Origin of the sequence: Halomonas sp. KG2, from assembly GCA_030440445.1 — a bacterium.
Taxonomy (GTDB): Bacteria; Pseudomonadota; Gammaproteobacteria; order Pseudomonadales; family Halomonadaceae; genus Vreelandella.
The window spans coordinates 1,264,354-1,322,024 of record CP098528.1 but is presented as its reverse complement, the minus strand read 5'-3'; the positions used below and the strand labels follow the sequence as shown (position 1 = coordinate 1,322,024).

Genomic DNA, 57,671 nt, shown 5'->3' with positions numbered 1-57,671 from the left:
ACGCATAGGCTGTCTGTAGTAGGCATAAGCAGCAAGGGTTATCGTCTCTTAGCTGGCAAGTGGTGTCTTACGGCGCTTGAATCATCCATCCTAGCTTGAAATGCACTAACATTAATTGCGCTAGATTTGATCACTCTGATTCTGCTCTCCAAAGTAAGACGCCCGTTACCATCAAGGGTTCATGGAAAATACAAAAATTAGCATACTAAATAAGACAAAAAACCCTCGCCCACCAAGGCGGGCGAGGGATATCACAGCGTTTTCATGCGTATTGCCCAGCGGCAGCGCAGACTGCTGGTGATTTAAGTCTTAACCGTTTGCGACCATTGCAAGGGCGTCGTTGAGCGTCTTACTCGGGCGCATAACTTGACTAGCGACTTCCCCATTCGGGTGGTAATAGCCTTTAAGGTCAACAGGCTGGCCTTGCACGCCATTCAGCTCGTCAATGATCGTAGCTTCATTGGCTTTCAGCGTTTCTACCAAACGGGCAAAGCGTGTTTTTAGTTCAGCGTCTTCATCCTGAGCTGCTAGTGCTTCTGCCCAATAGAGCGCTAGATAGAAGTGGCTTCCTCGGTTATCAAGCTCACCCACTTTGCGCGAAGGTGATTTATTGCTCTCAAGGAACTTGCCGTTAGCTTCATCCAACGCTTTCGCCAGCAACTTAGCACGGTCGTTGCCAAAACGTTTGGCAAGGTGTTCCAAAGAAGCAACCAGCGCCAGGAACTCGCCAAGGCTATCCCAACGTAAGTGGTTCTCTTCAAGCAGCTGTTGAACGTGCTTAGGTGCGGAACCACCGGCCCCCGTTTCAAACAGGCCGCCGCCATCCATCAACGGCACGATAGAGAGCATTTTGGCACTAGTGCCCAATTCAAGAATCGGGAATAGGTCTGTCAGGTAATCGCGGAGAATGTTGCCCGTCACCGAGATCGTATCGAGACCACGAATCACGCGCTCAAGGGTGTAACGCATCGCCCGAACTTGAGACATGATATGGATTTCGAGGCCATCAGTGTCGTGATCTTTGAGGTACGTTTTGACCTTTTTGATCAGCTCATTCTCGTGCGGACGGTAAGGATCAAGCCAGAACACCGTCGGCATACCAGAATCACGGCAGCGCTCGACCGCCAGCTTCACCCAGTCGCGAATCGGCGCATCTTTAACCTGACACATACGCCAGATATCGCCCTGCTCCACTGTCTGTGACAGCAGTACTTCTCCCGTATCCAGATCAGTGATGTTGGCAACACCATCTGCAGGCACTTCGAAGGTCTTATCGTGTGAGCCGTACTCTTCGGCTTTTTGCGCCATCAAACCAACATTGGGAACGGTACCCATTGTGGCCGGATCAAACGCGCCGTGCCATTTACAAAAGTTGATCATTTCCTGATAGATACGCGCAAACGTCGACTCAGGCATGACGGCTTTGACGTCCTTGAGACGACCATCAGCGCCGTACATCTTACCGCCAGCGCGAATCATTGCAGGCATCGAAGCATCGACAATCACATCGCTGGGCGAGTGGAAGTTGGTGATGCCGCGAGCCGAATCAACCATTGCCAGTTCTGGGCGCTTGTCATGGCACGCATGCAGATCACTAATGACTTCATCACGCTGGGATTCTGGCAAGGTCGCAATTTTATCGTAGAGATTAGCGATGCCGTTGTTAACATCGACACCCAACTCTTTGAAGAGCTCACCGTGCTTCTCAAAGGCGTCCTTGTAGAAAATTTTGACGCAGTGCCCGAACACGATGGGGTGCGAGACCTTCATCATCGTCGCTTTTACGTGTAATGAGAACATCACACCGGTCTTACGCGCATCCTCGATTTCACGCTCGTAAAACTCCAGCAACGCTTTCTTGCTCATAAACATGCTGTCGATGATTTCGCCTTCCAGCAGCTCGACCCGGGGCTTGAGCACCTTGGTTTCACCGTTGGCAGTGATCAGCTCCATCTTGACGTTGCGGGCGCGATCCAGAGTCATCGACTTCTCGCCGTGGTAGAAGTCGCCACTATGCATGTGCGAAACATGGGTGCGCGATGCCTGGCTCCACTCCCCCATAGAGTGCGGGTACTTGCGGGCGTACTCTTTCACGGCTTTCGGAGCGCGGCGATCAGAGTTACCTTCACGCAATACGGGGTTAACTGCGCTGCCTTTCACTTTGTCGTAGCGCGCTTTGATATCTTTCTCTTCATCGCTGCTGGGGTCGTCCGGATACTCGGGCAGCTTGTAACCTTGTTCTTGCAGCTCTTTGATCACCGCCCGTAGCTGCGGCATAGAAGCACTGATATTCGGTAATTTGATGATATTGGCTTCAGGAACCTTGGCCAGTGCACCCAATTCGGCCAAGTGGTCTTCGATACGCTGCTCTTCAGTCAAGTAGTCGGGAAATAAAGAGAGAACGCGAGCCGCCAGGGAAATATCCCGGGTTTCCACCTCGATACCCGCAGCGTCGGTGAAAGCGTCAATAATCGGTAGCAAAGAGTATGTCGCGAGCGCAGGCGCTTCGTCGGTGAGCGTGTAAATGATCTTCGGCGTTTTAGACATTTTGCGTTAACCTCTTTTTTCTATCGCTGTGATTATAGAGATCCTGAGCGACGCGACTTCTTCAACGAGAGACCATGCCGCGAAGCAGGCGGGGCCATTTAATTTGGCTTTCCCGGTTATCAATCGGTGGTTTTTACAGTGGTTATTTCAGTGGAAATTACGACAACTCCAGCACGACATAAACGCGATTCAAAGGCGGCTTTTCAAGAACTGCCTTTGAAAGATTAGCCTCAAAGTATACCAGCGCTGCATTTTAATCGCATGAGAGATTGTCGACAAATCAAGGGCACCCTTCTAAAGAGATTATGAGCACTTTATATTTACTGCATAAACCCTATCGTATGCTCTCTCAGTTTACCGACAAACAAGGCCGCGCCACATTAGCCGATGTTATAGATGTGCCTGGCGTGTACGCCGCAGGGCGGCTTGATTATGACTCTGAGGGTCTGCTGTTATTAAGTGATGACGGCAGTCTCATTCACCGTATCGCCCACCCACGTCATAAGCAGCCCAAAACTTACTGGGTGCAGCTCGAAGGGCAGATTAATGATGAGGCAATGAATGCGCTGAAAAACGGTGTCACCTTAAAAGATGGCCCAACCCAGCCAGCAAAAGCCCGGCGCATTGCGCCACCTGCCATTGCGCTACGCGACTCAAGGATTGACCCTAAGCGCCACCCCACCACCAGTTGGTTAGAGTTAACCATCAGCGAAGGCCGCAACCGCCAAGTACGGCGCATGACCGCCCATGTAGGTTTTCCTACGTTGAGATTGATACGCGCGGCGATTGGCACATGGCAACTTGGTGACTTGGCCCCTGGCGAGTGGCGCAAACAAACACTACACGCTCCACGCCCCACTAAATCGTCAAAACGCAGTGGCGCTCCTCGGCACAGGCACTCCAAATGAGCAGTGAGATGATAAAAAACGCCATTATCAGAAGCACCGTTGCCTGCGTGATCCAGCGCAACGATCGTTTTTTGATGGTGGAAGAAGCCCGCGGCGGCAGGCAAACCGTGTTTAACCAACCAGCTGGACATGTAGAGCCAGGCGAAGGCCCGATGGCAGCCATCTTGCGTGAAGTGCAAGAAGAAACTGCTTGGCAGGTGACGCTAACCGACTACTTAGGGCTTTATGTCTTCCACACGCCCGAAGGCCTTACCTTTCATAGTCATGGTTTTATAGCCACACCAGACGTCATGCTCTCATCACCCATTGATAGCGACATCACCGCCACTCACTGGCTCACACTGAATGACATCAAAGCCCTCGACGATGCCGATCGGCTGCGCAGCCCCCTGGTGCTTAAGCGGATCGAAAATGCCATTAAGGGTCGCAGTTTTCCTCTGGCCGTGATTCATGAGTGAAGCACTCGAAGCACCAAGCCTCCATCGTGTATAATCAGCACCCAATTGCACACTACTTCAACTGAGGATGCCAATGACATCCACCCATGGCACGTCTATTCCTGAAGCGCCCGAGACCCAAAAAGTAATTGTTGGCATGTCGGGCGGCGTTGATTCATCGGTTTCTGCTCTCCTTCTACTCCAACAAGGGTATGAGGTTGAGGGCCTGTTTATGAAGAATTGGGATGAAGACGACGGCACCGAATACTGCACGGCAAAAGAAGATCTTGCCGATGCAGAGGCTGTGTGTGAGAAGCTGGGCATCAAATTGCATACGGCCAATTTCGCATCCGAGTATTGGGATAACGTCTTCGAGCATTTTCTGGCCGAATACAAAGCGGGCAGAACGCCCAATCCCGACATCCTGTGCAACCGAGAGATCAAATTTAAGGTCTTTCTAGACTACGCTGAAATGCTAGGCGCCGATAAAATCGCAACCGGGCATTATGTTCGTCAAGGGGTTCGCGGAGGACGCCCGCGCCTGTTAAAAGGTGTGGATAGCAATAAAGATCAAAGCTATTTCCTGCACGCGGTGCCTGAAGCAGCGATTGCGCGCACCCTGTTTCCGGTTGGTGAGCTTGAAAAGCCTGCCGTTAGAGCCTTGGCTGAACAGTACGATCTTATTACCGCCAAGAAAAAAGACTCTACTGGTATTTGCTTTATCGGCGAGCGCCGCTTCCGCGACTTTTTGCAGCAATACCTGCCCGCACAACCCGGCAATATTGAAACGCCCGAAGGCGATGTCATTGGCAAGCATATGGGACTGATGTACTACACCCTGGGGCAGCGCCAAGGGTTAGGCATCGGTGGTCTCGCCAACTATTCGGAAGACCCATGGTATGTAGTGGCCAAAGACCTTGAGCGTAATGTATTGATTGTCGTCCAAGGCAAGCATCACCACCTACTGTTCACCAATGCGTTGGCCACTGAAGCCATGGATTGGGTAGCAGGTGAACCGCCTGCCGCACAGGGCCGTTACACCGCCAAAACCCGCTATCGTCAAAGTGATTGCCCATGTGCAATCCATGCGCTGCCCGACGGCACTGTTGAGGTGGTGTTTGATGATCCTCAGTGGGCAGTCACACCGGGCCAGTCATTGGTACTTTATGATGGTGAAATTTGCTTAGGCGGCGGCGTTATTCGCGCCACTTGGAATACCACGGAGGCCGCTGCATGAGCGCTACCCCTATTCATCGCGCGCCGGAGTCTCAAGCCGCTCGCCAAGCACTGGCGCTGGCCGGCGTCTTTCAATCCGCTAGTTTGGTAGATGAACTCGCGCGTACTGGACAAGTAGACCCTCGCGCCTGGGAAACACTCATCAATGCAACCGTGGACACCAACCCGGAAAGCTTTGAAGCTATTTATGGCGGCCACCCCAATAATTTACGCCGCGGATTAGAAACACTCGAAGCCCTTGTTGGCCGCAAACAAGCCAACCCTGTGGTTCTCCGCTACGGTTTTTCGCTGCTACTGTTAATGAATAAACTGCGCACTGACCGCCATATGATGGATTTACTTGGTCAAAAGCTGTCCCACGTACAGGGGCAGGCAGAGCACTTCGGCAGCACTCATGAAAATGTGATTGCAAGCCTGGGTGATGCCTACCAAGAAACCATTTCGACGTTCAAAACCCGCATCGTGGTTCAGGGCGACCCCTCTTTACTGCAGACTCGCATGATGCCCGAGCGGGTGCGCGCCTGTTTGATGGCGGGCATACGTTTTGCGCTGCTATGGCACCAACAAGGCGGCCGTCGCTGGAAGCTTGTCTTCCAGCGTAAAGCGTTGAGGCGCGCGCTTGATAGCCTTGGCTAACGCGCCCAAAGATCATCTAGGCACTTCGAGCCATTTCTTTTCGGCATATTGCTGTTCGAACCATTGACTTCAGACCACCTTGGAAACCAAGCCATGCAACTCTCTGCTTTGACCGCCCTCTCCCCCGTTGACGGACGCTACGGCGCAAAAGCCGCCGCACTACGGGAGCACTTCAGCGAATTCGGTCTTATCCGTGCGCGCGTGATTGTGGAAGTGCGCTGGCTGCAGCGCCTTGCTGACCACAGCCAAATTGTCGAAGTACCGCCGCTGTCAGTGGAAGCGACGGCTTTTCTTGAGCAGCTGATTCGTGACTTTTCTGTCGAAGATGCCGAACGCATTAAAGAAATAGAGCGCACCACCAACCACGATGTCAAAGCGGTTGAGTATTTCTTAAAAGAGAAGATTGCAGGGCAATCCGAGCTCAACGCGGTCACTGAATTTATTCACTTCGCTTGCACCAGCGAAGACATCAACAACCTTTCCTACGGCGTTATGCTGGCAGATGGTCTAAAAGCCACTCTACCTACCCTGCATGAAGTCGCTGATGAAATTGCCAAACTGGCCATTGCGCATGCGGCTCAACCAATGCTTTCGCGCACCCATGGACAAACCGCCAGCCCCACAACGCTAGGCAAGGAAATGGCCAACGTGGCCTACCGGCTTAAGCGCCAGCTCAAGCAAATCGAACGCGTTGAGATTCTGGGTAAAATTAACGGTGCTGTAGGTAACTACAATGCCCACCTGACAACCTACCCAGACATTGACTGGGAAGCCAACGCACGCACCTTTGTGGAAGGCTTAGGACTAAGCTTCAACCCCTACACCACACAAATTGAGCCCCACGACTACATTGCCGAGCTTTTCGATGCAGTTTGCCGCTTCAACACTATTTTGATCGACTTTGATCGCGACGTATGGGGCTATATTTCGCTGGGCTACTTTAAACAGCGCACCGTCGAAGGCGAAATTGGCTCATCGACCATGCCGCATAAAGTTAACCCAATTGACTTTGAAAACTCGGAAGGCAACCTTGGGTTGGCCAATGCTGTGCTTAATCACTTGGCCCAGAAACTACCGATTTCACGCTGGCAGCGCGACCTGACGGATTCCACTGTGTTGCGCAACTTAGGCGTTGGCTTGGCTTACGGCCTGATTGGCTATCACGCTAGCCTCAAGGGTATCAGCAAGCTTGAAGCAAATCCTGAGCGTCTCGCTGAAGACCTGGATAACAGCTGGGAAGTACTGGCTGAGCCAATTCAAACGGTCATGCGTCGCTATGGCATCGAAAAGCCCTACGAAAAGCTTAAAGAATTAACCCGCGGCAAACGTATTGACCAAGCAGGCTTTGCTGCCTTTATTGATACGCTTGAACTACCCGAGTCGGTTAAAAATGAGCTGAAAGCCCTCTCTCCTGCCAGCTATATTGGTAATGCGAAGGCTCAAGCCGAAGCACTTAACCAGCGGCTTGCTGCACTCTAAACGACGCACTGCGCCCTTAGTCAGGCGCAGCGCTCATTTGAACTAGGATAACGCCATGAGCCAACACGATAAGCCACTCACATTGCTGGGCGATTTAACGCCCGAAGACTTCTTGGCCAATTACTGGCAGCAGAAGCCGCTGCTGATTCGTGGCGCTATCCCCGACTTTATTAGCCCCATCGACCCCGATGAGCTAGCTGGGCTTGCCTGCGAACCCGGTGTAGAAGCGCGCCTTGTGGAAGAAAATGGGCCTGACGGTCCCTGGCAGGTTTCCCACGGTCCGTTTGACGACGCAACCTTTGAGCGGTTGCCGGAAGGCAACTGGAGTCTTCTGGTTCAAGCCGTCGATCACTACGTACCCTCTATCGCCGCACTAATGGATGAGTTTGATTTCCTTCCCCGTTGGCGGTTGGACGACATCATGGTCAGCTATGCGCCGCCCGGTGGTAGCGTCGGCCCACATATCGACCAATACGATGTTTTCCTGTTACAGGCTAGCGGCCACCGGCGCTGGCAACTAGGCGGTAAGCAGCCAGACAACGCGCCCATTATTCAAGGTATCGATCTACGTATTCTTGAAACTTTTGAAATTGAAGCCGACTCTGACTGGACGTTATCACCGGGCGATATGCTGTATCTCCCCCCTGGCTGGGCGCACCACGGCGTTAGTCAAACCGACGACTGCATGACTGTTTCAGTAGGGTTTAGGGCACCCTCAGCGGATGAAGCCATCACATCCTACGCCGACTATCTAGGAGAGCAGCTCTCTGACTCCCACCGCTATAGCGATGCAGGCATGTCTCCTGCAAGCCAAGTGGGTGAACTCGATGATGCGGCCGTTGAACGTATGCGCCAGTTCGTACTTTCCACCTTGGACAATCCTGAGCAAATAGCCCAGTGGTTTGGTCGCGTCATGACCCAACCAAAATACATTGACCAAGTAGCGCCCCTTGAAGTGCCAATGACGGAAGATGACCTTGTTGCGCAACTACAACACGGTGAACCACTGTTTCATATGCCGGGTTCCCGCGTTGCTTGGCGAAGCGATGCCAACGGCACCACGCTTTTTGTCGACGGCGACGGACACTCCTGTTCAACCGAGTTGGCCAAGCGGCTTGCCAACCCATCGCCTATGTATGAAGACGTACTTGCCATTGATGGGGCAGCAGCGCTGATAACACAGTTAGTAAACACCGGAAGCCTAGGCTTTATGGGCGAAGAGGATGATGAGGAGTAGCTAGCGGTGTCGACGACAACCATTATTAACGGTGATTGGAGTACGCTAAAGGATATAGCTTCCGAGATCCGCCGCGTGGTGTTTATCGAAGAGCAGAGCGTGCCTCAAGAGGAGGAGTGGGATGGCCGTGACGAGCAGTGCAGCCACTTCATTGCCTATCTTGAGGATCAGCCAGTGGGGACTGCGCGACTGCTGCCCGACGGCCATATTGGGCGCGTCGCGGTACTCGATAGCGCGCGTGGCGCTGGCATTGGCTATCAACTCATGGAAGCTGCCATTCAGGCTGCTCGAGAAGCAGGCCATACCCATGTAGCGCTGAGCGCTCAATTGCACGCCCTCGCCTTTTACCAGCGCTTGGGATTTGTGGCACATGGTGGCACCTTTATGGATGCCGGAATACCTCACCGGGAAATGCTGCTAACGCTGTAGTTGCTTTTTTTTGACTACGATTGTGATCAATCAATGAGAGCGCCACTGCTATGTGGCGCTTTTTTTTGCTCCATTTTCAGCCCACCTGACGAAAAACGACTACACAAACAGAGCGTTTCAGCACGCTCCTGTAGTTGAACTACAACCCCTTCTGCCCCCAAGTGACAATTGTTGAACCTGCCGTTCTCGTTGATAGTTATTGCACCGCAGCGTTATGGCGCAACATCGAAGTTAGCCAAACAGGAAACGCTGTAACCGACGTTTAAATAAGCGTCTCCACAATGATCACTCTCCGATGCGACGTTTGACTAAGAGACGTTTTGCTCAGAGACAATTGGCGTAGAGACAGCGCGTTAAATTTCGATAATGCTGAACACATCTTCGCAGGTGCAGCATAAGAATAAGCTAACTTGCGAAATAGCTATCATGACCCCGGAGGAAACAGCTTATGTCAGGACTGCTCGACGATATCAAAGCAATGGCCCAACTGCGCGAAGCTCAAGGCGGCAAATGGGAAGCGATCAAACCTGAATACGCTGCACGCATGCGTGCTCAGAACCGTTTTCATACCGGTTTGGATATTGCACGCTACACTGCAAAAATTATGCGTGACGATATGGCGGCCTACGACGCCGACACGTCTAAGTACACGCAGTCTCTGGGGTGCTGGCACGGTTTTATTGGCCAACAAAAACTGATTTCCATTAAAAAGCACTTTGGCACGACTAAGCGCAGTTACCTCTACCTGTCAGGCTGGATGGTAGCCGCCTTACGCTCCGAGTTCGGCCCACTGCCCGATCAGTCCATGCATGAAAAAACATCGGTCGCTGATCTGATCGAAGAACTGTACACCTTCCTGAAGCAGGCAGATGCTTGGGAACTTAACCACCTGTTCCGTGCCCTGGATGAGGCTAAAGCAGCAGGCGACAGTGCTCAAGAGCAAGAGCTGATCAGCAAAATCGATAACTACGAGACGCATATTGTACCGATCATTGCTGATATCGATGCCGGTTTTGGTAACGCTGAAGCGACTTACCTGCTGGCCAAGAAATTCATCCAAGCGGGCGCTTGCTGTATCCAGCTTGAAAACCAAGTTTCCGATGAGAAGCAGTGTGGCCACCAGGATGGTAAAGTCACCGTTCCCCACGAAGATTTCCTGGCCAAAATCAATGCAGTGCGTTATGCCTTCCTTGAACTCGGCATCGAAGATGGCGTTATCGTGGCGCGTACCGATTCGCTAGGTGCAGGCTTAACCCAGAAAATCGCAGTGACTAACGAACCTGGCGATCTAGGCGACCAGTACAACAGCTTCTTAGATGGTGATGTCATCGAAAATGCTGGCGACATCAACAATGGTGATGTGGTTATCAAACAAAACGGTAAGCTGGTTAAGCCGAAGCGTTTAGCGTCAGGCCTCTACCAGTTCAAACCGGGCACTGGCGAAGACCGCGTTGTGCTTGACTGTATCACCAGCCTGCAAAATGGTGCTGACCTGCTGTGGATTGAGACCGAGAAGCCCCACGTCGGCCAAATTGCCAGCATGGTTAACCGCATCCGCGCCGTCGTGCCCGATGCCAAGCTGGTTTACAACAACTCGCCGTCATTTAACTGGACGCTGAACTTCCGCCAGCAAGTATTTGATGCCTGGGAAAAAGAAGGCAAAGATGTTTCCGCTTACCAGCGTGACCAGCTAATGGGTGTTGAATACGACAACACTGAACTTGGCCAGCTAGCGGATGAGTGGACACGTAACTTCCAACGCGATGGCGCTCGTGAAGCCGGTATTTTCCACCACCTAATCACTCTGCCGACGTACCACACAGCAGCGCTATCGACTGACAACCTGGCTAAAGGCTACTTCGGCGATGAAGGCATGCTGGCCTACGTCGCAGGAGTACAGCGTCAGGAGATTCGTCAAGGCATCGCTACCGTAAGACACCAGGACATGGCTGGCTCTAATATTGGCGACGACCATAAAGAGTTTTTCCACGGTGATGCGGCACTTAAAGCCGGTGGTAAAGACAACACCATGAACCAGTTCGGCTAATCATTTAATTAGCACGACACAACAGGGGGCTTAGGCTCCCTGTTTTTTTATAAGCTAGCCTTACAACACCCCTCTCCTGATCAAGCATCGTAGTCACTTTTACACATTGCTTTCTTAATACTTGTCTACACTTTAATCCATGATCTTTCCTGTTGATGGCTAGTCAAAACTAGCCGCTTAGGTTATCTTTGGCGAACGCTGTTCTATAACTAGCTTACGTATTACCACCGCTACGGCTTAGCAGCCATGCGGGTCAAGACACACTGGAGGTTTGAATGAAACGTTTACTACCTATTGCAGCATTGAGCATTCTCACGCTGGCAGGTTGTGCCAACACTGCGCCTTATTCAGGTGATGTGTACCGTGGCAATCAAGCGCAAACAGGCCAAAGCGTGACCTATGGCACCATCGTGGCAGTCCGTCCTGTACAAATCCAGGCAGACAGCCGTACAGGCAACCTGTTGGGCGGCGGTGGCGGTGCTGTCATCGGCGGCCTGCTGGGTAGTCAAGTTGGTGGTGGCTCTGGTCGCCAACTAGCAACCGTTGCAGGCGCATTAGGTGGCGCAATTGCCGGTACCGCAGCAGAAGACCGCGCTAACCGCATTAATGCGTTGGAAATGGAAATTCGTCGCGACGACGGCACAGATGTGATCGTGGTTCAAAGCGCAGACCGTCAATATCAAGCAGGCCAGCGTGTTCGCCTGATCGGTAGCGGCGCTAACTTAAGCGTAGCTCCTTACTAAGTTCGTCTTACCAAACGCTTCCTAGCCAGTAACACAGGTAGCGCCGTAATAGAAAAATGCCCGACCAAGCCTACTTGGTCGGGCATTTTTGTCGCCTTCGTTAATGGCTAACAAGGCATAATTTAGTGAGCTACTTTATTGCTCGCCCAGCTTGCCAGCTTTGCGATTACCAAACCAATAATGGTCAACAGGATAACAACCAGAAGGATATCGACTGGACGAATCAGGGTTGTAGCACCCAATACGGCTAATGCTGCCACCCATAAATAGCGGTTGTCACCATGTGTTTTTAATACCTCAGGCAGCATTTTATCTAGCCCCTGACTGACACTGCTATCCCAGCGTTTGTTCGCAAAGTAGGCAATTAGCACAAAGGCGATAACCCAAATCAAGAAGATCGTCATAACCAGCTCCAGTGAATGTTGTCTAAAGGGGGAAAAGAAGTTGTCGTAGGGTATCCCCGGTTACCCCGTGGCGCAATAGCGCCAAAGGAGTGGGAGGAGGAAAAAGCCTGTTTACCCCCTGACAAGCAAGCTCTCACGCGTTACCATGTTGGGACATGCACTCACCGAAAGGTTATTAAATGCAAATTGCGCAAAACTCGGTTGTCGCGTTCCACTACACCCTGACCAATGATGCAGGTGAAGTGCTAGACAGTTCCGAAGGCCGTGAGCCGCTGACGTATCTACACGGCGCTGGCAACATTATTCCGGGTCTGGAAAAAGAGCTCGAAGGCCGTGCCGAAGGCGATAAGCTGAACGTAAAAGTAACCCCAGAAGAGGGCTACGGTGAAGTTCAAGAACAGCTGATGCAAGAAGTACCTCGCGATGCGTTCCAAGGCGTTGAAAGCATTGAGCCAGGCATGCAGTTCCAAGCCCAGACTCAAGGCGGCCCGCTGATGGTTACCGTCAAGAAAGTTGAAGGTGATACTGTTGTAGTTGATGGCAACCACCCGCTGGCTGGCCAACATCTTAACTTCGATGTTGAGATTGCAACCGTTCGTGAAGCAAGCCAGGAAGAAGTCGAGCACGGTCATGTGCACGGCGAAGGCGGCGTAGAGCACTAAGTTGCTCAACGCGTGCTTATAGGGCGGCCTAGGGCCGCCCTTTTTAATGGACACTCCCCCCGCTTTACTCCTCCGGGATAATCACTAACTGCCCATAGCGCACGCTACGTGACGATGTCACTTCATCAGAAAACTGCTTCAACGCGCTGCCCTGCCCCTTTAATAACGCCACTTCCAAACAGCTATCATGATTAATATGCACATGAAGTGTCGATAGCGTTAGATCATGATGATCATGAGAGTGTCGGGTTAAGCGTTTCGATAAATCTCGCGCCGCATGATCGTACACATAGACGAGCGCGCCCATGCACGGCGCTTCGGGCGCAACCTCCTCTTTGGCCTGCTTTAACCCACTGCGTGTTAAATCACGTATCGCCTCTGAGCGGTTTTGGTAGCCGCGCGCATGCATCAATGCATCGACCTCGCTCAGCAGTTCCTCATCCAGCGTTACCGTTACCCGTTGCATATTCTCTCCTAAACTAACGCCGCAAGCGCGGTGCTGCCGTGACTTCCAGCTCTCAAAGTATGATGTTATTGTAAAAACATCATACGGTTGGTTTTTGGAGCGCCTCATGCGTCGTACTATCTTACTGGGTCTGGCGGTTACGTGTGTAGCGCTTAGCTCTCCTGCCTTCAGCAAAGAGCAATTGGTTTTGGCAATCGGCGGCGAACCCGAGCAGGGGTTCGACCCACTGCTTGGCTGGGGCCAGTACGGTAGTCCGCTTTTTCAATCGACGCTGCTAACCCGAGGACGCGACCTTACACCACAAGCCGGTTTGGCGACCGCGTGGACACTGTCAGAAGACCGGCTCACCTGGATACTCACTCTGCGCGATGACGCTCGCTTTAGTGACGACACACCGTTGACTGCCAAGGATGTTGCCTACACCTTTAATGCCGCAAAGCAAGCCGGTGGCCGGGCCGATTTAAGCGCACTGAACAAAGCCAGCGCCATCGATAACACTACCGTTGAGCTCTCTTTAAACGCGCCGCGTATTACCTTCATCGATCAGTTAATGACGCTTGGTATCGTTCCAGACGCTAACAGAGAAAACGGTTATCGCGAAGGGTACGGTAGACAACCGCTGGGCTCAGGCCCTTATCGGCTCGTCGAATGGCAAGAGGGCGAGCAACTAATCGTCGAGCGGAACCCCTATTTCCATGGCCCCTTACCGGCCTTTGAACGACTGGTGTTCGTATTTACTGGCGAAGAGTCTACGTTAAGCGCGGCCCATGCTGGGCAGCTCGACCTTGCCGCTGTGCCACCAGCACTCGCCACCAACCTACCAAGTCATATGCAGCGCATCGTTATGGAAAGCGTCGATAATCGAGGTATTTTGTTTCCTATGCAGCCTGCTGCAGGCGAGCAGGCCGCGTCTGGTGCGCCTATCGGTAACGATGTTACTGCCGATAGTGCGATACGCCAGGCGGTTAATCTTGCCCTTGATCGAAACACCCTCGTTGACGTCGCCCTAAATGGTTTTGGACGCCCCGCATTTGGCCCTGCCGATGGGCTGCCCTGGAGCCTGGATGACGAAGCCTTTACAGCGCCCGACAGCGACCGTGCCAATGCGCTACTCGATGCAGCAGGCTGGGAGCGACGTGCCGATGGGCTACGCTATAAAAACGACCAGCCCGCTCGTTTTCGCTTGACCTACCCTGCCAGCGACACCACTCGCCAACTGCTCGCTCAAGTAAGCGCCGAGATGGTACGCCCACTGGGCATTGAGATGCAGCCAACAGGCCGTCACTGGGACGAAATACAGCGTGAAGCACTGCACCAAGACGCCATCGTCTTCGGCTTTGGCAGCCACAGCCCACAAGAGGTGTACTACCTGTTTCATAGCCAGCACGCGGGGTTTGGCTTCTATAACAGTGGCTACTACTCAAACGCGACGGTGGATAGCCACCTAGAAGCCGCTCAAGCGGCCGCAGGGGCAGAAGAAGCTAACCGCCACTGGCAAGCCGCCCAGTGGGATGGCAATACGGGCTATGGCTTTAGGGGCGATACTAGCTGGGCATGGATGGTTAACCTAGCCCATGTATATGCAGCCAACCCCTGCCTGGACCTTGGGGAGTTAGGCATTGCGCCTCACGGCCACGGCTGGCCAATTACCGCCAACCTGCTTGAATGGCGCTGGACGTGCGATTGATTAAGATACTGGCAAGCCGCTTAGTACGGCTAGCATTGGTATTGCTGTGCGTCGCGATGGTGACGTTTGGGTTAGTCATGCTCTCGCCTATTGACCCTGTGGATGCCTATCTTGGCCCCCAAATGGCACAGGTAAGCCCCGAACAACGCGCCCTGATCGCTGAAAGGTGGGGATTTGATGCCTCGCCTGCCGTTCAATTTGGTCATTGGCTAAGCCAATTGCTAAGTGGCGAGTTAGGCTGGAGCCATGTCTACAATCAACCGGTTAGCGAGGTTATCAGTCAGCGTTTCCAACGCTCTTTTATCTTGCTGGGTAGCGCTTGGCTAATGTCGTTGCTTGTTGGCTTTGCGCTGGGCGTCATCGCCGGTGCGAAAGAAGGCTCACCACTCGACCGGCTGATTAGTGGCTACGCCTATGTCACCGCCTCAACACCTGCTTTTTGGCTTGGCATGCTGGCAGTACTAATGTTTTCCATTTATCTCGGCTGGACCCCGACCTGCTGCGCTGGGCCGGTGGGCGTACTCAACCAAGACGTTAGCATGCTGACTCGATTGCACCACTTAGTACTACCCATGACGACACTGGCCCTGCTAGGCATCGCCACCATCACCCTTCACACCCGCGCGCGCATGATAGCGCTGATGAACTCCGACATCGCCCTTCACGCTTTTGCCCAGGGAGCCAGCCGATCAGATATCGCCTGGCGTCATGGCCTACGTCATGCCAGCCTCCCAGCACTAACGCTCGCTTTTGCTTCGCTAGGAGAGTTGTTTGGCGGCTCAATATTAATCGAGCAGGTATTTGCCTACCCCGGCCTTGGACAAGCCACTGTTGAAGCAGGACTACGTAGTGACGTTCCGCTACTGCTTGGGATAGCGCTGTTTACCGCGCTGTTTGTCAGTGTCGGCAATCTGATCGCAGATAGCCTGTATCCACTTATCGACCCACGCATGGCACAGGAACAGCCATGAGGATGATCCAACCACGCTTAGCCGCCGCTGGCTATATTGGCCTTCTAATCATAGTGTTGGTTTTGCTGATAAGTAGCCCATGGTGGGCAGGTCATAGCGCGGCGCCAATGCAGTTTGATGCGCGCCTTATGCCACCGAGCACCAGCCATTGGCTAGGCACCGATGCTTTGGGACGCGAGCTATGGGCGCGAACACTGGCTGGGTTAAGACTCAGCTTTTGGGTAGGGCTAAGCGCTGCGCTACTCGGCACACTCATTGCGTTAACGCTAGCGACGCTGGCGACACTTTCAACCACGTTAGATGCTCTCGTTAGTCTGCTGATTGACACGCTGCTAAGCGTACCGCACCTGATATTACTACTCCTATTAGCCTTTGCTTTAGGTGGTGGTACACAGGCAGTGATTATTGCCGTGGCACTTACCCATTGGCCAAGTTTAGCCAGGATACTAAGGGCGGAACTCTTTTCCCTACGCCATGCCCCCTACGTTGCTATTTCCCAGGCACTAGGAAAAAGCCGCTGCTTTATTTTAGTACGCCACTTACTCCCCCACTTAATTCCCCAGTGCATTGTTGGCGCACTGTTGCTGTTTCCTCACGCCATTCTGCATGAAGCCGCCCTGACTTTTCTGGGCGTAGGTTTAGACCCAACCCAACCCGCTATCGGGGTATTACTCGCCGATGCCATGCGCTACTTAACCGGGGGCTTTTGGTGGTTAGGGGTATTCCCAGGCCTAGGGTTACTGCTGATGGTGCTATCGATTGATCGTTTAGCGGTGCAATTGCGTCGCGCTCTATAACAGGAGGAAGCTAGCATGCTGGATATAGAGAACCTGACGCTGCAATTGCCCTACTACCAGCACTGGTGGCGACGAGCGTGGACCACCTGCGTTGATAACCTGTCGTTAAGCATACAACCCGGTGAAATACATGCTGTCATTGGTGCATCCGGCGCCGGAAAAAGCCTGCTAGCTTACACAATTATGGGATTACTGCCGGAAGGGGCAAAAACCAGTGGCCAGCTATTTTTTAAAGATGCGCCATTGACCGCTGAACGCCAGCGCCAGCTTAGAGGTCGCCAGCTGGCCCTCATTCCGCAATCACTTAATGCCCTAGACCCACTCGCGAGCAGTCAACGCCAAGTCAGTTGGGCGGCTCGCCGGGCAGGGCAAAGCAAAACCGTCGCTTGGCACAGCGCAGAGCGCGCACTAAATCATTATCAGCTCAATCATCACGCTCAGCGGGCATACCCCCACCAGCTTTCAGGCGGTATGGCGCGGCGTGTTTTAGCCGCCATGGCCCAAATCGGCAACGCTAGCCTAATTATTGCCGACGAACCAAGCGTTGGCTTGGACCCTCAACAGCGCGACCGTGTATTGGCCGCTCTGAAGGCACTCGCGCTTGAAGGGAAGGCCGTCATGCTAATTACCCACGATTTGCGCCACGCGTTACCCATCGCCGACCATGTAACGATACTGCGCCAGGGAAAGTGCATTGAAGCTACTCCTGCCACTGCCTTTCAAGGCAATGGGGAACAGCTTAAAAGCACCTATGCCTGCGCACTCTGGAATGCTCTGCCCGATAACACCTTTAGTACTCAGGTGCGTGCTAACGAAAGTGCCGCCCACGCTGATGCCATCGACCTGCCTAAGGAGCCAACCATTGCTTGATGCGCGCAAAATCACCTTTGGCTTCCATTCTCAAGCACCTCTATTAACGCAACTTTCGCTATCACTTGAACGGGGAGAATGGCTGGGGCTAAGCGGTGACTCAGGGGCAGGCAAATCTACGCTGGGAAAACTCTTGGCTGGCTTACTGCGGCCACAACAGGGGGAGATTTATGCCGATGATAAGCCACTCCCTTCCCGTGGGCTGCGGCCGGTACAGTGGCTGCCGCAATCACCGGAACTTGCCGTCAATCCACGTTGGCGAGTAAAGAAAGTACTCTGCGAAGCATGGTGCCCTTCTGAATCATTAATGCAGGATTTTGGCATCCAACCTGATTGGCTATCGCGTTTTCCAGGTACCTTATCTGGTGGAGAATTACAGCGGGTATGCGTATTGCGGGCGTTAGCCCCAGGTGTACGCTATCTGATCGCTGATGAAATCTCGACCATGCTCGATCCCATCACCCAAGTGGAGCTATGGCGGGCAATAAAAAAGGTTGCCGGCCGCCACCAACTTGGCGTGTTAGTGATCAGCCATGACGCGGCACTGCTAGCGCGATTGTGTACTCGACGTCTCCATTTAGCTCGAGGTACGCTTAGCGCAGTTCACGACGCTCGAAACGCCATAAACCAATGCTAATGATTAGCGTGACGCAAAGCAGTAGCCAAGACCCCACCGCTACGCCCTGCCACTGCGCCCAACGCCAAAATGGCTCTAGCCAGAATCCACCAATACTTGCCCCGAGGTAGTAAAATACCAAGTAAAGCGCTGAGGCACTGCCCCTAGCACCTTGTGCATAGCGACCTACCCAGCTAGAGGCCAGAGAGTGTGCTAAGAAAAACCCAAACGCGTTAATGGTGAGACCAACAATAATCAGCGGCAGAGCATTGGCCAGCGTTACCGCCGTGCCTAGCATCAAAATTAAGATACCCACGCTCATACAGCGCGCGGGTGAAAAACGTCCGGCTAATCGGCCCGATACCGTAGAGCCAAGCGTCCCCCCTAGATACGTCAGGAAAATCAGCCCCAAGCTGCTAGCCGCTAATTGATAAGGCTCACCAGCCAAACGGAACGTGATATAGCTGTACTGATTGATAAAAATAAGAAAGTTAATTCCGCCCAGGCAATAAGCCGCCAACAGCACCGGCGTGCGCAAATGCCCGAGCAGATCACCGGCCGCTTGGCGAAATTTAAAGCGCTTGGGTGTAAAGGCTCGGCTATTGGGTAGCAGTCGCCAAAAAACTGCGCACCCGACTACCGTCATGATTCCTACCGCTAAAAATGCCGCCGAGGGGCCACCGAAGGTCGCCGCCCCACCGCCTACAATTCGGCCGCTAATACCACCCAACGAATTGGCGCCAATATACAGACCCACCGCACTGAGCAAAGCGGGCTTTTCAAACTCATCCCCCATCCATGCAATCGCAACGGCTGGCAACCCGCCCAGCACGAAACCCTGCAGTAAACGCAGCAATAATAAGCTTTCGAACGTAGGTGCAAACGCCAATGCGAGAGAGAGGCCGCCGGCTAAGAGCAACGTGATGCGCATGATAGCCTCACGGCCAATCGCATCAGACAGGGGGCCAAATACAAGTAGCGCGAAAGCAAGGGAAAGCGTGGAGGCGGACATCAAAAAACTAACACCTAAGGTAGATACCCCATAGGTGTCCTTCAGCCCGGGTAGCAGCGGTTGCGGGACATATAAGTTGATAAAAACAAGAAACGACCCTAGACAAAGAGCCGCAGTCGCGCGCCACCAGGCGCGCGTTCTAGCTTCGATCATATGATGTCCACACTATGCAAAACTGATCGCAGACATTTACGGCATATAGCGGCTACTAAGCTGGGCTAAATTGGTCGGCTCTAGCGCGCGCCGAGACTGCCAATAGTAGCGCTGCCAGTAGCTGTTATCCAAACGAGAGATCATGACGCCTTTGGAAGAGGACGCGTGTAAAAAACGGCCATCCCCTACATAAATGCCCACATGGTTGTATCGACCTGGAGGGCGGAAGAAGACCAGATCGCCCGCCTGCAGCTCTTGGCGGTCGATCGGGCGTCCCTCATGTACTTGGTCATAGGTAGAGCGTGGCAGCTCTAAATTAAATGTGTCACGAAACACATTCCTTACCAGAGCAGAGCAATCAATGCCTTGTTTCGAGGTACCGCCTATGCGGTACGGCGTCCCAGCCCATCGCTGATGTTGCTCTAACAGTGCCTGACGAATGATCGTAGGTGGCGGCGTCTGAAGGCTACGCAGTTGGCCAGTGGCGTTACTGACCGGGGACATTGCGAGGTTTTCACCTTCTGCCAATCCCGGCAGCGCCATTGAGAAATAATTCTCGGGTGGCTCCATGCCCTGGCGTGAGGCAGAGCCCGCACAACCAGTTAAAACAGCGACAACAGCACAAACACTTACAACACGGACAGCGGTCACAGCGGGGGGTGGTGACGCAACCATGCGCTTAACCTCGTAACAATAAAAATATTTAATGGGAATGAAGTATGAAAAAACTCATTTTTTTCAAACCCTGGACTATAAGCTAATTACCCTGTGCTTGGCGAGCTTCAATGCAATATTCGCTGATCGCCCGGTAACGTATCGATATGTAGCGGCGCAAAGTGGCGCGGTTTATTACCAGGAAAATCAAGGCTCGCCCAGGGACCAGCCAGTATAGGGGCGCCACACAGCCATGCGACTAACGCCTGCCGAAACCCAGCCAGAAAGCTTTCTCGCTCTGGTGTTTCGCCCATAAAAAACGAAAAACCGGCATACATTCCCGCGGAGTACTCTTGCCAGCCAGAATAGTGATTAGCCGCCAGCTTATAAGCACGATCCAACACGTCGGCAAACGCTTGCCGGTCTAACCAGCCAAGCTGGCGCGCCGCAATGGCGAGATCGACTAATTGAGCAATGTCCCAGGCAGCCATATCTACATCGTTACAACCATCTTCATTACTTTGCACCCGACGCAAGCGAAGCAGATGATGACGCTCCTCCTCGGCACAATCACCCGATTCTAGAATAGCGATTTCGGCATCTAAGCGATCAGGATTAAGTGTGTAGGGCGCATAGTTAATCTGGTACTCCTGACGATCCCCAGACTCGAGCATGAAGGTCAAAAACTCCTGCATGTCATCAGCACTGGTCAGATGATAATGGCTTTCCACCCATTCACGGATATCAGCGCACTCTCTGAGGCTTTCCACTTGAGGCTCACTCCACACAGCGCTATTAAGCGGCCCAACCAGCGACATAGCAGTAAAATGGCTGAGCGTTGGCCGCTCGCCAGGTTCACACCAGGCATCAGGATGCCAATTCAACCAATGGAAAAGACTACCGGGGTCCTCTAAATGCCAGGCAATTTCATTAATCAGTGAGTCGTGCTCCGGCTCTGGTAAGCAGCTTTCCCAGGCAAACCATGCTTCAAGCAAACGCTTTGGCGTGGCGTAAAAGCGACACAGGCAACTACGCAAAGCGCTGGCATGCGTCATTAGTGGTTCACGCTCATATAGGCTGCTATCCAGCGCCATATGTAAGTAGAACGCGAACTTTTCTGCCATATGAATAGTGGCAGCATGACGGCTAACCCCTTTTACTGCATTACGTTGCTTTAGCTCGTCAGGCGTAGGCTGACCAAACGGCGTCTGCGATGGCGGCATTACGCCATGAACGGCGTCTGCGGCAAGCTGATTAAGGTGGTGCGCCTGGGCCGGTAACCAATAGCGCGCTAACGCTTGGTGTCCCTCATCAGCATGCAGGTCTAACGAATCCTGAAGATAGGCCGCCGCCTCGGCACGGCGCTGCTCTGAAATAGGCGCGGATGGATTCAACTGACGCAGCATTACATCAGGTTCTCGCACGCTGGCCAGGGCCAGTAACCAATGATGGGAAGTATTTCTCCACTGTGTAATGCGTTCACGAGACGCGCTCAGCGTTAGCTCATCCAGCAGCGAGCTTAGTGGACATTTCCACGGACTATGAGGCGCCTGCGTCAGTAGCTTATGGCGTGTACTCGGCGTCATACCACGCCGATCGATACCTTCAAACAAGCTTTGGCCTCGCATATAGGCTTTCAGCACTGCGTACCAGTCATGGTAACGACGGCTTATTAAGTCAGCCGCATGCGCTGCGAGATCATCAGCCTCCGCTTGGCTTAACCAACCACAGCAAGCGCCCGCCCACGCCAATTCAACCAGTCGTAGCCAGTCCCAAGCGGCCCACTCCAGTGGCTCACCTTGGCTGACGAATGTAGTCAACACCGGTGCATAAGGGGCGTCCGCAACAGCACCCCGCTGCCACTCTTGGCGCTGAGCATGGTCCATAGTGAGCAGTTCACGGGCTTCGATATCCCAGCTCTGCCGCTCCCCCTGGGCGCTTAACCACAGCATCACTTCAAGCAACTGATCACGATCATGAACCTGCCAGATACGTGCTAGCCATTCGGGGGCGTCTGGCCAGTCAGCAGCACTTGCCGGGTAACTGAGCACAGAGCGAAACAGCGCACATAGACGCCACGGCTGTGCTGATGGGTTTTCTGGCCATAGCGTCTGGGGTTCAGGCAATCGTGCCAGTGCGGCGTCAAGAACTTGCCAAGTGATGCCTTCGCCTTCACTTTCTAAATCCGCTAGCGCCTGACAAGCGTCAATAAAGCGATCATCCGCGCCGGTTTCCCACCCTTTCACGCCAAGCGCTCGGCGCAGGTCGGAAAGCCAAGCGCGCAGATCGCTGTAATCAGACGTAATACGACGGGTAATGTGGTGCGCCCAGGTTTGTGCCTGAGATTGTGTCAGCCAGCCTGCCGCGCCTGCTAGCGCTGCCCACTCTAGCGCCCCCAATAGTCGATCAGCTTCACCGACTGGAGCATCCAGCGCAAAAAAGAGCTGATCAGCCAACTCGCCACGGTGTGCAATACCCAGCTGTAGCAGACGTTGTTCGGCCGCTCCCGCATCCACCGTCAGCGGATGCGGCGTAAAGGCCCAATCACACAGCACGAGCTGTTGAGCCCACCAGGCATTCAGTGCATCGGCCAAAAGACACCTCTAAGAAACAGGAAGCTATTAATGAAAATAAAAAAGAGTGAGCAGCCTACACAATAAGGCCGCTTAAAATAAAAAGAGACGTCGTTATAACGACATCGTCAAAATGGCATTGCTAAGAGGGCATAGTGTAACGGAAAGTGGCGCGAAGGCCGATAGCGATGAAACGTTAAAACGAGGCAAAAAACGAACGCCTAAAACAGCACTGCCCGGCGCAGGGCCGGGCAGCAAATAATGCACTAGGTTGGCTATGCTAAGCGCTTTTAACTTTACTGATTATCCATAACAACACGACTGCACCGACGATTGCGGTCACCAACGAACCGATAAAACCGCCCGCTTGCAGACCTAACAGGCTAAATAAAAACCCACCAAGCACTGCGCCAACAACACCGACACCAATATTGCCCAAAATACCAAAACCACCGCCACGCATGATGTTGCCAGCGATCCAGCCAGCCAAACCACCAATAATCAACCACGCAATAAAGCCCATAGTGCCTCCTTGATGTTCACTTTCGTCAGGGTTTTACCTATAACATCTTAACTGCAACGTTTTATCCGCAGTGTTTTACGTATAACTGTTGCTTGCCCTACCATAGCACACGGCGCTACGGTCCTGCCCATTTGATCCCCTTCCTTACAAGGAAACCCTATGATTCCCGATTCTCTCAAGCAATTACTGTCCGATGTAGACGGCCACCAGCAGGTAACCTGGCAAGGGCGCGACATAGCGCTGTTCAAGATGGCTTGGGGAGAAATGGCAGTTAGCCTACAGGGCGCACAAGTGCTGCATTTTGAACCCACTGACGACACCGGCTGGCTTTGGGTTACCCCCACACCGCAGGCGCTTCCAGGTGCAATCCGTGGTGGCATCCCTCTATGCTGGCCCTGGTTTGGCGACGAACGCTATGCTGATGAAAGCCCTGACCGTAACGGCCCTTTTCACGGGCTTGCTCGTCACGCTCAGTGGCGTTTAGACGCGATTGATGACCATGCTGAAGGTATTGAAGTGCATCTCTCTCCTATCGAGCGCCTACATAGTCAGCTAACCGCTCGCGTCGTCATTCAAGCGAATGCCCAGCGCTTGAACGTTGAATTAATTAGCGAAAATATTGGCGAAGTACCGGTCAAGATCAGCGGTGCGCTGCATACTTACTTGGCTGTTAGTGATGTACACCAGTGCCGCCTGGAAGGGTTGGCTGGCGCACGTTATTTAGACAAACTGCGCGGTTTTGGCGAAGACCAACAACAGGGTACGCTGGCTATTCGCGGAGCCGTCGACCGTATTTATCACACCAATGAAGCCGTATTATTGAACGATGGGCAGCGCACGCTGCGTATTGCCAAACAATCCAGCGACTCCACCGTGGTGTGGCACCCAGACAGCGATTTGCCCAGCGATACGCCTGCCGATGCGGCACGTCACTTTTTTTGCGTTGAAGCTGCTAACACCCGCCTAGATCCAGTATGGCTAGTCCCCGGCGCACAACACCTATTAGGTACGACATTAAGCCGCGGTTAATCCTCGGTTCATCAAGGCTTTGTTATCATCAAAGCAATTAATGTTTTTAAGGGAGCCATAATGGATCCACAGCAATGGCTGGAGGCTGCCACCTTTGCCTTTAATCTGATCGGCATGGTGGTGTGCTTAGTTGGCTTGACACTTGCGCAAAAAATGCAGCGCCGCTGGCCAGGGTATAGCGTCGCTGTGGTTGGGTTTATCATCGCCACCCTGCCCATGCTTTCCCAGATTGTACTAATAAGGAATTGATAGGATGCGCCAGCCGTTAAGTCGCGAACTGAGCAATTTATTAGAGCGAGGCCGTGACCGGCAATTAAGGCTGGCGGTAACGGGGCTGTCTCAGGCAGGGAAAACCGCGTTTCTAACGTCACTGGTTAACCAACTGCGCCACGCTGGGGTGGAAGCTCAGCTAGACTTGCTACCCGCCGCCCGTGAAGGGCGTTTGCTGGGTGCGCAGCGGTTGAACCAACCGGACCTTGGCGTGCCACGTTTCCCTTATGATCCTGGCATGGCGGCGCTTCGTGATACGCCGCCGCGCTGGCCTGAGCCCACCCGTGGCATCAGTGAACTGCGTTTACAGCTGCGCTACCGCCCTGCCCAACAAGGCTGGTTTACTCCAGACATTGCCCACTTAACCCTCGACTTGTTCGACTACCCAGGCGAGTGGCTGCTGGATTTACCCCTGCTACAGCACGATTTTTACAGCTGGTGCCAGGCGCAATCACTGCATGAAGGACCACACCGGAAGGTGTTATTCAGCGAATGGTTAACGGAGGCTGAACAACTAGACCCTGCCGCCGAGGCTGATGAAGCTAAACTGGCAGCACTCGCAGATGCCTATGCCCAAGGTCTTCGCCGGGCCAAACAAGCAGGATTTTCCGATCTTCAGCCAGGACGTTTTCTGCTCCCTGGCGAGCTAGATGGCGCGCCAGTACTGCAATTTTTTCCGCTGCCTGAATTAAATGCACCAAAAGAAACCCTGGAAGCACTACCCGATACTAGTATTTACGCCACCTTGGCCGCGCGCTTTCGCTACTACCAGCAGCAGGTGGTACGGCCCTTTTATCGTGACCATTTTCGCCGTTTCGACCGTCAGATTGTGCTGGTCGATGTACTTGGTGCGCTTAATGCCGGGCCGGAACGCTTTGAAGACCTTTCCCATGCACTGCGCCAACTGATGCAAAGCTTCGATTACGGCAAGCGCAGTCTGTTGACGCGTCTATTTGCGCCGAAAATAGACCGTCTGGCCATTGCTGCTACCAAAGCTGACCACGTAACGCCCGACCAGCACGGCAATGTTGTGCAACTGCTGGAAGCGTTACTTGCTGAGCCACTTAAAGACCTGCGTTTTGCCGACATTCCGGTGAAGGCATTGTCACTGGCAGCCATACGCGCCACTGAAGCCCGTGAAGTGCTCCACGAAGGCAAACGCACCCCCGCGCTAAAAGGCACTACCCTGGAGGGTGAAGACGTACTGGTCTACCCAGGTGACGTGCCAAACCGCCTTCCGAAACCCGACTTTTGGCAGCAGCAAGGCTTCGACTTTCCCAGCTTTCGCCCCATGTCCGTTGACAGCGAAGCGCTTTCACACATCCGCATGGATGCCGCTATCGACTGGCTGATTGGAGATAAATTGATATGAGTAATCCTCAGCCGCGCCGGGATTTCCAAACAGAAGAAGCACCCGCCCCCAACCCCGAGCAATTGCGTCAGCGTGAAAGTTTTGCCGCGACTGAATCGCATCAGCCGCTGACTCCCCAGGCAGACATCAAAGCACTTCCGGAAGCGAGCCTGAGCACACCCCGAAAACGCCGTTGGGGGTTGATGTTTGCCCTGGTCGGCGGTGCTACGTTGGGCAGCGTAGAATTGGCCACCGGCATTCCAGACGCCTTTTCCCAGTCACAGTGGATGACCATGGCCTGGCAGCTGTTTGGCATTAGTTTGATTGGTTTAGGCGGTTTGTCATTGTTGAAAGAGCTTGGCCGTCTGCGTCGCTTAAAGCGCCATGACCGTTTACGCCATGATCTAGCCGAGCTGCCACAGCGCTCTACCAAGCAAGCCCAATCCATGGCAGAGCAGCTCAAGCGCCAGCTAAAGCTGAGCGACGATGATCCTCATTGGCAGGCATTTCAACGTGCCTGTCAGCCCCACCATAGCGGTGAAGAGATACAAACACTGCTACGCTACCATCTACTGGCGCCCCGCGATCGCGAAGCCCAACGCCTAATTACCCGTATGTCTGGTGAAACGGCCATTATGGTGGCTATCAGCCCGCTGACGTTGGTGGATATGGCACTGGTGGCCTGGCGCAGTCTTGCCATGGTCGACAGACTCTGCCGCCTTTACGGACTTGAGCTTGGTTACGCTAGCCGTCTACGGCTGTTTCGCAATGTGCTGCATAACATGGCCTTTGCCGGGGCCAGCGAGCTCGCTACTGACGCCAGCATGGATATGCTCTCACTGGATTTGGCAGGTAGGCTTTCCGCTCGTGCGGGCCAAGGTTTGGCCACAGGCCTACTGAGCGCCCGTTTAGGGCTACGCGCCCAGCGTCTATGTCGCCCAGTGGCCTTTACGGATGAAGAGCAACCCAAGTTGGCCGATCTACGCCAAGACCTATGGAGGCAAATCAAACGGCTCGATAAAGAGCCCGTTTCACAAGATCGTTAAACGGGAGGGTTCGATGCGATCCAGTCGAGAAACGTGCGTTTGCCAACCCCATTGTCATTTGGGTTGGCATCAATGATGCCGTAACCATTAGGCGTCGCCAGACTGAGATGCTTCAGTCCGACCAGCATGCCACGCTCGAGCATGTCTTCGACTAGCCCTCTCCAACCCAGCGCTACGCCTTGCCCTGCAATCGCCGCTTGAATCAACAGCGTATAGTTATTGAAATCCAGTTCGGAAGATTGCCCATAAGGCGCCCCGCCCATTTGCTTGAAGTATGTCGGCCAATCCAGCCAGTGCTGCCGTTGATCAGCGGTAAGGGTCAGCAGGGGGACTTCAGCAAGCGATGAGAGCTGTTCCAATGGGCCGTACTGTTTCAAAAAACCAGCACTACAGACAGGAAAAACCTCCTCCTGAAACAATGGAGAAGCGTTTTTCATCCCCCGTTCATCACAGAACATAATGGCCACATCGACCTCTTGCCCTCTCCACTCAAAGACTTCCTGGCTAGTTAAAATGCGTACGTCGATATTAGGGTGCTGCTGCCGAAACATCGGCAGCCGCGGCATCAGCCAGTAAGCAGCCAACGAAAAATCGGTCAAAATATTGACGTGCGGATTATGCTGGCGATGCTGCAGCCGTTCGATCGTCTCCTCAATGATCGAAAACCCCTCCTGAACACTGGCAAACAGCGCATGACCAGATTCGGTCAGTAGCACGCCACGGTATACCCGGTCAAAAAGCTGTAAGCCAAGCTCTTCTTCCAACGCCCGAACCTGCTGGCTGACCGCCGACTGGGTCGAACGCAGTTCATTAGCAGCCGCTGTAAAGCTAAGGTGTCTAGCCGCCACTTCAAACACCCTTAACCCATTCTGTGACACCTTTCGCCCGATTAATGACATAAGCTCACCTAATGGAAAACATTAAAAAATAGCCAGTTTACAGGTTACCGGATTAGCAGAGAGACTTACTAAGAACTAATAGCCGCCGTAACGCTGGAGATTCTGTCTATGACGATCCGACAACCCAACATTCTTTTCCTGATGGCCGACCAGATAGCAGCCTCAGCGATGCCCTTCCACGGCCACCCCATCGTAAAACCCCCCCACCTCTCACGATTGGCAGATGAAGGGGTAGTGTTCGACTCAGCCTACTGCAACACCCCGCTGTGCGCGCCATCTCGTTTTACGCTGATGGCAGGGCAATTGCCGTCACGCATTGGAGGTTATGACAATGCCGCTGACTTCCCCGCAGATACTCCTACTTTCGCCCATTATCTACGCGATGCTGGTTACTACACCGCCCTCACCGGTAAGATGCATTTCTGCGGCCCTGACCAGTTGCATGGTTTCGAAGAACGGCTGACCACCGATATCTACCCGGCCGACTATGGCTGGTTTGTCGACTGGGAAAACTTTCATGAACGGCCTAGCTACTACCACAATATGTCGTCGGTGATTCAGGCGGGGCCATGCGTGCGCTCCAACCAGCTCGACTTCGACGATGAAGTCGCTTTCCGCGCTAAGCGCTTTCTTTACGATTATGCCCGCAATGGCGAGCAGCGGCCCTTCTGCCTGACTGTTTCAATGACGCACCCACACGACCCTTACACCATTCCTCAGGAGTACTGGGACCGCTACCAGCACGACGCCATCGATATGCCACGGGTGCCCTATTCAAGAGAGCTGATGGATCCACACTCCAAGCGGCTGCGTCATGTTTACCAGTGCGATGAGGGCACCATCAACGATGAACAGATCCGCAACGCGCGCCATGCTTATTATGGGGCGCTAAGCTATGTCGACGATCAAATCGGTGACGTGCTTAAAGCGTTGAAGGAGACTGGCCTCGATGAAAACACCATCATTGTTTTCTCAGGTGATCACGGTGATATGCTCGGCGAGCGCGGCCTGTGGTACAAGATGAGCTGGTTCGAGGGCTCAGCACGTGTGCCGATGATTATCCATGCGCCACAACGCTTTACTCCAGGCAGGGTGCGTGAATCAGTATCGACTATGGATCTGCTGCCAACGTTTGCTGAACTAGCCCACAATGGAAGCGCACCAGAGTATGCCGTGCCGATTGATGGTCGCAGCCTCTTGCCGCACCTGACGGGAAACGGTGGCCACGATGAGGTAATAGGCGAGTATCTTGGCGAAGGGGCTATTGCACCGCTACTAATGATTCGTCGCGGTCGTTACAAATTCGTCCACACTGCACCAGATCCAGATCAGCTATTCGATCTCGATGCAGATCCGCTAGAGCTCAATAATCTCGCCGAAAGCCCTGCTTATCAGGAATTATGTAAGGAATTTCGCAATGAGGTCGCCAGTCGCTGGGACTATGAGCAAATGCATAATGAGGTGATTGCCAGTCAACGGCGCCGCAAACTAGTTTCGCGGGCCCTTAAGCAAGGCAAAGTTACGCCATGGGATTATCAGCCCACTTTCGATGCTAGTACCCAGTATATGCGTAACAACATCGACTTGGACGACCTAGAGCGTCGAGCACGTTTATCAGCCACCGCCTCCGTAACAAACAACCGTTGATTCATCATTTAACCACTACCACCCTAAAATAAAGATGATAAGACGGCGGATGCGCCCATTATTAATAATAAGGGAAACTCTATTATGAGCACTAAAAGCGACCCTGAGTCGCCGCCTATGGCTAGTGATATGCAAACCGACTACGTGGTCGGGCAGGATAATATCGAGGGGAGCTTTGGCCCCATCGGGTTTGATATCCATAATCGCGTTTTTGCTGTATCCGCCCTTGCTTCGGTCGTGTTTATTATCCTCACCCTACTATTTCCTGAACGCGCAGGGAGCATTTTTCAGTCGATTGTCGCCTTTTCCACGGGAACCCTGGACTGGTATTTCATGATCCTGGTGGATTTCTTTATTTTGTTTTGCTTGGCGCTAGTGGTCTTGCCTTATGGATCAGTCAGGCTAGGGGGGCCTGACGCTCGCCCGGATCATAGCTATCTTTCTTGGTTTGCAATGCTGTTCACTGCTGGCATTGGCATCGGCTTACTGTTTTTTGGCGTTCTAGAGCCGGTTTATCACGCCAATGTTTCGCTGCCTTTAGGTATTACGTCGCCCTTCGGAAGTGACGGAACACTGAACCCAGACGCGATTGCTGATGCTAGTGCCATGGGGCTTGCGGGCACCTATCTTCACTGGGGGCTCCATGGCTGGGCAGTGTATGTTGTGATGGCGCTCGCACTGGGCATTTTTACCTATAACAAAGGCCTGCCATTTTCGATACGTTCAGCATTTTTTCCAATTCTGGGCGAACGCGTCTGGGGCTGGTGGGGTCATGCCATCGACATTCTGGCAGTGTTTGCCACCCTCTTCGGACTGGCCACATCCCTTGGGCTGGGCGCACAACAAGCGAATGCGGGGATGAACTTCGTCTTTGGCATGGAGGTAAACACCACCACCCAGGTGATCGTCATTGTGCTCGTAACGGCAGTCGCGCTAGTGTCCGTATGGCGTGGATTAGAGGGCGGCTTAAAGAAGCTGTCTGAATTCAATATGATCCTGGCCGTGTTGTTCTTCTTCTTCGTTTTGTTTGCCGGGCCAACGTTGATTGCGCTAAGCGGTTTCATGTCCGGGCTTGTCACCTATGTTGCTGACTTCCTGCCTCTATCGGCCCCTTTCGGCCGTGACGATGATGCCTACCGTCAATCCTGGACTATTTTCTACTGGGCGTGGTGGATCAGTTGGGCACCTTTCGTCGGCATGTTTATCGCCCGCGTGTCGCGAGGCCGTACCGTGCGAGAGTTCGTGCTTTGTGTGCTGCTTGTTCCCAGCTTGTTCATCTTTATTTGGATGGGCGTCTTTGGCGCTACGGCGCTAGATCAGCTCTACGCAGATCCCGCTAGCAGTCTGGTTAAAGAGTATGTCATCGACAACTACAGACCTGAACTGTCGCTATTTGGCATGCTTAATGAGCTGCCTCTAACAGGCATTATGTCTACCTTAGGCATCGTATTAGCACTGATATTCTTTGTTACCTCGTCGGACTCGGGGTCTTTGGTGATCGACACTATCACGGCCGGCGGAAAAATTGACGCTCCCCGCCCACAGCGCATGTTCTGGGCAATTGTTGAGGGGCTTATCGCTATCGTACTGCTGATTGGTGGCGGCTTATCAGCGCTTCAGGCAGGCGTGACGGCAACAGCCATTCCATTCTCAATTGTTATGCTGTTGATGTGCTACTCGATCATTAAAGCGCTGAATGGCGAGTTAAAGCATATACGTCGCTAACGAGGACATTAGGACGATAGTAAAGAGCCTCTGCTAATATCAGCAGAGGCTCTTTACTTATCAGTACGACATGACACTAACGCTTCAAGCCAAGCGCTGTTCAGTCTCGGCATCAAACAGCACGGCGCGGGCCATATCGACGCGTAGCGACAAGCGTTCGCCGGGTGCAATTGCGCACTTGGGTCCTACCCTGGCGGTGATTTCCTGCTCTCCCAGCGGCAGGCGTAGCAGAATATCGGCACCGGTCGGCTCAACCACGCTTACCCTGGCCTCCATTAGTGTCCCTTCCGCCTGCTCGCTCAGCCGAACATCCTCCTCGCTGAAATGTTCTGGTCGTAGCCCAAGAATAATTGGCTTATTCAGCTGTTCCACAAGCCCCGCTGCATTGCGTTCAGAGGGCCATGGCAGCAATACATCGTCTTCATCAGGGGTGGCAATACGTAGTGCATAGCCATCGCCTGCCGTCTCAAGCGTCGCGCGAATAAAGTTCATTGATGGAGACCCCATAAAGCCTGCGACGAACATATCGACCGGGTTGTTATACACCTCATCGGGGCTACCAAGCTGCAGGATATTGCCATCACGCATCACCGCGATGCAGTCGGCCAGGGTCATTGCTTCAACTTGGTCATGAGTGACGTAAACAATTGTGGTGCCTAAGCGCTGGTGGAGCTTTTTAATCTCGGTACGCATATCCACCCGCAGCTTTGCGTCCAGATTTGATAGCGGCTCGTCAAATAGATACACCTTGGGCTCACGTGCCAGCGCCCGCCCCATGGCCACCCGCTGACGCTGGCCACCCGAAAGCTGGGCAGGCTTACGTTCAAGCAGGTGAGAGATTTGCAGCAGATCGGCCACGCGCTCTACGGCACCGACACGCTCGGCTTTGGGCACCTTGCGCATTTCCAGCCCAAAGCTGATGTTTTGCCGTACGGTCATGCTGGGATAGAGCGCGTAGGACTGAAACACCATGGCAATATCCCGCTCAGCAGGTGTGCGCCAAGTGACGTCTTCGCCGTCGATATAGATATTGCCGCTAGTCACCGGCTCCAGCCCGGCGATGGCGTTCATCAGCGTGGATTTACCACAGCCAGATGGCCCCACCAAAATCAGGAATTCACCAGAATCAATCGAAATACTGACATCTTTCAGCACCCGCTCGCTGCCGAACTCTTTGCGCACGTTGTGAATTTCTAACGCTGCCATAATGAAAACCCCATTGTAAGACTGCTGACAAAGTTGTTATTCCGGTCTGAACAACCCTTGGCGGGGGCGCTGTAAATCCTTCCCTGGACGCTACTTTCGCCATCCATGGCGAAAGACTCCCGCTACGGGTTGATTCTGACCTTGCTAAAGAAACCTTTAGAAAGTTGTCACCAATCTGATTGTTATTAGCCTTTCACGGAGCCTGCCGTCAGCCCGCGCACGAAATACTTTCCGGCCAGCACATACACCACCAGCGTTGGCAGTGCTGCAATCATCGCGGCAGCCATATCGACGTTGTACTCACGCACACCAGTGGACGTATTGACCAAATTGTTGAGCGCCACCGTCACCGGCTGAGTGTTGTGAGCAGAAAACGCTACGCCAAACAGGAAGTCATTCCATATCTGGGTGAATTGCCAGATGACTGACACCACAATAATCGGCGCGGAAACCGGCAATAAAATGCGCCAGAAAATACGGAAGAATCCCGCGCCATCCAGCTTCGCCGCAGAGACCAGCTCGTTAGGAATTCCGACATAGAAGTTGCGGAAAAACAGCGTGGTAAAGGCAATGCCAAAAACTACATGCACCAGAATCAGCCCTGCACGTGAGCTGGAAAGCCCTAACCAGCCCAAGGTTTGTGCCATTGGTAACAGCACCACCTGAAACGGGATAAAGCAGCCAAATAGCATCAGCGCAAAGACCAATTCCGAGCCTTTAAAGCGCCATTTGGTAAGCGCATAGCCATTTAGCGCCCCGACCGTGGTGGAGATCAGCACGGCAGGAATCACCATCGCAAAGGAGTTCCAAAAATAACCGCCGACACCTTCACAGCGCATACCGGTACACGCTTCTCCCCAGGCTTTCGTCCAGGGTTCAAGGGTTGGGTTTTGCGGCAGCGATAGCAGCGTTCCCGCACTTATTTCGCTCAACGGTTTGATAGAGGTCATCAACATGACCACCATCGGCAAGATATAAAACAGCCCCGCCACACTCAGTACGCCATAAAGCACAGCCCGCAACAGCCGTGCGGCAGGCGTTTGCCGACGAATCACGTTAGCCATGTTTGCGGCTCCTTAGTTCGGAATAGAGGTAAGGAATCAAAATCGCCAGAACACCACCGAGCATTAACATAGCGCTAGCGGAGCCGAGCCCGATCTGAGCACGATTAAAGGCGTGGGTGTACATAAAGGTAGCGGGCAGATCGGTGGCATAACCAGGCCCACCGCCGGTGAGTGCTACCACTAAATCAAAGCTCTTAATCGCAATATGGGACAGAATCATCACCGCGCTGAACACCACCGGACGCAGGCACGGCATCACCACCCGCCAGTAAATGCGCGGCAGGCTAGCACCGTCTAATTGAGCAGCTTTGACGATGCTGTCATCAATACCCCGCAACCCCGCCAAAAAGAGCGCCATCACAAAGCCAGATGCCTGCCAAACCGCTGCAATCACCAGGGTATAAATCGCCATATCAGGATCAACGATCCAATCGAAGCGAAACGACTCAAATCCCCAGCTTTGCACCATCGCCTGAATTCCCAGCTGGGGATTCAGCAGCCACTTCCATACCACGCCCGTAACAATAAACGACAGTGCCATGGGATAGAGATAAATCGTGCGCAGCGCGCCCTCTTGGCGAATTTTCTGATCCAGTAGAATTGCCAACAGCGCGCCAATCACCAAACAAATCACAATAAACAGCACGCCAAACAGCACCAGGTTGGTAGAGGCTATCCACCAACGCTCGTTGGCCATTAGCCGCGTATATTGGCCAAAACCAACAAAATCGTAGCTAGGCAACATGCGCGAGCTGGTTAGCGACAACACAAAAGTCCACAACATAAAGCCGTAAACAAAAAACAGAGACACCGCAACAGAAGGGGCAAGTACCAAACGGGGCAGCCAGGCTTGAAGCCAGCCAGGCGCCGTCGGCCGCACTGCAGTGCGCGTCGTGGGTTCACTCATGAGAATATCCCTCGCCAGTCAGCCGCTAGCACCGCCGTTGCGGCGGCGCTAGTTACGTCACTTATTAAAAGTACGCAGAGGCTTAGAAAGAGGCGGTTTCAGCCGCACTTACCAACCGTTCAGCAGCTTCTTCGGCAGGCATATTGGTATCATTGAAGTAGTTGGTCACAACATCAAAGATCGCTCCCTGGACATCAGCGCGCACCGCCATCCCGTGAGCCAAGCTGGGGACTAAACCGCCTTCATCAGCGGTGCGTTGGAAGTCAGCAAGCGACTGCTGAGCACAGCTATCAAACTCACTTATATCTAGGTCGGATCGCGCAGGAATAGAGCCTTTGGCAAGATTAAAAGCTTCTTGGAAGGTCGGCTCCAAGACTAAGCGTGCCAAGGTCTGCTGGGCATCACGCCCGGCGTCGTCGCTCATACGAAACATCGTTAGGCTATCGATATTCAACGTAAAGGCGTCTTCCGTGCCGGGCGCAGCCGCGCACAGATAGTCTTCACCGGCAGTCAGGCCTGCGGCAGTGAACTCCCCTTTGGCCCAGTCCCCCATTATCTGGAAGCCTGCAGTGCCTTCAATGACCATGGCGGTGGCAATGTTCCAATCGCGGCCAGACATGCCTTCATCCATCAGCTCACGTAGACGCTTAAAGTCTTCTAACGCAGCGATCATCTGTTCCCCACCAAGCGCCTCTGGGTCTAGCTCCACCAGCGCCTGCTGATAAAACTCGGCTCCCTGGCTACCCAGTACGACACTTTCAAACACCGTCGCGTCTTGCCACGCTTGGCCACCATGAGCTAGCGGTACAAAACCCGCCTCACGAATGGCTTCGCCGGCGGTAAAAAGCTCATCCAGCGTGGTAGGCATTTCAACGCCTGCCGCTTCTAGAACGTCAGGATTCGCCCATAGCCAATTAACGCGGTGAACGTTCGCGGGGACGGCAACATAGTGGCCGTCGTAGCGCATAATATCGGCAACTATTTCAGGCAGTAGGTCATTCCAGCCTTCAGCGGCAGCGACCTCGTCTAAATTACCCAGAAGGCCGAGCTTGCCCCACTCTTGAATTTCGGGGCCATTAATGAGCGCAGCGGAAGGTGGGTTACCAGACATTGCACGAGACTTAAGTACCGTCATGGCGGTTTCACCACCACCACCGGCCACAGCGAAATCCTGCCAGCCATAGCCTTCGGCTTCCATTAACTCTTTTAGGACGTTTGCTGCGCGGGCTTCACCGCCGGATGTCCACCAGTGCAACACTTCCACTTCATTGGCTTGGGTGGTACTAGCCGTCATGCTGGTGCCAGCCGCCACGGCTAATGCGAATACGGACTTTTTAAACGTAGGCACGTTAAATACGGGCATATTGATACTCGGCATGAATAGCTCCTGCTGTTGTTATTGTGCTGTTGTTATTGTGCTGTTGTTATTGTGCTGTTGTTTTTGTGCTGATGAGATGTCGTTGCTGATGATGCTCGACTGAACGACTCACAGCAGAGTACGCCACCCTGGCACACAACGGGAGTTACCGAGTCCTGCATAGTCTTGGCAATTTATTAATAGTGTTAGGGTTTTATTACAAGTCAGTAACACTCGTTTGGCGCGGTAGCGTTAACGTGGCCACTAACCCACCTGCCGAGTGATTCGATAAGACGATATCGCCTCCATGGGCACGGGCAATATGTCTGGCAATGCCAAGCCCCAGGCCGCTTCCACCGGTGTAACGGCTTCGAGAGGCTTCCAGGCGCACAAAAGGTGAAAAGACTCGGGAAAGCTGCTCATCAGCAATACCTGGCCCATTATCATGAATGCGCAACGTTACGATGCCCGCCTGCTCTTCCAGCGTTACGGTTGCTTTCTGGCCGTAAAACACCGCGTTTTCAAGCAGGTTTGCTAAGCAGCGTTTGAGCGCCAGAGGCTTAACGGTTAGTGGTAACACAGCACCATGAAGTGACACCTCACCGCCGTATAGTCGTAACCCTTCGGCAATCTCCAACAGCAGCGCGTTAAGGTCTGTAGGCTGGGGTTCTTCATGCAGATCCAACCCTTTGACCGAGGCCAGTGCGCCTTTGACCAGCTCATTCAACTCGTCAAGTGAGGCGCAAAAACGTTCACGCTGAGCAGCATCATCGAGCATTTCGGCACGCAGCCGCATGCGTGTAATGGGCGTTTTAAGATCATGAGAAATTGCCGAAAACAGTCGCTCGCGCTCATCCATCTGTTCTTGAATACGCCGCTGCATACGATTAAAGGCCGCTGCGGTGGCAGCCACTTCTTTAGGGCCGCTCTCTTTAAGTGGCGGGCTAGCCAAATCATCGCCCAGCTGGCGTGCTGCTCGGGAAAGCCGCGCCAACGGCCGAGTCACACTGGTAATACCGAGTAACGAAAGCGCCAGCACGCTTAACAGCACCAACACGCCGACTAATAAACGCTCTTCAGACAGCCAACGGTAGCCGCTAAAAATATCCGGCACGCCCAGTAGTGTGGCCACATAAAGCCAGGTATCCGGAGCCAGCTCCAGTTGCACCACTAAGATAGGGGGCGAAAGCGGCTCCATTAACAGACTGTGCTGCCCCCAACGGGGTGGTAAATCGTAAAGCAACACTTCGTTGTTGAAGACACGCAAGCTTTCCGGGCGGGAAAACTCCACCACCACATCGTCAATGGAGAGCTGCTGGGTCAAAATAGAGCGCACGTTGTCTACCACGACCTCTTTTTCAGGGCCGCTGCCAATATCTTCGACAGCAATGCGTCGCTCATTCACGCTGACAAAAAAACGCGTGCCGCCCATGCTACGTAGCTGATCCAACACAATGTGCCGATAATCTACCGGCAGCGAACGGAAAAATCGCATGGTCGAGGCAATACTGAAGGCCATGTTGCTGGAAAGCTCGTCTAACTGTTCAAGCTGGCTGGCCCGCACCTGAGAAGTCCATAACGCATAGCTAGCCGCTTGAGCAACCAGCACGCCCGTAATCATAATGACCACAAAGCGCCCACGTAGACTGCTTGGCAACCAACCCGCGAGGATGCGCTTTACGCCCTTCACGAAGCAGCTTCAACCCTAGCGGTCAACACATAGCCAGCCCCACGCACGGTGCGAATCAGCTGGGAATGCTGTGCATCTTCCCCTAGCCGCTGGCGCAAGCGACATACATGTACGTCAATCGAGCGATCTAGCGGTGGTGCTTCACGTCCGCGGGTCAAGGTGTAGAGATCATCGCGAGTAATGACGGTGGCAGGCCGCTCCAGAAACACCTGCAGTAGTTGGAAGTCTGCGCCGGAAAGCGCGGTGCGAATACCTGCCTGGTCGATCAGTTCGCGGGTCATGCGGTCCAGTTGCCAGTCGCCAAAGCGTACCCAGCGAGCCTCTTGGGTCGGCGCGCCAGTTGCTGCCGGGCGGGCTCGACGTAACACCGCTTTAATCCGCGCCAGCAACTCACGGGGGTTGAAGGGCTTAGCGATATAGTCATCAGCGCCTAACTCAAGCCCCAAAATGCGGTCGGTATCATCGGCACTGGCGGTGAGCATAATAATCGGCGTATCGCTGGTTTTGCGCAGCTCCCGGCAGATGGTAAAACCGTCATCCCCCGGCATCATGACGTCAACGATCAACAAGTCTGGCGCTTGATCAACCAGTTGCTGATACAGCGAATCCGCCCCGTCGGCGGTCAACACGTGATAGCCGTGACGCCCTAAATAGTCTGCCAACAGTTCGCGGATTTCCGAGTCGTCATCAACGACCATCAAGGTAGCAGGCGTGGTTGTCATGGTAGCAATATGCCCTGGGTTATTATTACTCGTTATTATCGTTTTAGGGGCTAGATGATGGTGGAGTGGCCACCCTATCGCAAGCGGCCATCGACCAAGGTTGCAGCGTGAAGCGGTTATTACAGCGCGAAGCGTTTTGCTAGCCACCGAGCCACGGCCGCTTCGCTATGATGGCCGATACGCTCAGCGCTGGAAACTCGATCAAAAAGCGCAGGGTGGGCGTTGTTCATTACCTGGGCTTCCCCTGCCAGATTAAGCATTTCAGTATCGTTTAGGTTATCGCCAAATGCTAAGCACTCTGCCGGCGTTAGCGTTAGCTTTTCCAGCAACGCCATTAAGGCCACGCCTTTATTGACGCCACCCGCCATAATTTCTAAAGAATCGATCGTTGAGTATGTGATATGTAGGCTGTGACCATGCGCCTCCTGGGCCTGACATTCCAGTTGCGCTAACGCAGCCGGGTCGCCTATATAGAGCACTTTACCAACCCCATCAGCATCCATCGCTGCCTGCGGCACAACCTCGTAACGAAAGCCCGTCGAGGCATGCAATGACAACAGGTGCGGTGCGTCGGCATCGATATACCAGCCGCTTTCACGGTAAAGGTTGAGCCTTACCTGAGGCGGGCGCGGCAACTGAATAAGCGTTTCGACGTAGGCTGGTTCAAGATGGGTCGCGCTCAAAAGCGTGCCGTCTGGAGCATGGATGTAGGCCCCGTTGGTACTGATTAAATAGGCCGGGATATCCAACTGATCGCGAAACACGCGCATATCGTTATAGTGGCGACCAGACGCCAGCGCGACATGATGGCCTTGCGCTACAAGCGCTCTGAGCACCTCAATCGTATTGTCGTGCAGTCGGTGGTCGCTGCCTAACAGCGTACCGTCAAGGCCGGAAACGATAAGGCGTGATGTCATGGTGCACTCCTGATAATAGAACTTCTCAGCTTATCCGATTACGCTCGCCGCTCCCAGCCGGACTAAAGAGACTCAGAGCCCTCTAAGGCAACGCCGCCTGAAGAGGGCTCTTCGCTATCTTAACGCTGGTTAATTTAGCGTCACGACACGACTATGCCGCTGACCATTGGCACTGGCGCTGCGTAATAGCACCGTGTTTTCCACCTCGGGGCGCGCGCTGTCCTGATAGACCTGCCAGCTCGCCCCGTCGTCCAAAGAGTACTCAATACTGACTCCTGGTAGCGCGACATTGGCTACTAGCCTACCCGCTTCAACCCGGGCTCCTGGCAACGGCAGACGATAAGCGATTCCATCGCGCTCTAGCCGAGGCAGAACACGTTGACCAAGCAGGTTGGCAAAATGCTGCCAGTCTTCAGTCAACGACTCATCGTCGACAAAGGACGTCTCGCCACCGATGAACGCCTGACCAGGTTGATAATCGAGTTCCCACTCGGCTTGGTGCCAGGCTCGCTCGGCCAACGCTAGCAGACGCGGGAAGATCATGTACTCCATCTGCGTCTCGCTACGTACCGTTTCACCCCAGGCTTGAGCGGAAATCCCCCGAGCGCCTTGCCATCCCTCGGCGCTCTCGGAACGAAAGGTATTACCGTCTCGATCAACTGAGGTTTCCGCATTTTGCGCCAGATTATCGGGGGCAAAGGAGAACACTTTGCGCGTATCGGTGAAACGTGTCGCCCAGTAGTAGCCTCGTTCGTGTGGATTGACCTCGTAGGGCATGTCGAAGTAGAGATAATCTGGGCTAGAAAGAATCACCTCATAACCCCGCGACTGCCACTCGGCCACCGACTGACTACCGCCCCAAAACAGCGGATCCCAGAAATTGACCGCGACCTGCGGCGTAGCAAACTCTTCAGCGGACTCAACATGCTTAAGGCCGTCTTGCCAGGCTGACATGCGCGCTATTCCGTAGTTATCAGCGAGTTGGTTAACCTGTAGGGCAAAACGGCTCGGCAGTTCCTCTACAGAAGCAACCTCTCCATCGGCAACGCTCTGTTGGCAAATTGGCGACGCCTCCCAGGGATGGTGCTGATCACGCTGGTCGATGGTTCCACGCCAGTCGACCGGTTCTTCGGCATCGATATCCTGAAAACCATGCCCCAGCAGGATATTCTTGGCTTCATCACCACCAAAGTGCCAATTGTCCAGCGCCTGGCCCGCCTCTTGGTGCATCGATACCACTTCGCCCATCACCTTATCGACAAAGCGGTTCGTCGACTCAAGACAGGGGTTGAGGTAACTGCGACGATCATAGAGCTGAACCGACAGCGTATTGGACGTATCTTCGGGGTCGATTAATCGGTACTCGTTGGCTGCCGCACTATCGCCCTCCTCCATCAGCCGACGATGTCGCGCTTCCATAGCCACCACAGCGGCGCGAGCATGGGCCGGCATATCAATTTCAGGCACCACCTGAATATGGCGAGCCTCGGCATAGCGAACGATATCGATATAATCCTCACGGGTGTAGAAACCGCTACCGGCAGTATCGTCCTCTGGCCCAGAGCCCAGCTGAGGTAAAAGACAGTTCGTTTCTTCCAGATCATGACAGCGCTTGCTGCCTACTTCGGTTAATTCCGCCAACCCCGGAATTTCCAGCCGCCAGCCCTCATCATCGGTGAGATGGAAATGGAAACGGTTGAGCTTGTACGCAGCCATCTGATCCAGCAAGCGCAACACGGAGGCCTTATCTTTGAAATTCCGTGCAACATCCAGCATGACACCGCGATAGTCGTAACGTGGAGCATCATCAATGTCCATCGCTGGCACCAATCCCGCCTCATCCATGGCCGCTATTAGCGACTGGACAGCATAGAAAGCCCCAGTGGCGTCAAAGGCCAGGATATCGGCACCGGACTCATTGAGCTGCAGGCGATAGCCTCCTTCCTGTGCCAATGCTTCATCGAGAACGTCTGACTCAGAGACCAAGCGGGCACGAATCACCAAGCCGTCTCCACCTTGGTTGACGGGGATATCGAGCCGTTCGAAGCGCTCTCCCAGTACCGCTAGGCTGGCCTCGCTAAGCATTGGCATCTCGAGGCTGACCCCTTCAGACAAATCGAGAGTAGCCTCTCCCAGGCGAGATGAGCGCGGTGTCGGCAAAATAGCTCCCCGCAATGCGTCGGCGGGCATTGCAGTGGCCGCAGCGTTGCGCTCGAAGCGTGTCTCGGCGGTCATCACCACGTTGTTATCGTCCGGCGTACGCATAAGCTGCTCACCGAAAGGCGCACGGACAAAATCGCTCAATACGTCGTCACGGGTATTATCGATCACCGCTGTTTCATCGCCCACTGCCAGGTACCAGTTGGGCATCACATCGGTCATGAATAGCTGCCAGTACTCACCCACAATGGGAATTTCCAGACTCTCTCCAGCGCCCAGCCCAGTAAAAGAGTCATTGGGCTCAAGGCGATGGAGATCCCCAGTGATACGCGTCAGCGACAGTTCAGGATGATCCATCTGCAGCAAGCGGCGAATACTCGAGAAATACAGCTCCCAATCGCTCGCCTCAATGGCCTTATCAGAGGTATTGGTCAAAAGGATCGTCGCGGTGAAACAGGCGGCATAATCTGCCCCCAGTCTCTGGCAGTCGATATCATGTGCCTGCGGCTGGTTGGCGGTTATCGTGTACTGCACGTCCAGCCGCTGCGCCAAGTCGCGGGCAGACGACGCGTCAAGCTGAGTGGTTTCGCTGGCCTGGGCTGCCGCCGAGTTGATTGCAACCCCGATAGCCAGTGTCGTTAGGGCCTTCGTCAATGTTGTCATTGTTTTCACCTCAAGCATTACAGAATCGAGAAAGGAGCCACGACCGTGAACTTGATGTCGTGTTCATCTTGAAAGGCATTTTTAAAGCCGCCATCTCCCCAGGAGGCGTAGTCGGTGCGGTTGTCGTAGCGGGTATAGTGCAATTGAAAACGCGTGCCCTCGGCCCAGCCATTCTGAACTTTGTAATGCACGTCAACGTTCCAGGCGGACTCACTAAAGCGGCGCCCGGGGTCCTCAAAACCTGAGTAGGGACGAGCATCCCAGCCATAAGCATGAGCCAAGCCCAGCGACCAACCAGGCAAATCCCAGCCTTCCAGGTCATAGGTGACACCGGCGTAGAGGGACTTTTCGCCATCGTGGTTCCAGTCGGATCGGGCATCCCACCAGATATCCAAGCGGCCGTTGGACGATGCATAAGGGGTGGTCATTCGCGGAAGGAAATAGCCCTGAGACCCAGGTGCATGCACCCAGCTAAACTCAAGCCGCCAATCGAAGGCACCTTGATCATAGTGAGCGGTAAGCACCTGTTGCCAGGCAGTACCGTCATAGACGTCGTTGGCTGAGCCATCGTCATGGCGGTCACGGGCGGCGTAGGTTTGGTAACTCAAACGCAGCGGGGAGTCGTTCAGCTGGGTGGCATAAGACACCTTGCCGAACCCTTGATCCATATAGCCCTGGGCTTGCCCAAAAGCAGCCTCGATGGCCAAGTCATCGGTGACGTCGTAGCGTGCTCCCAGCGAGTGTAGGTAGTCGATCGTCTCTCCATCGGCTTGGCGGAACTCGTAGAAGCTCTGATACCAAGGGGCCTTGTAACGATCAGCATGAAAATAGCTCAGCGATAGGTCACCTATCCTGGCGCCGAGTTCTCCACCGCGATAAGTGCCTGGCAGGAAGGACCAGTTAGGGGCGATGACACTGGTGCCTTGGGGCTGTAGATACCCTAACCGCCCCCACATATCGCCAACCTTGAACTTGAGTGCGGCCCGGTAGAGGCTGGCACCATTCGTTTCCTTACCGTCCCAGCGCTCTTCCCACAGAGTGCTCGCCGGACGAAAATTGAATTCCGTGCCCTGGTGACGGTTCTGAAAGTCGTAAGCAGCAAAGGCGGCTAGATCCAGCCCCACAACGCCCCCCGCATGACCACTCGAGAAGTCGACAGCCAGATTGGCGGTGGAGTGCTGCAGATTGGAAGCGTAAGCCCCTGGAGTGCCCTCGCCATCCGGCCCCATACCTCCCGAACGACGATCACGGTCGCGATAGATATAAAACAGGGTGGTCTCAAGGCTGGCCTCTTCCATAAAGCCCTGAGGCTCGTCGGCAGAAGACGTCAAAGGAACCAACGATAAAGTACCGATCAGGGCTAGTTGACCAAAGCGACCTAACGGCTGCCCTTTTTGGGGCGTAGGTATGCTTGATATCAGCATGGCGTCGTATCCGATTGTTGTTGATTTTGTATTAGCGTTGCAGTGATGTGCACGTTTTAAAGACGCGCGGGGTCTGTGGGGCAGCGCAACGCTGCCCCATAAACATGGGTCTATGACGTAGAAGTCTTGGCTAAATCGCCACGGTTACCCGTTACTCAGCCGTTGCCGAGTAACGGGTATCGATTACGAGCGTTAGGCTCTTAGTGAATGCGCGATAGCAGCGGCTTGATCGCCGACGATCAGATGCCATGTATTGCCGTTCAACGCCTGGATGCCTCTGCATCCCAGTTGGTCAAGCGCTGCGCTGTCTAAACCAGCGCCATCGACTAGCTCTACGCGCAGGCGTGTCTGGGCTTGGACGTCCAGCCGTTGCACGTTGGCATTACCACCTAAAGCGGCCATCCAGCGTTGGGCCACCTCGGCGGGCAATGCCGTTGGTTGAGAAGGGTTTGCGGGGGTGCCAGGGCTATGTTCAGAAGGGCTATGAGAAGAGGTATTGGCATCCACCGCCGCGCCACTCTGCTTGAGCGCTTGTCGAATCTCATCTGCGATACCATCCGCAATGGGCCCCATCACTACCTGGAGACCACCGCCCTGGAGACGCATAATCCCCCGAGAGCCCAACGATTTCAGAGCCGACTCATCAATTGCCTCAGGATTCTCCAGCACCAAGCGCAACCGAGTCGTACAGGCACCTACGCTTTGCAGGTTGCTCGCGCCACCTAACGCCGTGACAAACGCTGGGCCACGTTCACCGAGTGGTGTTGGGGCTGCTGCGGAGGAAGTACTTTCCGGCTCGCGCCCTGGGGTAGGCAGATTAAAGCGGACGATGGCCCAGCGAAATACCGTGTAGTACAGAACAAAATAGACGAGGCCGACAGGCAGCATCAGCCAACCATTGGTGGAAAGCCCGTAAGAGAGTGCAAAGTCAAAGGCCCCAGCGGAGAAGGTGAAGCCAAGCTTCACGTCCAGCCAGTGCAGTAGCGCCATGGAAATGCCCGTTAACACTGCGTGCATGCCATAAAGCAGCGGTGCCAGGAACATAAAGGTGAATTCGATGGGTTCGGTGACACCGGTCAGGAAAGCCGTCAATGCCAGCGAAAGTAACAAGCCACCCACCTGGGCACGGCGTCCTTTTGGTGCGGCATGGTACATGGCCAGCGCCGCAGCTGGCAGGCCGAACATCATTACCGGGAAAAAGCCCGCCATAAAGCGCCCTGCTTCAGGGTCACCGGCAAAGAAACGATTCAGGTCGCCATTGGCTACTACCCCAGCGGCTGTCTCGAAATTACCGAAGACGAACCACACCAGGCTATTCAGTACGTGATGCAACCCCGTCACAATCAACAAACGATTAATTGTTCCGTAGACGAAAAGCCCCAGCTCACCGGCGCCGATTAGCCAGTGACCAAGTGCATCAATGCCCTGTTGGATAGGCGGCCAAATCACCCCAAAAACCACCCCCATTGCCACTGCCGCTAGGCCAGTAGCAATAGGCACAAAGCGTCGCCCACCAAAAAAGGCCAGATAATCAGGAAGTTGAATCGACTTATAGCGATTATAAAGCAGGCCTGCCACGCTGCCGGCAATAATCCCTGCCAGCACCCCCATATCGATCTCAGGATTAAGCGCGGTTAGCACCGCATCTAGCACCAGATAGCCAATCACCCCGGCCAGGCCGGCAGCGCCGTTACTATCATCCGCGAAACCTACGGCGAGGCCGATGGCAAAAATCAGTGCCAGGTTGGCGAAAATGGCCTCGCCAGCGCCAGCAATAAAGGCAATATCCAGCAGATCAGGCTGCCCAAGTCGCAGCAATAGACCTGCAATGGGCAATACCGCGATGGGTAGCATCAGAGAGCGGCCAAGCCGCTGTAGCCCGCCCATCAGGCGGGAACCGAAGGTCGTAGAAGACATTTCAGCACCTCTCAAGGGTCGTTGTTGTTATGTCGGTTTGGTTGGCCTGAGCAAGCCACGCGCTTAAGTGCTGGCGTACAGCGGTCGCATCGTCCAAGGCCAGTAGTGCGGGAAGTTCATCTGCCAGTGCGGCAGCATTCAGGCAACGCAGGGCAGCTTTCACTGCAGGCACACGTGCAGGTTCTACAGAGAGTTCATCGACACCCAGCGCGACGAGCAGAAGCGCGACCCGCTCATCACCCGCGGCGGCACCGCATACGCCCACGGGGCAGTGCCCTTTCGCGCCGTCCACCGTCGCTTGAATCAGCCGCAGCACCGCGGGATGCATCACATCCGCTCGTGCAGTGAGCGCCGGGTCTTCACGGTCCATCGCCAGGGTGTACTGGGTTAGATCGTTGGTGCCGATTGACAGAAAATCGGCTTCAACGGCGAGGCTTCTGGCGCACAGAGCAGCACTAGGCACCTCGATCATGGCACCAAGGCGTGGCCGCGCACCAAGCCCCATTTCACTGGCCAACGTCTCTAAGCGCTTGCGCACTTCGCGCAGCTCGCCAACCTCAGTCACCATCGGCAGCATGATATGCAGCGTTTCCAACGGCGTAACGCCGAGTAGCGCTCGAAGCTGGGTCTCCAGCAGTTCAGGCTGGCTGGCCCACAAACGAGCGCCCCGCACGCCCAACGCTGGGTTAGGTACTGACGGCAAGCGCAGATAAGGAAGCTGCTTGTCGGCACCAATATCCAGGGTGCGAATGATCACAGGCTTGCCATCTAAGGCCTTCACCGCAGCCTGATATTCATCACGCTGAGTCGCTTCGCTGGGGGCACTATCTCGCTCAAGAAACAGGAACTCACTGCGCAGTAGGCCGACACCATCAGCCCCCGAATCTGCCGCTAAACGCGCCTCTTCGGCGCCACCGATATTGGCGCATACCTCAATTTCTCGCCCATCCAGAGTCATCGCTGGCTCATGCGCTAACGCTTGCGCTTGCTCAGCTTCATAACGGCGAGCATCAATGCGCTCTGACACTTCCGCCCGTTGAGTAGCGCTGGGGCTCAGCGCCAAGCGCCCATTTTCCGCATCTAGAATGACGCTCTCGCTTGTGGCGCTATTAGCAGCATCGATTAGGCTTGCCCCCATGGCCACAAGGCAGGGAATACCTCGGGCACGTGCCAAAATGGCCACATGGGAAGTAGTGCCGCCACCCGCGAGACACAGCCCAGCAGGGTGCTGGGTAGCAACGGCCACCAGCTCTGAGGGTGTCAGTTCATCAGCAACGACGACGGCCCCCTTAGGCAGCTCAGGAAGTGCCGCTTGCTGATCGTCGCTTAGTTCCACCATCACACGGCGCTGCAAGTCGCGCAGATCTGCAACCCTGGCGGCAAGTAGCGTATTTCCACTCGCCGCAAGCCTTGCGGCTTCGCCATCAAGCGCCTCACGCCAAGCTTGGCCAGCGCTACGACCTTCACTAATGTGCTTACCTGCCGCTGCCGCCAAATCGGGATCTTCTAACCAGGCGCCATGGGCAGCAAAAATTTCCGCCTCGGCGCTCTGCCCCTGGCGCGTCGCTTGTGCTTCAGCGTTGGCTAGCGCCTCACCAACGCTTAACAGCGCCTTTTTCAAGCAAGCTGTCTCAACGGCTTCGCCCTCGCCCATCAAGGGCACAGTGGGTAGCGGCAATTGATAAGAGACAAGCGGGCCGATGGCTAAACCAGGACTAGCCACTAAGCCAGCCAGTTCGCCCTCTTTAAGTGCCACTGCGGTTAATGTAGACGGCGCAGGTGCGCTATGTTCTTCAGCTTCAGGCGTGGTCAACAGACGCTCGGCGTCACCCAGCGCGGCCTCAGCAGCCTCTCCCTGGGCAGTCAGTTTTAACGTTGCGCCTTCGGTCAGGCCCAAGTTCATTAATGCGCTGAGGCTAGCGGCGCTGGCACTGGCAGCGTTGTCGCTTGAACACTCATGCTGCACCGTCAGATTAACGTTATGCTTTCGAGCAATAGCACGCAGCCGGGCAGCCGGTCGCGCATGCAGCCCCGATGCCAAGGCTAGGGTCACGCGGCGCTCAGCTAACGGCCCATCAGCACGTGTATCGGATTGTTCAATAGCCGTGCGGGTTAGCACCAGTAAAGGCTCACCAAGTGAAACCCGCTCACCCTCGTGGTGCTTCGACGGCTGTAATTGCCAACCAGCCGCTTCGGTGATCACCAGCGGAGTAATCAGCGCACTTGCGCCCAGCGCTAACGCATCGGCATCGAAACGGCACAGCGGGTCACCCGCGCGTACTTGATCACCTACAGCGACCAAAGGCTCAATACCTTTCCCGTTTAACTCAACCGTATCCAGGCCAAGGTGAAGCAGTAATTCAACACCCGCCTCGGTTCTCAAGGTGAATGCATGATGGGTACGCGCGCACTGCACCACTTCACCATCACAGGGAGCATGCAGGCATTCGCCCAGTGGATCGAGAGCAATGCCCTCTCCCAGGGTTAGGCTGGCGAAAACCGGATCGGGCACCGCTGCTAGGGGTACCACAACCCCCGTTACGGGGGCCTGCAGCGTTAATGATTGACTTGAATCTGACATGGGAGGACTCCCAATATTGTTGTTATACGTTACAGGGTGCAGGTAACTTTATTGAGGTGCCGAGGGCGGTCTGGATCGCTTCCCCGAGCCTCTGCAAGGCCAGCCACCATTTGATAAAAGCTCTGAATTACCGACAGTGGCTGCAGAGCCTCATGACCCGCATCTACCAAGGTCAAATTGCGCTGTACCACGCTCTTATCGGCAGCAAGGACGACTCGGGCGCCAACACTCTTGAGCCACTCGGTTAACTCCAGCAAGCCAGCCTGTTCGGGCCCTGGTGGCGCGAATACCAGCACCGGATAATCAGGACCAATCAGCGCCATCGGGCCATGACGAACTTCGGCACCGCTAAAGGATTCCGCTTGAATCGCACAGGTTTCTTTAAACTTGAGCGCCGCTTCCTGAGCGACAGCCAGACCTGCCCCACGACCAATCACCATCATCTTGTCGGCATTTAGTAATGCCTCGATGGCCGGTGACCAATCCATCGCCAGGGCTTGGGTCAGTCGTTCTGGAAGTTGTTCCAGAGCAGTGAGTAGCAGTCGGTCTTCCTGCCAGTGGCCGATGAGCTGCGCCATGGCAGAAAGCGTGGCCAAGTAGCTTTTGGTGGCAGCGACACTTTTTTCTTCTCCCGCATAGAGCGGAATTTCACTATCGCTAGCCGCGCCCAGAGGCGACTGCGGCGTATTGACCAGCGCTATCGTTCGAGCTCCAGCGGCAGCGAGCGACTGCTGCATCGCCACTAGGTCAGGGCTCTGTCCAGATTGAGAAACCGCCAAGGATAATTGCCCTGTTAGTCGCCAAGGAGCCTTCGCCAGGGTGGTCAGCGAAGGAGGCAGCGAGGCCACCGGAATGCCTTTACGCTGCATGCATTGGTAGGCGAAGTAGCTGGCGGCATGATCGGAACTGCCCCGTGCCACGGTGACGGCTGCAGTCGGCTCAGCAAGACGCAAGCGTTCACCTAGTGCAGCAAGCAACGCGTGATTACGCTGCAGCTGACCGCGAACACGTTCAGGGGCGTTGCGAGTTTCTTCAAGCATCAAAGACATTTAAGAGGCTCCTTGGGCGTTTCCACAGATATGACGGCCTTCGACATAGACCGCTTGGAGTTGAAGTTGGGGGTCAAGGATGACCAGGTCCGCCAATGCGCCCTCTTGCAGGCGGCCAATGTCGTCGATCCCCAGGAAGTCGGCGGGGAAACGTGACAGGCGATCCGAGGCGTCCGCCAGGGTCAGACCGAGGCTAACGAAGTTACGTAATGCCTGATCCATGGTCAGCGTACTGCCTGCCAAGGTGCCGTCAGCCAAACGCACACCTCCCAGACATTTGGTGACGGTCTGCTCACCTAAACGGTAATCACCGTCTGGCATGCCTGCCGCAGCAGTGGAGTCGGTAACAGCGTAGAGATTAGGGATGCAACGTAAGGCGGCACGGATGGCACCAGGGTGTACATGCAGCAGATCAGGAATCACTTCGGCGAACTGCGCATGGGCGAGCGCTGCGCCAACCATTCCCGGCTTGCGGTGATGCAGTCCGGTCATGGCATTGAATAGATGCGTAAACCCGCAAGCACCATGCGCCATTGCCTCAACGCCCTCTTCATAGCTGCCAAGCGTATGCCCTATCTGAACCCGCACGCCGCGCTCGCTGAGATGGCGAATTAATGCATAGTGGCCGGCTAACTCAGGGGCAAGTGTCAGTAAGCGGATGGGGGCCAAAGCACACAGCTCATCCACTCCCTCAATCACACCATTACGCGCATAGGCGGGTTGAGCACCCAGCTTGCCGGGATTGATATAGGGGCCTTCCAAATGAACGCCCAATACCTTGGCGGCATCTGGCTCCTGCGCTTCCATATAGCGGGCGATATCGCCTAGCACCTGACGGATCCGCTCATCTGGCGCCGTCATGGTGGTAGCAAGCAAACGGGTGGTGCCAAAACGCACATGGGTGCGCGCTAGGGTGGCAAGCGCTGTGCCGCCCTCCATGGTGTCGGCACCACCACCACCATGCACATGCAAATCTATAAAACCGGGAACAATGCGTGGATGGTCATTGGTATCAGGATCTACCGGATCGCCGTCAATGCGTCTAATACGCCCGTCTTCCCAGTGGATCTCTCCCAGGCGCCAGCCCTCAGAGGTGAGAATATTGCCAAACTGCATAGAACCTCCTAGCGGGTCATCTCGACCATAAAGTCGTAATAATCAGTGCGGCAGTAGGTAACGGTAAGCTCCGCCGGAGAGCCATCTGCGAGATAGCCTAGACGCGTCACTTTGAGCAGCGCTTGGCCCTCAGGCACCTCAGCCAGCATGGCTAGTTCTGCGCTGGCATTAATGGCGGTGACATGCTGCAAGGCGCGTGCAATCCCTTTCCCACTGGCTTCCAAGGTTGCATAAAGCGATGTATCGACCCGGAGAGGATCGGGCAGCACCGAGATGGGCAGGCAACTTTCTTCCACCGCCATTACCACCTCATCGGCTAAACGCAAACGCTTGAGACGCGCGACTTGAGCGTCAGCCCCCAGGCCAAGACGCATGCTCTCTTCTGCACTGGGGTTAGCCAGCTTGCGTTCTAACCAATGAGAACTCGGCGTAAACCCACGCTGGGTCAGCAGCTCGGTAAAACTGGCGAGCCGCGACAAGGACTGATTGAGGCGAGGGGCAATAAACGTGCCCGAGCCACGGTTACGGTGAATCAGCCCAAGTTCTGCTAGGCGATCTAACGCCTTCCGCGCAGTAATGCGCGAAACCGCTAAGCTTTCGGCCAAGTTGCGCTCAGAAGGCAGCGCCTCGCCGGCTTGCCAGGCGCCCGTCTCAATGGCTTGTTCTAGCTGGCGCGCTAACTGCTGATAAAGCGGTGTTGCGCCCTGAGGATCAAGATGTAGCTGAGTAAAGCGTGGGTCCATGAGTGTCTCCCAGTAGCGGCCATACCAATTAGATACCACTATAGACCCAATGAGATACCAATCAAATACCAATTAGATACAACTATGGTTGAATAGTGGCGTCCGGCCTGGCCAATAAGGCAATTAAGCGCGCACAAAATTGAACGCAGATCGTTGATAGTTTGGGGCCAAAGTGAACTTCAGGGTAACCACGATTGGCGCGGCCTTTGGGAATCCGTATAGTGGCAGGCTACTCTCGCCAACTGATTGAACACATGCTGCAAAACAACTCATTGCTTGCCCAGCTCAAGCAACAGATCCGTGACACCACTCCACGCGCTGAAGGGGTGATCAAAGCCACCGAAAAAGGCTTCGGTTTTCTTGAAACCGACAGCGGTGAATCTTATTTCGTGCCGCCCCCCGCCATGAAGCAAGTCCTCCATGGTGATCGCGTCGAGGCGGTGATCCATGAAAACGGCGACAAAAAGTCCGTAGAGCCTGAGAAGCTGATCGAAGCTGGGCTTGACCGCTTTGTTGCCCGTGTTCAGAAGCGCGAAGACCGTTTAGCCGTTGTGCCCGACCATCCGTCAATTCGCAATGTGCTGAAGGCGCGCATAAAGAACAGCCTGGATGAAGCCACCATTGCTGATGGCGACTGGGTTGTCGCGCGACTGGTACGCCACCCGCTGAAAGAGAACGATCGCGGCTTCTTCACGCAAATTGATGAGCTAGTGGCTAAGGCCGACGATCCCGCCGTTCCGTGGCGCGTCACCCTTGCCCGCCATGCGCTGGAACAAGAGTGCCCGGACGCAGGTACCGAGTGGCCACTGCATGATGAAGGGTTAACCCGTGAAGACCTCACGGCGCAGCCCTTCTTTACTATCGATGGCGAAAAAACCCGCGATATGGACGACGCGCTACACGTGGAAGCGCTGGAAAGCGGCGGTTGGCGGCTAAGCGTTGCGATCGCTGACCCAACGGCCTACGTCGAAGAGGGCCATGCGGCCGACCTTGAAGCGCGCACCCGTGCTTTTACGGTCTACTTACCCGGCCAGAACGTGACCATGTTGCCCGAACAGCTGGCGGATGACCTCTGTTCGTTGTGGGAAGGCCAGGATCGCCCTGCCCTTGCCTGCTCGCTGGACATTAATGCCGACGGCAGCCTAGGTGACTACCGTTTCTTTGCAGCTAACGTGAAATCCCACGCCAAACTGGCCTATGACCGCGTTTCTGACTGGATTGACGGTCAAGGTGAGTGGGCCCCCGCTGACAATATCGCTGAACAGTTGAAAGCACTGCGTGATTTGACTGAGGCGCGGACCGCTTGGCGTAACGAGCATGCGCTGGTGTTTAAAGATCGTCCTGATTACGTTTTCGATCTGGACGACGCGGGCAACGTCTTAGGCATTCGCACCGAAGATCGCCGCATTGCCAACCGTATGATTGAAGAGTCGATGATTGCCGCTAACGCTTGCTGCGCGGACTTCCTCGCCCAACATATCGGTCACGGCATCTTTAATGTGCACCGCGCTTTTGAGCCTGAAAAAGCCGAATCCGCACAAGAGTTCTTAGCCACTCAAGAGATTGAGGTTGCACAGGAAGCGCTGACTGAGCTAGCTCACTACAAAGAGCTGAAGCGCGCTCTGGAAAGCCGTGATGATGCCTGGCTAGACGCGCGCCTGCGCCGTTTCCAAGGCTTTACCAGCATGTCAGCTCAACCCGGCCCGCACTTTGGCCTGGGATTACCGGCTTATGCCACCTGGACGTCGCCAATTCGTAAGTACGGCGATATGGTCAACCATCGTTTGATCAAGCGTGTGCTTAAAGGTGAACAAGCACCGGCAGAGGCTAGCCAGCAGCTCACCGAGCAACTCACCGAACGGCGGCGCCTGAACCGTATGGCAGAACGCGACGTAAAAGATTGGCTCTACGTTCGCTACTTAACGCCAGCGGCTCAAAACCAAGATGCCTTCGACGCAGAGATCATGGCGATCAACCGTGGAGGTATGCGCGTACGCCTGCTGGAAAATGGTGCTACTGCCTTCGTCCCCGCCCCGCTGATGCACAGCGATCGCGCTAAAGTGGTCATTGATGATAAAGAGGGTCGCATTCAGATTGAAGGCGAAGAGCGCTACAAACTGGGCGACAGCCTGCGCATTGCGCTAACAGAAGCTCGTGAGGAAACCCGCTCACTGGTCGCCAAACCCACAGAATAACGTTACCTTGCCCCGCCCACGCCACGGCATTGCCGTGGCGTTTTATTTTCCCGCCACCCATTAACTGTCGCAGAACTGACTTATTTCTTCCTTATGGTAATCCGATGACACCCTTGTAGTTCGGAGGTTACCTTGCACATCGCTGATGTGACCATGTTTCACGCCCCGGCAAGCGGCGGCGTTCGTACTTATCTGCAAGCTAAACACCGGGTGCTAGCGCACACGGCAAACCTGCGCACTAGCCTGTTAGTGCCGGGAGCTGAGCGCGACAGCCTTGGTGACCACCACACCTTGCCAGCGCTACATCTCCCCTTGGGCCAGGGCTACCGCTTTCCGCTGAGGGGGTCACGCTGGCGCGATGCGCTGATTGATCTTAAGCCTGATCTTATCGAGGCTGGCGACCCTTATGTAACAGCATGGGCAGCCCTCGCCGCAGGCCAAACGCTTGGGGTGCCGGTGGTAGGCTTTTATCACTCAGACCTTCCGCGCTTAATGGGGGATCGCTTTGGCCGCTACGTAGAGAAACGCTTAACGCGCTATGTCAAAGACCTCTACTGCCAATTTGATAGCGTGCTGGCACCCTGTAACGCTATGGCTAATCGACTCAGGGAGTGGGGAGTCGATAACGTTCGCGTACAGCCATTAGGAGTCGATTTAAACCATTTTCACCCCCAGCAGCGAGATCCCTCCTTCCGCCAAGGCATGGGCATTCCCAGCGATAAAAAGCTACTGATCTTTGTGGGTCGCAATTCCCGCGAGAAAAATATTGATGTGCTGCTGGCGACGATGCGCCAGCTCGGCAGTGATTACCATTTATTGCTGATGGGTCCCGGCATGCCCCATCAGGTACCCAACAATGTCACTGTCGTGGATCGCTGCTGCGGCGCACATGAAGTGGCCAAAGCACTCGCCAGTAGCGATGCCCTTCTGCATGCGGGCACTCGGGAAACCTTTGGCTTGATCGCTCAAGAAGCGATGGCCAGCGGTATCCCTATCGTGGGTGCCAGGGCCGGTGCGCTGGCTGAAAATGTGCCATTAGGCGCAGGCATTCTGTGTCAGCCACTCGACCCGGATGCCATGGCCGAGGCATGCACAGCCTTGTTCAGTAATGACATCGCTGCCAGCGGGCGTTATGCCCGCCATTTTGTCGAACGGCAGTTCAGTTGGGATAGCGTTATCCAGTCTCTTCTCGAGCACTACATCGACCTTTGCAACATTGAACGGCCCAATGCCCTCGCCCACCACCACTAAGCCCCAACGACTACTGCGTTTTCGCCCGCTGCATGGTTTTCTACTGGCGGGGGCGCTCTTGGCCCCGCTAGTGCTTACCACTTGGCTGGGCGGTGCTGAGGCGCTGCAGCGTATTAAACATTTCCCATTGACGTTATTGCTGTTGATGCTGCTATTAGCGTTTCTGTGTTGGAACCTGAATGCAACAAGACTGCGGCTAATGTTAGGTGGCCGTGCAGGGCAGCTTGGTCAACGTGGTGCGCTGGGCATCGAGCTGGCATCAAAGTTTGCGTTGTGCGCCACGCCTGGAGGGAGTGGAGGACCAGCCACTCTACTTATCCTGCTTGCAAGACGCGGCTTTCCTCCCGCCAAAGGGGCAGCGGTGTTTTTGATTGACCAAGGCTGTGACTTGCTGTTCTTCCTTACCATGCTGAGCGGTTTGGTGCTTCTTTCGCTGGTCAGCGATACCCAGTGGCCGCATCAGTCACTAGTACAGTGGTCACTGGTCGGTTTAGCATTTATGGCGACGCTGGTCAGTGGTGTGATGTGTTATTTACCCAGCCTACTGCGTGCAGGTGGCGTTATAACGACATGGCCAAGCCGTTACCGACGGCGCTGGTTAGTAAGGCGCTTATTACGATGCCGATATGCGCTCAAAGTCACACTCGCGCTGCCTTTTACGACGCTGCTCGCGATGATGATGCTTACCGCAGCGCATTGGCTAATGCGCTATAGCTTGCTCTATGTCGCAGTGCTGGGCGTGGGCGGCCATGCAGATTGGATGTGGACATTTTTAACCCAAATGCTGGCCATGGCGGCCAGCCAGCTTAGCTTTCTTCCTGGCGGCGCAGGTGCCGCTGAAGTAGGCGTTGGCAGTTTGTTGCTGCCCTTGATGGAACGCGAGCAGGCCGCAGCAGCCGTCTTAGTGTGGCGACTGGTGAGCTACCACCTCTATTTAGCGGTGGGGGCACCACTATTTATTCTGTACAGCTACCGAATGCTACGCACAAAATCCGATAATAAAACGCCAGCAAGATAACCACGCACCCACGAATAAGGGCGCCCCGAGGGGCGCCCTTATCGCGTGCGACTAGAGGTCGATAGCTTACCAGCCAGTGACTTCTTTCAGTGCATCGCCGATTTCAGCCAGAGAACGCACGGTTTTAACACCGGCATCTTCCAGGGCAGCAAACTTCTCATCCGCAGTACCTTTACCGCCAGAGATGATTGCGCCCGCATGGCCCATACGCTTGCCAGGAGGTGCAGTCACACCGGCAATGTAGGAAACCACAGGCTTAGAAACGTTGGCTTTGATGTAAGCCGCTGCTTCTTCTTCAGCCGTACCACCGATTTCACCGATCATCACGATCGCTTCGGTTTTCGGGTCTTTCTCGAACATTTCAAGAATGTCGATAAAGTTGGAACCCGGAATCGGGTCACCACCGATGCCTACACAGGTAGACTGACCGAAGCCATGGTCAGTTGTCTGCTTAACGGCTTCGTAAGTCAGGGTGCCTGAACGCGACACGATACCGACTTTACCCGGCTGGTGAATGTGGCCCGGCATGATGCCAATTTTACATTCGCCAGGCGTGATAACACCTGGGCAGTTCGGGCCGATCAGACGCACGCCCAGCTCGTCACATTTAACTTTTGCTTCGAGCATGTCTAGCGTCGCGATACCTTCGGTGATGCACACGATCAGCTTGATGCCAGCGTTAGCAGCTTCAAGAATCGAGTCTTTACAGAACGGTGCCGGAACGTAGATCACGCTGGCTTCCGCGCCGGTTTTCTCAACCGCTTCTTTCACGGTGTTGAAAACGGGCAGGCCCAGGTGCGTTTGGCCGCCTTTGCCCGGCGTAACACCACCGACCATTTGCGTGCCATAGGCAATCGCCTGTTCGGAGTGGAACGTGCCCTGGCCACCCGTGAAACCTTGGCAGATGACCTTGGTGTTCTTATCGATCAGGATGCTCATTACTTGCCCTCCGCTGCTTTTACAACCTGCTGAGCCGCGTCGGTCAGACTGGTAGCAGCGATGATGTTCAGACCGCTAGACGCCAGTTTTTCAGCGCCCAATTCAGCGTTGTTACCTTCCAGACGCACAACCACTGGAACGTTAACACCAACTTGTTCAACAGCACCGATGATGCCTTCAGCAATCATGTCGCAACGAACGATACCGCCGAAGATGTTCACCAGAACCGCTTTGACGTTGTCGTCAGACAGAATGATCTTGAACGCTTCTGCAACGCGCTCTTTGGTCGCGCCGCCACCAACATCCAAGAAGTTAGCAGGCTTGCCGCCACTCAGATTGACGATGTCCATGGTGCCCATGGCCAGGCCAGCACCGTTAACCATGCAGCCGATGTTGCCATCAAGCGCGACATAGTTCAGTTCCCACTTCGCTGCATCAGCTTCACGCTGATCTTCCTGGGAAGGATCGCGCATCGCCTGAAGGTCTGGATGACGGTACAGCGCGTTGCTGTCGAGCCCCAGTTTGGCGTCGAGGCAGTGCAGATTGCCTTCGTCGGTAATAACCAGCGGGTTAATTTCTAACAGCGCCAGATCTTTGTCATGGAACAGCTTAGAAAGACCCAGGAAGATCTTGGTGAACTGCTTGATCTGGTCGCCTTTAAGGCCCAGAGCAAATGCCAGCTCACGCGCTTGGTAGGGCTGTGCGCCGACCAGCGGATCGATTTCAGCTTTCAGAATCTTTTCTGGCGTTTCTTCTGCAACGGTCTCGATTTCAACACCGCCTTCAGTAGAGGCCATGAAGACCACGCGACGGGTGGTGCGATCGACGACGGCGCCGAGATACAGCTCGTCAGCGATGTCGGTGCAAGTCTCAACCAAAATTTTAGCAACCGGCTGACCTTTTTCGTCAGTCTGGAAGGTGACCAGGTTCTTACCTAACCACTGCTCGGCGAAAGCTTTCGCTTCAGCCGGATCTTTAATCAGCTTAACGCCGCCCGCTTTACCGCGGCCGCCAGCGTGAACCTGGGCTTTAACCACCCACATGTCACCGCCGATCTTTTTGCACGCTTCTTCAGCTTCTTCGGGAGTGTCCACGGCAAAGCCTTTAGACACTGGTAGACCATAATCAGCAAACAGCTGTTTGCCTTGATACTCGTGAAGGTTCATCGATTCATGCCATTGGTTGCATGTGACTCGAACGATGACCCGCTGCTTTAAAAGAGCGGGGCATCCCCGTACCTTCGTCCCCGCTGATTTCTCACAGAGCCGAAAGTGTTGCGCCACCTGACGGTGGCGCTTGGTTGTTGCTTAGCGAATTACTTGCGCTTCTTACGGTTAGCCATATGAATGGCATGGCCATCTACCGCAAGAGCTGCTTCATGCACAGCTTCCGACATAGTCGGGTGTGCATAGCAGGTCAGAGCCAGGTCTTCAGCGCTGGAGCCGAATTCCATTGCAATCACGCCCTGGGCAATCATCTCACCCGCGTGCTGACCAACGATATGCATGCCGAGAATACGGTCGGTTTCCGCATCGGCGATAATTTTGGCGCTACCCTCGGTGGCGTTGTTCGCCATCGCACGACCACTTGCCGCGAACGGGAAGCTACCGGTCTTAACTTCAATGCCTTTCGCTTTGGCATCTTGCTCGGTCATACCGACCCAAGCGACTTCCGGGAACGTGTAAATCACGTTCGGAA

General features: G+C 54.5%; 49 protein-coding genes (1 of these 49 running past the window's edge). 24 read left to right on the top strand and 25 right to left on the bottom strand.

What is annotated here, in order from left to right:
* Nucleotides 1-309: 309 nt before the first annotated feature.
* Nucleotides 310-2,547 (bottom strand): NADP-dependent isocitrate dehydrogenase, encoded by a 2,238-nt coding sequence (locus NDQ72_06030; protein WKD29505.1) that lies wholly within the window; start codon nucleotides 2,545-2,547, stop codon nucleotides 310-312.
* 305 nt (nucleotides 2,548-2,852) lie between these two features.
* Here NDQ72_06030 and NDQ72_06025 point away from each other — a divergent pair, with 305 nt between their 5' ends.
* The 9 genes from NDQ72_06025 (at nucleotide 2,853) to NDQ72_05985 (ending at nucleotide 11,699) form a co-directional block, all read left to right on the top strand.
* Nucleotides 2,853-3,455 (top strand): pseudouridine synthase, encoded by a 603-nt coding sequence (locus NDQ72_06025; protein WKD29504.1) that lies wholly within the window; start codon nucleotides 2,853-2,855, stop codon nucleotides 3,453-3,455.
* Nucleotides 3,456-3,463: 8 nt separating this feature from the next.
* A complete protein-coding gene (locus tag NDQ72_06020; GenBank protein ID WKD29503.1) occupies nucleotides 3,464-3,913 on the top strand; it encodes an NUDIX hydrolase in 450 nt (149 codons plus the stop codon).
* Nucleotides 3,914-3,986: 73 nt separating this feature from the next.
* Nucleotides 3,987-5,129 carry a tRNA 2-thiouridine(34) synthase MnmA gene (gene mnmA / locus NDQ72_06015; GenBank protein WKD29502.1) on the top strand — a complete coding sequence of 381 codons (1,143 nt, stop codon included), beginning with the start codon at nucleotides 3,987-3,989 and terminating at the stop codon, nucleotides 5,127-5,129.
* On the top strand, nucleotides 5,126-5,764 hold the full coding sequence (hflD, locus tag NDQ72_06010; protein ID WKD29501.1) for a high frequency lysogenization protein HflD: 639 nt from the start codon (nucleotides 5,126-5,128) through the stop codon (nucleotides 5,762-5,764). Before mnmA ends, hflD begins: the two co-directional genes overlap by 4 nt.
* A 93-nt stretch (nucleotides 5,765-5,857) precedes the next feature.
* The gene (gene purB / locus NDQ72_06005) at nucleotides 5,858-7,243 is read left to right on the top strand and encodes an adenylosuccinate lyase (protein ID WKD29500.1); all 1,386 of its coding nucleotides are present in this window, start codon (nucleotides 5,858-5,860) and stop codon (nucleotides 7,241-7,243) included.
* Nucleotides 7,244-7,298: 55 nt separating this feature from the next.
* Nucleotides 7,299-8,480 (top strand): cupin domain-containing protein, encoded by a 1,182-nt coding sequence (locus tag NDQ72_06000; GenBank protein ID WKD29499.1) that lies wholly within the window; start codon nucleotides 7,299-7,301, stop codon nucleotides 8,478-8,480.
* 6 nt (nucleotides 8,481-8,486) lie between these two features.
* Nucleotides 8,487-8,909, top strand: a complete 423-nt coding sequence (locus tag NDQ72_05995) for a GNAT family N-acetyltransferase (protein ID WKD29498.1) — start codon at nucleotides 8,487-8,489, stop codon at nucleotides 8,907-8,909.
* Nucleotides 8,910-9,357: 448 nt separating this feature from the next.
* Nucleotides 9,358-10,956: an isocitrate lyase gene (locus NDQ72_05990; protein ID WKD29497.1), complete on the top strand. Its 1,599-nt coding sequence runs from the start codon at nucleotides 9,358-9,360 to the stop codon at nucleotides 10,954-10,956.
* 275 nt (nucleotides 10,957-11,231) lie between these two features.
* The gene (locus NDQ72_05985) at nucleotides 11,232-11,699 is read left to right on the top strand and encodes a glycine zipper 2TM domain-containing protein (protein WKD29496.1); all 468 of its coding nucleotides are present in this window, start codon (nucleotides 11,232-11,234) and stop codon (nucleotides 11,697-11,699) included.
* A 122-nt stretch (nucleotides 11,700-11,821) separates the two neighbouring features.
* Here the strand turns inward: NDQ72_05985 and NDQ72_05980 are convergent, their stop codons facing one another.
* Complete coding sequence (locus tag NDQ72_05980) at nucleotides 11,822-12,103, bottom strand: hypothetical protein (GenBank protein WKD29495.1); 282 nt, start codon at nucleotides 12,101-12,103, stop codon at nucleotides 11,822-11,824.
* A 179-nt stretch (nucleotides 12,104-12,282) separates the two neighbouring features.
* On the opposite strand from NDQ72_05980, the gene NDQ72_05975 reads away from it, so the two are divergent.
* A complete protein-coding gene (locus NDQ72_05975; protein ID WKD29494.1) occupies nucleotides 12,283-12,765 on the top strand; it encodes a peptidylprolyl isomerase in 483 nt (160 codons plus the stop codon).
* A 64-nt stretch (nucleotides 12,766-12,829) separates the two neighbouring features.
* On the opposite strand, the gene nikR is transcribed toward NDQ72_05975, so the two are convergent.
* Nucleotides 12,830-13,231 (bottom strand): nickel-responsive transcriptional regulator NikR, encoded by a 402-nt coding sequence (nikR, locus tag NDQ72_05970; GenBank protein ID WKD29493.1) that lies wholly within the window; start codon nucleotides 13,229-13,231, stop codon nucleotides 12,830-12,832.
* A gap of 106 nt (nucleotides 13,232-13,337) precedes the next feature.
* Between nikR and NDQ72_05965 the strand changes: the two genes are divergently transcribed.
* The 5 genes from NDQ72_05965 to NDQ72_05945 are packed head-to-tail and all read left to right on the top strand — an operon-like array spanning nucleotide 13,338 to nucleotide 18,193.
* Nucleotides 13,338-14,918 (top strand): ABC transporter substrate-binding protein, encoded by a 1,581-nt coding sequence (locus NDQ72_05965; GenBank protein WKD29492.1) that lies wholly within the window; start codon nucleotides 13,338-13,340, stop codon nucleotides 14,916-14,918.
* The gene (locus NDQ72_05960) at nucleotides 14,909-15,889 is read left to right on the top strand and encodes an ABC transporter permease (GenBank protein ID WKD29491.1); all 981 of its coding nucleotides are present in this window, start codon (nucleotides 14,909-14,911) and stop codon (nucleotides 15,887-15,889) included. The genes NDQ72_05965 and NDQ72_05960 overlap by 10 nt, the downstream gene beginning before the upstream one ends.
* Nucleotides 15,886-16,686 (top strand): ABC transporter permease, encoded by an 801-nt coding sequence (locus NDQ72_05955; GenBank protein WKD29490.1) that lies wholly within the window; start codon nucleotides 15,886-15,888, stop codon nucleotides 16,684-16,686. The genes NDQ72_05960 and NDQ72_05955 overlap by 4 nt, the downstream gene beginning before the upstream one ends.
* Nucleotides 16,687-16,701: 15 nt before the next feature.
* Nucleotides 16,702-17,556 (top strand): ATP-binding cassette domain-containing protein, encoded by an 855-nt coding sequence (locus NDQ72_05950; protein ID WKD29489.1) that lies wholly within the window; start codon nucleotides 16,702-16,704, stop codon nucleotides 17,554-17,556.
* Nucleotides 17,549-18,193, top strand: coding sequence for an ATP-binding cassette domain-containing protein (locus NDQ72_05945; GenBank protein WKD29488.1), 645 nt, complete (start codon nucleotides 17,549-17,551; stop codon nucleotides 18,191-18,193). Before NDQ72_05950 ends, NDQ72_05945 begins: the two co-directional genes overlap by 8 nt.
* Here NDQ72_05945 and NDQ72_05940 read toward each other — a convergent pair.
* The 4 genes from NDQ72_05940 to NDQ72_05925 all read right to left on the bottom strand — a co-directional run bounded on the left by NDQ72_05940 (nucleotide 18,150) and on the right by NDQ72_05925 (nucleotide 23,087).
* Complete coding sequence (locus NDQ72_05940; protein ID WKD29487.1) at nucleotides 18,150-19,337, bottom strand: MFS transporter; 1,188 nt, start codon at nucleotides 19,335-19,337, stop codon at nucleotides 18,150-18,152. The two genes, NDQ72_05945 and NDQ72_05940, sit on opposite strands and share 44 nt — an antisense overlap.
* 36 nt (nucleotides 19,338-19,373) lie before the next feature.
* Nucleotides 19,374-20,012 carry an NlpC/P60 family protein gene (locus tag NDQ72_05935; GenBank protein ID WKD29486.1) on the bottom strand — a complete coding sequence of 213 codons (639 nt, stop codon included), beginning with the start codon at nucleotides 20,010-20,012 and terminating at the stop codon, nucleotides 19,374-19,376.
* 107 nt (nucleotides 20,013-20,119) lie between these two features.
* Nucleotides 20,120-22,585, bottom strand: coding sequence for a DUF1266 domain-containing protein (locus NDQ72_05930; protein WKD29485.1), 2,466 nt, complete (start codon nucleotides 22,583-22,585; stop codon nucleotides 20,120-20,122).
* Nucleotides 22,586-22,844: 259 nt separating this feature from the next.
* The gene (locus NDQ72_05925; protein WKD29484.1) at nucleotides 22,845-23,087 is read right to left on the bottom strand and encodes a GlsB/YeaQ/YmgE family stress response membrane protein; all 243 of its coding nucleotides are present in this window, start codon (nucleotides 23,085-23,087) and stop codon (nucleotides 22,845-22,847) included.
* 159 nt (nucleotides 23,088-23,246) lie between these two features.
* Here NDQ72_05925 and NDQ72_05920 point away from each other — a divergent pair, with 159 nt between their 5' ends.
* Genes NDQ72_05920 through NDQ72_05905 form a run of 4 tightly spaced genes read left to right on the top strand, consistent with a single transcriptional unit; the run spans nucleotide 23,247 to nucleotide 26,783 of the window.
* Nucleotides 23,247-24,116 (top strand): D-hexose-6-phosphate mutarotase, encoded by an 870-nt coding sequence (locus NDQ72_05920; protein ID WKD29483.1) that lies wholly within the window; start codon nucleotides 23,247-23,249, stop codon nucleotides 24,114-24,116.
* 60 nt (nucleotides 24,117-24,176) lie between these two features.
* Nucleotides 24,177-24,365, top strand: a complete 189-nt coding sequence (locus tag NDQ72_05915) for a hypothetical protein (GenBank protein WKD29482.1) — start codon at nucleotides 24,177-24,179, stop codon at nucleotides 24,363-24,365.
* A gap of 4 nt (nucleotides 24,366-24,369) precedes the next feature.
* Complete coding sequence (locus NDQ72_05910) at nucleotides 24,370-25,758, top strand: YcjX family protein (GenBank protein WKD29481.1); 1,389 nt, start codon at nucleotides 24,370-24,372, stop codon at nucleotides 25,756-25,758.
* Nucleotides 25,755-26,783: a YcjF family protein gene (locus NDQ72_05905; protein ID WKD29480.1), complete on the top strand. Its 1,029-nt coding sequence runs from the start codon at nucleotides 25,755-25,757 to the stop codon at nucleotides 26,781-26,783. Before NDQ72_05910 ends, NDQ72_05905 begins: the two co-directional genes overlap by 4 nt.
* Here the strand turns inward: NDQ72_05905 and NDQ72_05900 are convergent.
* A complete protein-coding gene (locus NDQ72_05900; GenBank protein WKD29479.1) occupies nucleotides 26,780-27,682 on the bottom strand; it encodes a LysR substrate-binding domain-containing protein in 903 nt (300 codons plus the stop codon). The genes NDQ72_05905 and NDQ72_05900 overlap by 4 nt on opposite strands.
* 108 nt (nucleotides 27,683-27,790) lie before the next feature.
* Between NDQ72_05900 and betC the strand changes: the two genes are divergently transcribed.
* Together betC and NDQ72_05890 are read left to right on the top strand one after the other, a co-directional pair.
* Nucleotides 27,791-29,329 carry a choline-sulfatase gene (gene betC / locus NDQ72_05895; protein WKD29478.1) on the top strand — a complete coding sequence of 513 codons (1,539 nt, stop codon included), beginning with the start codon at nucleotides 27,791-27,793 and terminating at the stop codon, nucleotides 29,327-29,329.
* An 84-nt stretch (nucleotides 29,330-29,413) separates the two neighbouring features.
* A complete protein-coding gene (locus tag NDQ72_05890; GenBank protein ID WKD29477.1) occupies nucleotides 29,414-31,054 on the top strand; it encodes a BCCT family transporter in 1,641 nt (546 codons plus the stop codon).
* Nucleotides 31,055-31,138: 84 nt separating this feature from the next.
* Here NDQ72_05890 and NDQ72_05885 read toward each other — a convergent pair whose 3' ends face one another.
* From NDQ72_05885 to NDQ72_05820, 14 genes are all read right to left on the bottom strand, one after another.
* Entirely contained in the window at nucleotides 31,139-32,260 is a 1,122-nt protein-coding gene (locus NDQ72_05885; protein ID WKD29476.1) for an ABC transporter ATP-binding protein, read from the bottom strand.
* A gap of 185 nt (nucleotides 32,261-32,445) precedes the next feature.
* The gene (locus NDQ72_05880; protein WKD29475.1) at nucleotides 32,446-33,324 is read right to left on the bottom strand and encodes a carbohydrate ABC transporter permease; all 879 of its coding nucleotides are present in this window, start codon (nucleotides 33,322-33,324) and stop codon (nucleotides 32,446-32,448) included.
* Nucleotides 33,317-34,231, bottom strand: a complete 915-nt coding sequence (locus tag NDQ72_05875) for a sugar ABC transporter permease (GenBank protein WKD29474.1) — start codon at nucleotides 34,229-34,231, stop codon at nucleotides 33,317-33,319. Before NDQ72_05875 ends, NDQ72_05880 begins: the two co-directional genes overlap by 8 nt.
* A gap of 82 nt (nucleotides 34,232-34,313) precedes the next feature.
* A complete protein-coding gene (locus NDQ72_05870; GenBank protein ID WKD29473.1) occupies nucleotides 34,314-35,609 on the bottom strand; it encodes an ABC transporter substrate-binding protein in 1,296 nt (431 codons plus the stop codon).
* A 196-nt stretch (nucleotides 35,610-35,805) separates the two neighbouring features.
* The gene (locus tag NDQ72_05865) at nucleotides 35,806-37,278 is read right to left on the bottom strand and encodes an ATP-binding protein (protein WKD29472.1); all 1,473 of its coding nucleotides are present in this window, start codon (nucleotides 37,276-37,278) and stop codon (nucleotides 35,806-35,808) included.
* On the bottom strand, nucleotides 37,275-38,000 hold the full coding sequence (locus NDQ72_05860) for a response regulator (protein WKD29471.1): 726 nt from the start codon (nucleotides 37,998-38,000) through the stop codon (nucleotides 37,275-37,277). Before NDQ72_05860 ends, NDQ72_05865 begins: the two co-directional genes overlap by 4 nt.
* 119 nt (nucleotides 38,001-38,119) lie before the next feature.
* On the bottom strand, nucleotides 38,120-38,917 hold the full coding sequence (locus tag NDQ72_05855; GenBank protein ID WKD29470.1) for a Cof-type HAD-IIB family hydrolase: 798 nt from the start codon (nucleotides 38,915-38,917) through the stop codon (nucleotides 38,120-38,122).
* Between the two features lie 129 nt (nucleotides 38,918-39,046).
* A complete protein-coding gene (locus NDQ72_05850) occupies nucleotides 39,047-41,740 on the bottom strand; it encodes a carbohydate-binding domain-containing protein (protein WKD29469.1) in 2,694 nt (897 codons plus the stop codon).
* 17 nt (nucleotides 41,741-41,757) lie between these two features.
* Entirely contained in the window at nucleotides 41,758-43,164 is a 1,407-nt protein-coding gene (locus NDQ72_05845) for an OprD family porin (GenBank protein WKD29468.1), read from the bottom strand.
* Between the two features lie 192 nt (nucleotides 43,165-43,356).
* Complete coding sequence (gene nagE / locus NDQ72_05840; protein WKD29467.1) at nucleotides 43,357-45,081, bottom strand: N-acetylglucosamine-specific PTS transporter subunit IIBC; 1,725 nt, start codon at nucleotides 45,079-45,081, stop codon at nucleotides 43,357-43,359.
* 1 nt (nucleotide 45,082) lies between these two features.
* Nucleotides 45,083-47,662, bottom strand: a complete 2,580-nt coding sequence (gene ptsP, locus NDQ72_05835) for a phosphoenolpyruvate--protein phosphotransferase (protein ID WKD29466.1) — start codon at nucleotides 47,660-47,662, stop codon at nucleotides 45,083-45,085.
* Nucleotides 47,663-47,691: 29 nt separating this feature from the next.
* Complete coding sequence (locus NDQ72_05830) at nucleotides 47,692-48,711, bottom strand: SIS domain-containing protein (GenBank protein WKD29465.1); 1,020 nt, start codon at nucleotides 48,709-48,711, stop codon at nucleotides 47,692-47,694.
* The gene (gene nagA / locus NDQ72_05825; protein ID WKD29464.1) at nucleotides 48,712-49,827 is read right to left on the bottom strand and encodes an N-acetylglucosamine-6-phosphate deacetylase; all 1,116 of its coding nucleotides are present in this window, start codon (nucleotides 49,825-49,827) and stop codon (nucleotides 48,712-48,714) included.
* Between the two features lie 8 nt (nucleotides 49,828-49,835).
* Nucleotides 49,836-50,570, bottom strand: a complete 735-nt coding sequence (locus NDQ72_05820; protein ID WKD29463.1) for a GntR family transcriptional regulator — start codon at nucleotides 50,568-50,570, stop codon at nucleotides 49,836-49,838.
* A gap of 254 nt (nucleotides 50,571-50,824) precedes the next feature.
* Here NDQ72_05820 and NDQ72_05815 point away from each other — a divergent pair, with 254 nt between their 5' ends.
* The 3 genes from NDQ72_05815 (at nucleotide 50,825) to NDQ72_05805 (ending at nucleotide 55,034) form a co-directional block, all read left to right on the top strand.
* Nucleotides 50,825-52,765 (top strand): exoribonuclease II, encoded by a 1,941-nt coding sequence (locus NDQ72_05815; protein ID WKD30356.1) that lies wholly within the window; start codon nucleotides 50,825-50,827, stop codon nucleotides 52,763-52,765.
* Nucleotides 52,766-52,897: 132 nt separating this feature from the next.
* Nucleotides 52,898-54,016 (top strand): glycosyltransferase family 1 protein, encoded by a 1,119-nt coding sequence (locus tag NDQ72_05810; GenBank protein ID WKD29462.1) that lies wholly within the window; start codon nucleotides 52,898-52,900, stop codon nucleotides 54,014-54,016.
* Nucleotides 53,994-55,034, top strand: a complete 1,041-nt coding sequence (locus tag NDQ72_05805) for a flippase-like domain-containing protein (protein ID WKD29461.1) — start codon at nucleotides 53,994-53,996, stop codon at nucleotides 55,032-55,034. The genes NDQ72_05810 and NDQ72_05805 overlap by 23 nt, the downstream gene beginning before the upstream one ends.
* A gap of 66 nt (nucleotides 55,035-55,100) precedes the next feature.
* Here NDQ72_05805 and sucD read toward each other — a convergent pair whose 3' ends face one another.
* The 3 genes from sucD to lpdA form a co-directional block, all read right to left on the bottom strand.
* Complete coding sequence (gene sucD / locus NDQ72_05800; GenBank protein ID WKD29460.1) at nucleotides 55,101-55,973, bottom strand: succinate--CoA ligase subunit alpha; 873 nt, start codon at nucleotides 55,971-55,973, stop codon at nucleotides 55,101-55,103.
* Nucleotides 55,973-57,139 carry an ADP-forming succinate--CoA ligase subunit beta gene (gene sucC / locus NDQ72_05795; protein WKD29459.1) on the bottom strand — a complete coding sequence of 389 codons (1,167 nt, stop codon included), beginning with the start codon at nucleotides 57,137-57,139 and terminating at the stop codon, nucleotides 55,973-55,975. Before sucC ends, sucD begins: the two co-directional genes overlap by 1 nt.
* A gap of 149 nt (nucleotides 57,140-57,288) precedes the next feature.
* Nucleotides 57,289-57,671, bottom strand: the 3' end of a protein-coding gene (gene lpdA, locus NDQ72_05790) for a dihydrolipoyl dehydrogenase (GenBank protein ID WKD29458.1). 1,057 nt of this gene lie beyond the right edge of the window; the window shows 383 of its 1,440 coding nt (coding positions 1,058-1,440); the start codon falls outside the window, past its right edge; it ends in the stop codon at nucleotides 57,289-57,291.

Bases quoted from the DNA above. Each gene is read 5' to 3' on its own strand.
- NDQ72_05820 (WKD29463.1), bottom strand. From the start codon at position 50,570: ATGGACCCACGCTTTACTCAGCTACATCTTGATCCTCAGGGCGCAACA.
- NDQ72_06020 (WKD29503.1), top strand. From the start codon at position 3,464: ATGATAAAAAACGCCATTATCAGAAGCACCGTTGCCTGCGTGATCCAG.
- NDQ72_05935 (WKD29486.1), bottom strand. From the start codon at position 20,012: ATGGTTGCGTCACCACCCCCCGCTGTGACCGCTGTCCGTGTTGTAAGT.
- NDQ72_05805 (WKD29461.1), top strand. From the start codon at position 53,994: ATGCCCTCGCCCACCACCACTAAGCCCCAACGACTACTGCGTTTTCGC.
- NDQ72_06025 (WKD29504.1), top strand. From the start codon at position 2,853: ATGAGCACTTTATATTTACTGCATAAACCCTATCGTATGCTCTCTCAG.
- purB (WKD29500.1), top strand. From the start codon at position 5,858: ATGCAACTCTCTGCTTTGACCGCCCTCTCCCCCGTTGACGGACGCTAC.
- betC (WKD29478.1), top strand. From the start codon at position 27,791: ATGACGATCCGACAACCCAACATTCTTTTCCTGATGGCCGACCAGATA.
- NDQ72_05885 (WKD29476.1), bottom strand. From the start codon at position 32,260: ATGGCAGCGTTAGAAATTCACAACGTGCGCAAAGAGTTCGGCAGCGAG.
- NDQ72_05980 (WKD29495.1), bottom strand. From the start codon at position 12,103: ATGACGATCTTCTTGATTTGGGTTATCGCCTTTGTGCTAATTGCCTAC.
- nagE (WKD29467.1), bottom strand. From the start codon at position 45,081: ATGTCTTCTACGACCTTCGGTTCCCGCCTGATGGGCGGGCTACAGCGG.
- NDQ72_05860 (WKD29471.1), bottom strand. From the start codon at position 38,000: ATGACAACCACGCCTGCTACCTTGATGGTCGTTGATGACGACTCGGAA.
- mnmA (WKD29502.1), top strand. From the start codon at position 3,987: ATGACATCCACCCATGGCACGTCTATTCCTGAAGCGCCCGAGACCCAA.
- NDQ72_05855 (WKD29470.1), bottom strand. From the start codon at position 38,917: ATGACATCACGCCTTATCGTTTCCGGCCTTGACGGTACGCTGTTAGGC.
- NDQ72_05905 (WKD29480.1), top strand. From the start codon at position 25,755: ATGAGTAATCCTCAGCCGCGCCGGGATTTCCAAACAGAAGAAGCACCC.
- NDQ72_05890 (WKD29477.1), top strand. From the start codon at position 29,414: ATGAGCACTAAAAGCGACCCTGAGTCGCCGCCTATGGCTAGTGATATG.
- NDQ72_05975 (WKD29494.1), top strand. From the start codon at position 12,283: ATGCAAATTGCGCAAAACTCGGTTGTCGCGTTCCACTACACCCTGACC.
- NDQ72_06030 (WKD29505.1), bottom strand. From the start codon at position 2,547: ATGTCTAAAACGCCGAAGATCATTTACACGCTCACCGACGAAGCGCCT.
- NDQ72_05875 (WKD29474.1), bottom strand. From the start codon at position 34,231: ATGAGTGAACCCACGACGCGCACTGCAGTGCGGCCGACGGCGCCTGGC.
- NDQ72_05915 (WKD29482.1), top strand. From the start codon at position 24,177: ATGGATCCACAGCAATGGCTGGAGGCTGCCACCTTTGCCTTTAATCTG.
- NDQ72_06000 (WKD29499.1), top strand. From the start codon at position 7,299: ATGAGCCAACACGATAAGCCACTCACATTGCTGGGCGATTTAACGCCC.
- NDQ72_05845 (WKD29468.1), bottom strand. From the start codon at position 43,164: ATGCTGATATCAAGCATACCTACGCCCCAAAAAGGGCAGCCGTTAGGT.
- nagA (WKD29464.1), bottom strand. From the start codon at position 49,827: ATGCAGTTTGGCAATATTCTCACCTCTGAGGGCTGGCGCCTGGGAGAG.
- NDQ72_05900 (WKD29479.1), bottom strand. From the start codon at position 27,682: ATGTCATTAATCGGGCGAAAGGTGTCACAGAATGGGTTAAGGGTGTTT.
- NDQ72_05955 (WKD29490.1), top strand. From the start codon at position 15,886: ATGAGGATGATCCAACCACGCTTAGCCGCCGCTGGCTATATTGGCCTT.
- NDQ72_05920 (WKD29483.1), top strand. From the start codon at position 23,247: ATGATTCCCGATTCTCTCAAGCAATTACTGTCCGATGTAGACGGCCAC.
- NDQ72_05940 (WKD29487.1), bottom strand. From the start codon at position 19,337: ATGATCGAAGCTAGAACGCGCGCCTGGTGGCGCGCGACTGCGGCTCTT.
- NDQ72_05910 (WKD29481.1), top strand. From the start codon at position 24,370: ATGCGCCAGCCGTTAAGTCGCGAACTGAGCAATTTATTAGAGCGAGGC.
- sucD (WKD29460.1), bottom strand. From the start codon at position 55,973: ATGAGCATCCTGATCGATAAGAACACCAAGGTCATCTGCCAAGGTTTC.
- NDQ72_05950 (WKD29489.1), top strand. From the start codon at position 16,702: ATGCTGGATATAGAGAACCTGACGCTGCAATTGCCCTACTACCAGCAC.
- ptsP (WKD29466.1), bottom strand. From the start codon at position 47,662: ATGTCAGATTCAAGTCAATCATTAACGCTGCAGGCCCCCGTAACGGGG.
- NDQ72_05965 (WKD29492.1), top strand. From the start codon at position 13,338: ATGCGTCGTACTATCTTACTGGGTCTGGCGGTTACGTGTGTAGCGCTT.
- NDQ72_05815 (WKD30356.1), top strand. From the start codon at position 50,825: ATGCTGCAAAACAACTCATTGCTTGCCCAGCTCAAGCAACAGATCCGT.
- NDQ72_05985 (WKD29496.1), top strand. From the start codon at position 11,232: ATGAAACGTTTACTACCTATTGCAGCATTGAGCATTCTCACGCTGGCA.
- NDQ72_05925 (WKD29484.1), bottom strand. From the start codon at position 23,087: ATGGGCTTTATTGCGTGGTTGATTATTGGTGGTTTGGCTGGCTGGATC.
- NDQ72_05830 (WKD29465.1), bottom strand. From the start codon at position 48,711: ATGTCTTTGATGCTTGAAGAAACTCGCAACGCCCCTGAACGTGTTCGC.
- NDQ72_05870 (WKD29473.1), bottom strand. From the start codon at position 35,609: ATGCCGAGTATCAATATGCCCGTATTTAACGTGCCTACGTTTAAAAAG.
- NDQ72_05850 (WKD29469.1), bottom strand. From the start codon at position 41,740: ATGACAACATTGACGAAGGCCCTAACGACACTGGCTATCGGGGTTGCA.
- hflD (WKD29501.1), top strand. From the start codon at position 5,126: ATGAGCGCTACCCCTATTCATCGCGCGCCGGAGTCTCAAGCCGCTCGC.
- sucC (WKD29459.1), bottom strand. From the start codon at position 57,139: ATGAACCTTCACGAGTATCAAGGCAAACAGCTGTTTGCTGATTATGGT.
- NDQ72_05880 (WKD29475.1), bottom strand. From the start codon at position 33,324: ATGGCTAACGTGATTCGTCGGCAAACGCCTGCCGCACGGCTGTTGCGG.
- NDQ72_05990 (WKD29497.1), top strand. From the start codon at position 9,358: ATGTCAGGACTGCTCGACGATATCAAAGCAATGGCCCAACTGCGCGAA.
- nikR (WKD29493.1), bottom strand. From the start codon at position 13,231: ATGCAACGGGTAACGGTAACGCTGGATGAGGAACTGCTGAGCGAGGTC.